The sequence below is a fragment of the Flavobacterium sp. Root420 genome (assembly GCF_001427905.1).
In the GTDB taxonomy this organism is placed as follows: domain Bacteria; phylum Bacteroidota; class Bacteroidia; order Flavobacteriales; family Flavobacteriaceae; genus Flavobacterium.
The window spans coordinates 1-57,671 of sequence record NZ_LMEF01000011.1 but is presented as its reverse complement, the minus strand read 5'-3'; the positions used below and the strand labels follow the sequence as shown (position 1 = coordinate 57,671).

Sequence of the window (57,671 nt, the reverse complement as noted above, 5' to 3'; positions counted from 1 at the left end):
ATGGCTCATAAGCAATGGCGGCGTTTATAGCGTGTTAAACGTTCTGTCTCACGGCAAGTTCGGCACGTAAGATACAGACGCAGCCCGACTTTGACCTTAATACTGCAACTCCTGTTAAACACGAAGGTCTGTATTTAAAAGAATCATTTTGCTACAAAACTAATAATGTTGACAATTGAGGAAATAAGCAGCTTGAGAACCTTAACTTTTTGTGACAGAAAAGTATTCATTCCATTTTGGTATTGTTTTGATTTTCAATTATATAAAGTAGGATAATTAAAAAAAAATTGAAGTATCTTTACTATAAATTAACTGAAATTCCAGATCATGAAAAAAACTATCCTTTGCTTCGCCATGGCGATAGCGCTGTTTTCTTGTAAAGAAAACACTACCAAAACTACAGATACGGAAACTGCAGCAACAGATACCACTACAGCTGCTGATCAGCCTATACTACGTGAAAAAGTGCTGACAGCCACCGAACAAGCAGCGCTGAGCCCAGATGATATAATTGTCGCGTTAAAAGAGGGAAACAAACGTTTTACAAACAACAATCTTACCTTAAGGGACCATTCAGCTATGGTGCGGGATGCATCATCAGGACAATATCCAAAAGCAGTAATTCTTTCATGTATAGATAGCCGTGTACCGGTTGAAGATGTATTTGACAGAGGTATAGGTGATTTGTTCGTAGCTCGTGTCGCAGGTAATTTTTCTAATACTGATATTTTAGGAAGTCTGGAGTTTGGCTGTAAAGTGTCGGGAGCCAAATTAATACTGGTATTGGGACATGAGGCATGCGGGGCTGTAAAAGGAGCTATTGATAATGTGCAGTTAGGAAATATTACCCCGATGCTCTCTAATATAAAACCGGCTATTTCAAGGGTGAAAAATTTTACAGGCGAAAAAACTTCTAAAAATGACGCATTTGTTGAGTCGGTAGCAAAAGAAAATGTTTTAAATACTATTGAAACCATCAAAGCAAAAAGTTCAATACTTAAAGAAATGGAAGCCAAGGGAGAAATAAAAATCATAGGCGCTTATTATGATCTGCATTCTGGTGAGGTTATATTTTTATAATGAATAAATAAGCTCAATGAATTTACGTTTAGTTTTATGCGCAAAAAGCTAAATATTACTATTATTGCTATATTTTTATTGTGTTGATCTTCAATATGATAATGCTTTACCGGATGAAGGAGCAGTATTTGTGCGATTTTATAAATATTGAAAAGCGGTATAAAAGAAAAAACCCTGCAAATCGTTGGATTTGCAGGGTTTACTACTATTTTTACTGGTTTTTGTAAAATAAACAGGAAGTTTTGAAAGGGCTTTACAGATTCGACAGAACCCTATAAATCTCTGTTGCCACTTTGCGGGCAATGAGTTCTACTAATCGTTTTGACAATCTCCATTCTGCAGGTGTAGGAATTTGACTTTCTATTTCTTTTTTTCCAAATAGAAGTACAAGCTCATTTAAGAAATCTATAGTATAAATTGGATCTACACCTTCTCCTATCTCTTTTTTAGATTTTTCACTTACAACATTCATTATGTATTCAATAAGTGAAGTAAGATCTATATTATCAGAGAGATTTTCGTTATGCATCGATAATGCCGCAAATCTGTTGCCTTTTAGTGTTTCTTTTAATTTCTTGCGGTATTCTGTCGTTAGTTTTTTATCAATATCTGCTTTTACATTATTGTTTATATGGCCAACGGTGGCATCATCAAATTCTACAATCTTATCTGCTACATAAACAGACCAGCTTTTTTGAGGTTTATCCGGAGCTATTTGTAAATACTGCTGATAAACCTCTCTGGCAAAGCGTTGACAATTAGCAGAGGTAACAGAATATTTTTTCTCTTTCCATCTATCCCTTATGGTTTCAGTAGACATTCTGAGGAATTTACTATCCAAACCTTCAATATAAGGAATATATTTGTCCAGCATTTCTGGACTGTCAGCCTCTAATCCGGAATCAAACATTCCTATATTGTCTGAAAAATTAGAACTGTTATGAAAAACCTGCGCATGAAAAAGGCCAAGATTTAACGGGTGCTCATCTAGGTCAGAGACTAAGTGATCAGTCGGTAAACCTGTACCTAAAGTATTCAGTGCCTGATTAACACCCAGCTTGTGTGTCAATGGTCGTCGGCCTATCATTCCCATATTATCACTTTGCCACCCCGCCCGAGGAATGTTTCCAAATAGTATTAGGGCAGCAATTGCCAATTCTTTGAACACTCCCTGAACAGGAGATTCATCAAATGTTATACTTTTAGGTGTTGTTAATTCTAACAAATTTTGCTTTTTAGGAGCTAACTGAGTAGCTTTCACTCCCATAACATCAGCCTCATTTTCTAAACCTTTATCGTCGTTTATATTTACTTTGCCTTTCATTTGCAAAGTTGGTTTTACCCGTCCTTGTTTTTGTTGTACAACATGCCAGGCTTCATGCGGTAAATGTTTTTCCTGCCCGCTTGCAATATGAATATCTGAACCCTGTGCATAAGCATGAGCGTTTAATTGAGCGGGTTGCGAAGAATTATAATGCACTTTGACATCATCCATAGAATGACCGGAAAGATTTTCTATTTCGGATTTTAAGTTATTGGGTAAACCGGTATTGTTTTTTCTTTGAATTGAAGCAGGAGATGATTCCTGATCTGCAATTTTTTCAGAGAGTTTTTTTTGCACAACAGAATATTCCCGATTATCTTTTAATTGAACAGCGGTAGTACCGCGATTTATATTGGCGGCAGTTACTTGTGTCTTGTTTTCGGATGTTTTTTCCTGATGTTGTATCATTTTTTTAGATTTTTAATTCTGAATCTATTTTTTAGTCTTTCTTTTTACAGCTAACTGCCAATGCAAACCAGAATGGTTGGCAAACAATATTGTACTGGCGTGTCCATTTCCTAATTGCGGCAGTATAACTGGTCCTGTGGCACTACTAGGACTGGGTTTTTTTGAACTTGTAGCTTTTGACTTTTTCACTGGAAATCTTTTTTGTGTTGATTTGGCAGATGCAATCAAACGCCTCATTCTTGGTCCCAGACCAGGCTCGTTTCCATAAACTGCAGTCAAAATCAGTGTTTGCAGAGCACTGTCTTCAATACGTTCCGCAATGAGCTCCCTTAATTCTTGGGTTCTTCGTGAATCATAGCGTTTAGTGCCTAGAGGTATTTGTCCTTTTATAATAGAGTTAGCAGTATCCAGCGTATGAATCAGACAATCACCACTCCCGGAGTTTTTAATGATCCGGTATTGTTTAAGGTTAAGCTCACCTTGTAATACGGTAAGGGAAATTCCCAGTTCTTTGGCTAGAGTATATCCTTCACCTTCTGTTAAATAGGAACTGCTTGTGGTCATGTCTTCTAAATAAGCAGTTTTAAATAATGGAAATGATTCGGGATTAAAAGCAACGTCATCCATCTCGTCATAGTACCAAAAATCTATATTATTAGATTCTTTTTTTCCCTTTTTCACACCTTTGTCTATCTCTTTCAGATCTGTATCTTCCTCTTTCGAACCTCTTTTTCTCTTATTCAATTCTTTTTTGCCTGCTTTCGGTTCTATAATTTCTTCTTTCGGCTCTCCTTTTCTCTTTTTTTCTTCTCTTTTTCCCTCTTTTGGTTCTTTTTTATCTTCTTTCCATTCTCTTTTTCTTTCTTTACGTTCTCTTTTTCTCTCTTTTTTCTCTCCTTTTTCGTCTCCGGAAGAATAACCATCGCTGTCATCTCCTAAAGAACCCGAAAGAGATGGGTCTTTCTCATCTTTTTTAAAGATTCTTTTCCATGAAAAAGAATCCAGGTCTTTTTTGAAATACCGTCTGATCTCGTTAGAAATACTACTTCTTGGAAATTTCTTCTGTAGTTCATTAAAAAATCCACGAATGACTTCATGACCGCCTTCTTCATCGGTTTTGTGCGCCCAATGAATCAAGCCGTGAGGATTTATGTTTTGTCCACCTTCCTGTTGTTTAATTGCTGATACCCGTGTTACAAGTAAAGTTGCGATTTTATTATTTTTCCATTCGGTATATACTTGTCCTTGTTCTGCGGCGGTACAAGAGGTTAAATCTACTACCCAGACTTTTTTATTACTGGTAGTTAAATTAGTAAGTTCACTATCGAAATCGTGTGGTTCTTTAGAAGATTGAGTAATATTTGGGTTAAGATCAACCATAATAATATTTTCTGCTGAATATTCTGGAATGACAGAGTCTCTCATCATTTTTATAAGATCATGATCCTCATAATATACAGAACGGTCTTTCGGGACCATTTTTTTCAATACTGCTTTAGATTTATCTCTTACAGCAATTTGTTTCTGAAGTTCTTCTATTTTATTTTTAATTAAAGTCAAATCATCTTCAGTTAACTCTTTACCTGTTTTCTTTTTTTCTTTTTTTCTTTTTTCCTGAGCTTTTTTTTCAGCTTTTTCTTGAGCTTTTTCTAGAATTTCTTTTTGAGTTTTTTTTAGAATTCCTTCTTGAGCTTTTTTTGCAGCTTTTAATGACGCACTATCGTCCTTTCTTAGTAATACAGACAGTGCTGCCATGCCGGATGGCAGTACAACCTTGCCTGTTTTAATACTCATTACACTTTTGCCATCATCAACATCTTCGTCGTTCTCACTATCACTAACAGGATCATTATCAAGATGATCTATTTTGGTCTTTTTAGTTTTTAAAGTGCGTAATATGTGCTTGAAAACTGCAAGTCTTTCTCTTTGCAAATCATCTCCCGCTTGATCTTTCTTGCCCATACGATCATCATAAGCAAGATCTAAGTTTGGACTGGATAATGTAGTAGTTGTGCCTGTGTCTGAGATATTGTCGGTAAGTTCTTCTTTTGTGTTTTTATCAAAAATGGCTCCTGCCATTTGTTTAAGGGTGGCATCCTGTTCTGCAAAAAACATAATGTTATCATGATTGCGTTCGAGAATCCTGCCAACAACACTTAAACCCTTTGCTCCGGTTTCTACCTGAGTATTAACGAGATGTTTAAGAAGGGGTTTCTTTTTATTATAACTTTCTCTTAAAATAGCAGCAGAAACCGATTTTGATTCTTTTCCTTTCTCCCAGTATTTATACAAGGGGTCTTCAATAGTTACTTTCTCAGGAAACTCTTTTTTAGATTTATCCTTTATTAACTCTTCTAATTCGGTATCAATTACTTTTAAGGCTTTTACAATAACAGCCGAAGTATTTTTATTGATTCCCGGACTGAGCCTTATACTTAAATTATCTCCCAAGTCTGCCAAAGTTGCGATTTGAAATCCAAAACTGCTTTTTTCTACCAGCCGCGGTAAACTTCCTTTATCTTTATTGTACAAGCTAATCAATCTGGCGGAAAGAAGTTTTGTCATTCCTTTGGCTTGATCAGCTCTTATTTTTCCTTCCTTTTTTCCTTTTGCTTTTAAAGTCTCTCTTTCCTGATTATCGATTATAAAAGTTCTTAATAAAGGAAAATGAATGATGAGCGGCGGATAGTTCCCGTCATGAATTAACTCGATATTTCCTGTAGGACTTTCGAATTCCGCCTTTATTTTTGATGATATTTCTCTTTGTATTTCAATATAATCATCAACGTTATTTATTCTCTTAGGCTCGTCCGCGCCTTCTTGCATTCCATCAGAAGGTTCACTTTCGATTTCCCGAATTACTTCCCTCAGGATTTCAACATTGATTCCTTTAAAAAGATCAGGAAGGAGACCTAATTTATTATCATTAGCTGTAAACTTTTTAACAACGAGCTTAATAAGCATATTATTATCACTTCTTATATAACGGGGATTTAAACCTTCTCCGATTGCATTAAATATACCCTGTTTTATAATTCTTTTTAATCTTGCATGTGCTTCAGTTTTTTGATTAAGGACAGTTTTTCGGCGTTTTTTAGGTTTACCTTTTTTATCATTAGAACTTAAAGATAGACTGGAACTTAAAGATAGACCGGAACCTAAAGATTCGTCAGAACTTGAAGATTCGCCGGAACTTGAAGATAAACTGGAACTTAAAGATAGACCGGAACCTAAAGATAAACCCGAACGTAAAGATTCGTCGGGGCTTAAAGATAGACTGGAACTTGAAGATTCGTCAGAACTAGAGGATTCGCCGGAGTCAGAAGATTTTTCAGTGTCTTCCGAATCGTCAAGTTCTCCCTCATAAATGTAATAACCCTTAGCAGTTGGAGCTATTCTGTGTTGTTTAAATTCTTTTGTATAAGGATTATACAAATCGTAAGATCCTTTTTTATTTTTTTTTGCCCTGTATACTTTAAGAGTTGGATCAATAACAAGTTTGCCATCTCCATCAGGACCAATCATATTCTGAATCACTTTATTTACAACAGGCGTTTCAATCAAAGGAGACTTATTTGCCGTAGTACTATTTTGAATTACATCATTATGATTGGAGAATTGTATCGCCTTTGCCCCCATAACATCAGCTTCATTCTCTAAACCTTTATCATCATTTATATTTACTTTGCCTTTCATCTGCAAAGTAGGTTTTACTCTACCTTGTTTTTGCTGAACTACGTGCCAGGCTTCATGTGGTAAATGTTTTTCCTGTCCGCTTGCAATATGAATGTCTGAGCCTTGCGCATAGGCATGGGCATTTAATTGAGCAGGCTGCGATGAATTATAATGCACTTTAACATCATCCATAGAATGACCTGAAAGATTTTCTATTCCTGATTTTAGATTATTGGGTAAACCTGTATCGTTTTGTTTTCTTTGAATAGGAGTAATGGATGTTTTTTGATTTACAGTTTTTTCAGAGAGTTTTTGCTGTACAACAGAGTGTTCCCGATTATCTTTTAATTGAACGGCAGTATTGCCGCGATTTATATTTGCAGCAGTTACTTGTGTTTTATTTTCGGATGTTTTTTCCTGACGCTGTATCATTTTTTTAAGTTTTGGATTTCTATTTTTTACAACTGTTGGGAACAAATTTTACTATAGAATAGTTCAACTTCTTTTTATTAGTATGTTCTTTCACATTATACAAAACATCTGAAATATTTTCTGTTTTTAGATTATGGATGAAGATGCCCCAATCTTTTTTTAAGAATGTCCATAACCTCTTTATCTGTGAGATTTTTTCTGCGTATAGCTTTTTCCACGGCATCATGAACATTTGCGGTACCACATTTTGCCTTTAATTTGGTGTCATTATTAAAACGAAGACGAAGCCTGTCCGGAGTATACGTTTTTTGTTTTCTGTCTTTGATGTCGTCTTGTATTTTTTTAGTTTCATCAACGTAACGTTGCCAATGGCTGGTTCCCTTTTCTGGTATTTTCTTTTGTATTTTCAGATGTTTTTTCTTATTTGTCTCATAGTATTCTATCATGTTTTTATCCCAGTTGAGATCATCTACACCTTCACTTCCAATATCTCTTGCCATCGCGGCAGATTTCCATTCTGTTTCCTCCATCGCATTAGCCATTTCTATGTGGTTAAATCCAAATCGGATTTGTTTTCTCCCGTCATTTTTTGATTTTACAATTGTTTTCATTTTTTTGTTGTGTTCATTGAACTCGTCAGTATGGTATGCATTGCTCATTTCAAAAACAAGAGATCTTAAATAGGACTCTTTAGTTGGTTCGGATTCTCTGGCAATTACAATGGTCTTTCTATTTGTTAACCATTTTGTTCTTTTTTCGTCAAGCATTATATATATCTTTTTTTGTTCTAAGAGTACTTTTTGAACGCATTGTTGAAATTTAATGCTGTTTAATGCCTCTTCAAAAGATTCTATTAAGATAGCGTCTTCGATAATTACAGTTTGTCCTACTATTGGATAAAAAAACTCTAATGCTTTATTCCAAGCACTTTCAATATTTGCAACAGCAAGACTATCTTCTTGGTATTTTTTATATAATTCCAATTTTAATCCTTTGGGATTGTTTGAATCAATGAATTTTTTTATCGAATGCAGGTTTTTTATGGTATCTTCCCAGGCATTTTCGATATTTGCCAAGGCGAGACTATCTCCTTGATATTTTTCTTCTAGTTCCAACTTTAATGCTATGGGAGTCAGAGAGTTTGTGAATTGTATTTTGAATCGTTGTCTTCTGCCATGAGTTTCTCTTTTTCTCTCATTTTCCTTTTTTCTCTTTTCTTTTTTTCCTAATTGGATAACTTTTTTGGTTTGGGCAGTATTGGGTATTAGCGGTTTTTGTATTAATTTTTTTGGATGTAAATGAGAATCAGCTTTGTCTTTAATTGAATTTCTTTGATAGGTTAATGTGTTTGCCTTCGCACCCATAATATCGGCTTCATTTTCTAAATTTTTATCGTCATTTATATTTACTTTACTTTTCATTTGCAAAGTAGGTTTTACTCTACCTTGTTTTTGCTGTACAACATGCCAGGCTTCATGTGGTAAATGTTTTTCTTGTCTGCTGGCAATATGAATATTTGTTCCTTGTGCGTATGCATGTGCATTTAATTGAGCCGGCTGTGAAGAATTATAATGCACTTTAACATCATCCATAGAATGACCAGAAAGGTTTTCTATTCCTGATTTTAAGTTATCGGGTAAACCGGTAGTATTGTTTTTTCTTTGAATAGGTGCAAAAGAGACTTCTTGATTTGTCGTTTTTTCAGCAAGTTTTTGTTGCACTACAGAAGGCTTCCGATTATCTTTTAATTGAACGGCAGTATTGCCTTCATTTATATTAGTGGCTGCAGCTTGTGTTTTATTTTCGGATTTTTTTTCTTGTTGTATCACTTTCTACAGGAATTAATTAGATTGCATTAATGAGGGGAAAAGTTTTTTTGGATTTTTAATCAAGTGAACCTAAACCTAAAATTCTCATAGCCTCTCTTAAATCACCTTCTTCATCAAGTTCTTTTTTGTTGTTCAGATGAGGTTCTTTTTCTTCTTCTTTTTTATTCTTTCCGTAGGGGATTGGTACAAATGACCTATATTCTTCGGGGATGGTTTTTTTTCTAGAATCTGCTTTTGATAAAGTCAACTCAAATTCTTCTCCTTTTTTATGTTCTTTATCGCCATCTTTCTCTTTGTCATCTTTCTCTTTATGATCTTCATCTGCATTATCTTCTTCATCTTGGTCATCTTTATTAACCACGAAATCTGCTTTTGTATAAGAGTCCTTTGCAGTATATGCTGAGGTAACGTCTATCTTATCTGCAGTGCCATGTGCTTGTAGCAATATTTTTACTGCAGCTAGAAGTGCGGTGCCTCCGCCTTTTATATTTGGGTTTCCTATCATCCATCTCAGGTAAAGAGAACCATCTCGTTCTTCTACAATTAATACACCAACTAATTTATCGGTTCCTTTTATAACTGCCTTAATCCTCCATTGTTTTGCATCCGGTTCAGTAGGTTTATGCTTTTCATATGCCATATCTTTTGCCACATCCCAGCCGTCATCCTCTTGCCCCCAGTATCGACCAGAACCTTTGTATCTTTTAGTACGATCTTCTTTGTTGATTGCTATGACACCGGTACTTCGTCTTCTTTCAAGTCGGCCTTTGTTTCCCCACATTACTGCTATCTTAGCTAATTCTAATGGCATCCCTTCCTTTTCCCAATCTTCTATATTTCTTAATTCAATATGGTTTGTCGTAGGGTCTTTGGGTTTTTCTACTTCTTGTACATGAATTGTTTCCTTTCTCACATACATTTTATTAGCTGGAAATCTAGTCACCAAACCAGTGTTGTGAATTATTGCCAAAACCTGTACCCACTCATATACTTTTTCCCCTTTTTTGTCTTCTTTTCTTTTTGGGGCATTTTCCTGATTAGAGCCGCGTCTTGAAATAAGGACTGGGGCATCATCAATTACGAGTTTATCTCCTTGTTTCAATTGACCTCCTTCAGCAGGACTTAATTCATTAGTAAGACCATTGCCTTCTCCAAATAATGAACCACCCGTTAGTTCAACAAGATGGGTTACGTTCCATGTTACTGCCGCGTTCTTTTCTACTCTTTGAATAGGTATTTCATTGGCAGTATTATTTTTAGAAAGTTTTTGCTGTACAACAGAATGTTCGCGATTATCTTTTAATTGAACGGCAGTAGCACCGCGATTTATATTCGCTGCAGCTGCTTGTGTTTTATTTTCAGATATTTTTTCCTGATGCTGTATCATTTTCTACTTTTTAAAATTAAAATAGTTACAAGGTTTATTTATGCTTGATATAATTTTCAAAAGCATCATTATTTCAATCTTTTAATGGGATAACAGTAACCGGTCCAATTGCTCCTGAATAATCAATAACAGAACAAAAAGGGTGATGCTGGACTATCGATTTTAAACTCTCAAGCTCCGGATTATAATAAGGCAGCACTACTTTTTTGCCTGTAATAAGCCGTATTAAATAATCATTTTTGAAAGGATAAACAGTAAATAACGGCTCATGAATTATGGAGTAATTATCATCCTGATCAATATAAAAATCGATTTCATATTTGTTTTTCTCAGGCGTGAGAAATTTTAGCAGCAGATTGATATGATGTTCTATTTTATGGAGCATTTCATCAAATCTCTTTTTATCTGTTTTGGCTACGAGATATAGATTTTTAGAAGTAATTAAATAGCCATTAATTATAAAATCTGTTTCTTCGGTACAATGGTTTAAAGCCATTGCAATTATGGTGTTTACATAATTAGGATCGAAATGTTTTTTCCAGTCTCCAATTCTAAGTTCGAGCTTGTGGTTATGGTAATACTTTTCGGAAATAATGGATACAGAAATGTTCTCAGTTTTTTTCATAATTAGTATATCAATTCATTTGCATAACACTCAAGGTTCTGTTTTCCTTTTTAAATTCACGTCTTATTCCTTCGAGTAAATCGTAATTATTTACAACCGTTTCATTTTTCTGAATTGCTGTTAGGGCGCAATATCGCAATATATTAATAATTGCGCCGCCAGCTAGTTCAAACTGTTCGGCAATATTTTCGAGGTCGATATCGGGATCTAAACTGCATTTTCCTGAAAAAGCTTTTTCCCATAATAGTAAGCGTTCCTCTGCTGTTGGCATTGTAAAATGAATCATAGATTGAAACCTTCTTGTAAAAGCTTCATCCATATTTTCTTTTAGGTTAGAAGCCAGAATCACAACTCCTGGAAAATCTTCGATTCGCTGTAATAAATAACCCGTCTGCTGGTTCGCATGCTTGTCATTTGATGAAGATGCTGCAGTTCTTTTTCCAAAAAGAGCATCGGCTTCATCAAAGAATAAAATCCAGTCTTTGTGCTGTGCGACATCAAATATTTTAGAGAGATTTTTTTCTGTTTCCCCAATATATTTCGACACAATCATTGAGAGGTCAACACGATATACCTCTCTATTCGTATTTTTTCCTAAAAGCGCGGCTGTAAGTGTTTTTCCTGTTCCGGGCGGGCCATAAAAAAGAGTTCTGTAACCGGGTTTTATTTTACTGTCTAATCCCCAATCCGTCATAAGAGCCGTTCCATAAGTCAGCCAGGCGTTGATTTCCATAACTTGCTGCATAACATGATCTTCCAAAACCAGATCAGACCAATTGAGATTGGTTGTTATTTGCTTTGCGGGAAACGAAACATTGTGTTCCAGCTGCGGTAAAACACCTGTTATAAAATAATGCAGCCAGCGCTCGTTGAGCAAAAGCGTATTGTTTAAAACAGGGATATTAGGTTCTGTCGCTTCAAGAACCAAAACTTGTTCTTTCGAAAGAATATTAGTCGAACTAAAAATATTTAAAACATCAAATCGTAATTCCGGATTAACAGCCGTAATCAGGAAAGACAGCGTTTGACCAGTGGGAATAAAACCGCTGTGACTTTTATTGACTGCACCACCAAATTCAGTAAAGCCGCGATCGTACATCGCATTTTTACTGAAAAATATATCCAGCACCTCAGGTTTTATCTGTGGCGCTATAATCAAAGCGAGACAAAGCCGTTCGTATAGATTTAAATTCCATTCATTCAACTTATTATAATAGGGATTATCATCTGGAGTAATTTCCGGTAACGAAATATCCTGCCAGCGATTTTCATGTCCTTCGTGCTGTAAATAACTGCAAATCACCTGATCGATTACTTTTTGCAGCCAATCCATTTCTTTATACAAAGCGGTGATAGCCAGATTAGTTTCCATAATTTTCAAATAATTTTTCTACATCGTCTAGGTTGGCGTCTGCCCATTTAAAATACAATAATGCAGTATTCGGACTCAGTTCATTGGCTTGCAGCATATCCAGAAAAAAACCTTGCGCATGCTGCATAATCATCTGCGAGCTGTAATCAATTTCATTATCAAAATTAGAATCAAAAAAATCACGAACCCATTCGCTTGAATTATAGTTTTTGCTGATGAAATCACTAATAAAATAAGCTAGTTTTTCGTCCTGTACCACTAATTTCTTTGCCTTAAAATAGGCTGGTTTTCTTTTGGTTTCGCGATGGTAATAATCAATATCTTTAGATTGGATTGTTTTGGTTGTATGATGTCCAAAAATATCAACAAGACCAAAGTTTTCCGAATCACTTGCCAGTTCCAGTTCAGCATCCTTGTCACTTGCAATAGCCAATGTTGTGGATGCTGCCGTGGCACTTTCTGTTACGATATAAAGCTCCCGAAAAGAAAATAAAGAAGCTGTTAGTTTAATGATTAATTGATGCTGTATATCGTTCCAATTATTAATTTTTATGGACTGTGGTTCCTGAGTTTTAAAAAAGAAACTTCCTTTATGGGCAAAAGCGATTATTTGTTTACTAAACTCAAATTGTCCATCGATTGCGCCATGTCCGTGTCCTCTGCCGGAATAAGGTTTTGTAATGCCATCACTAAAATTCCAGTTTGATGGATTTAAAGAAATAACAGCACTCAAATCAACATCTTGCGGCGATACGATAGAATTACGATACAAATTTCCCAATAAGGCTATTTCTCCATTTTTTATTTGGAAATAATCTCCCGGAAACAAATTTTGATTTAAGGGTTTAGGGGGTATAAATCCGCCTGTTTTTAGATAAAACTGCCTGTAAAAATTCTTATAAATACGATCCATAAACTTAAAATTAACGTTGGGTATAATTAATTTTCAACAAAGCTGGCTATGCGAAAGAAATGTGTTTCTTTTTTGCCCTCTTTTTACACATAAAATCTATGTTTTTATGTGTTGCAAAAAGCCCACTGCATAAGCTACAAATACAGTGGACTTTTTATTTTTAAGAAGCTAAAGCTGCAGCATTTGCCGCCGCCAAAGCAGATTGAAATGATGCCAATTTTATTTGGGCTTTGTTTAAATTATTAGTAGCAATACTCAACTGTCTTGTTGTTTCGTCGTTTGCTGCATCTGTTTGGTTGTATGATCTTAAAGCTTCGTTGTAAGCCTCATAGATTAAATCACGAATAGACGCTTCTTTTGAAATGTCTAAAACTGCATTTGCAGACAACAATGGCATGTCGATAGATTCTTTGCCAGATAACGTAAAGTAAAGTTTAAGCGCTTGTTTAGACTCCAGCGTGATCGATGCTTCTGCTTCTAAAGAAGATGCTTCTGCGGCCAAAATCGATTTTAGAGCGATCAAAGTAAGTGCAACAGCATTATTGGCATCTGATCCTGCTGTATTGATTCGGCTGATTAAATCGTCTGAAATAAGCGGATTAAGTGCTTTTTTGCGGATAACAAGATTAGATAGTTTATTGATTATTTCTACAGAATAAATCAGTTTATTTATCAAATCATTTGTGCCCAAAGCGACTTGTTTCGTGTTCTCGTTTGAGGTTGTCATTTTGCTAAAGGCATTCTTCGAATTATAGCTTAAATCATAAGCGTTCTGAATGACCTGATCAACAAGGGTTTTGTTGTTTAATGTAACGGTGCGGTAATTGTCTGCGCCTAATAGAAAATCCTGAAATCTTTTTGATTTTTCGGTAAGCGATGCCACAATTATTTGTTGCTGCAATACTTCTGCCTGCGTGTCAATTACCTGGCTTTGAAGTACGTCTAATTCTGCTTTTTTCTTTTCTGTAACTCCGTATTTAAGTGAACTTCCCGGATTTGATAATGTTATTTGAGCTTCCATGTTTTTATAGTATTAAGTTAATTTAATAGTGTTTTTTTAGTTGTAGAATAAAGAAAGGTGTCTGTGTTTTCCCAATCAGAGAGTATGTTGGTATATTTATTTTTATTAACGGCAAGACCATTATAAAAAGATAAAACAACCGGGATATAACTTGTTCCTTCAATTAGCGGATTCCCAAAATTATCTGTTGTCGAGAAATCAATTTTAGCACTAAAATCTGTAGAATCCCCTGCTTCATGAGGTGGTCCTGCAACAGTATAATTACCGGCAGGAATATTCTGGGCTAATTTTAAATTAAAGAAGAAAGCTCTGGCGTTTTGAACATCTTTAGGATAGTTTGCTTTAGTTTTTGCTATTTCTAATTCTATTTTATCCAATTCAAGTTTCGTAATTTTAAGTTTCTCTTCAGCTTCTTTCAAAGCAATTTTGAAGCTCTCGATCTTTTTAGTGATGTGCTTGGTCTCCGCTTCATTCTTAGGGTCCTGAGGTGTTCCTTCTTTTTTGGGTAATTCAAGTAAATTTTCATTTAAAGATTTGATTTCTCGTTCGATCTCTCTTATTTCTTCATTCAGATGATCTATTTCGTTATTAAAAGCAATCAATTCCTCATTTTCTTCTAATAATTCTATTTTGCTTTCTACCGTATTCAATTCCTCATTGGTCAATAAACCGTCAGGATAAGGCAGGAACAAACATCTATACTCGATGTTTCTTAGATTTGCAGCACTTTCCGGAATAGAAAAATCAATTTTCATCGATGATGCAATACTTTTTGTAACCGTAATATCTTCTGCTGGAGTTAAAGTATTTGTTATCGCAAAAACTTCAGAAGGAGCAGAGAGATAATCGTCAAACGTATTGATTTCTTTTTTATAATCTTCAGTAAATACAGTCAATAGAAACACAACATATTTTTCTCCATACAAAAATGCATCATTATCAGAATCCAATAAATCATTTGTATTTACAAGTGTAAAACCTTCTTGTTTTAAAATAATAGCATCTTTTTCTAATCCGGCAGCTTTTTCTGCAGCAGCTATATATTTTGTATCAGCATTTTCTGTTTCTTTTTTGGCTTTGTTTACTTCCGCTTTTGCAATTTCAAAGTCGTCGCTTGTCGTTTTATAAGTAATCTGAGCTTTTTCCTCTTTCAGTTTCGCTACTGTAGCATTTAGTTCTACCGCTTTTAACACAGTAATTGCTATTTTTAAAGCTTCTTTTAATACAGGATTTTTTGGGTCTTTCTTTAGTTGCTCCTCTATTTTGTGCACTTCGTTTTTTGCAGCTTTCACCTCATCCTGATCGATTTCAAATTCGGCAGTGATTTTTTCTAATGCTGTTTTAGCCTGCTCTTTTGCAGTAGAAGCTGTTGTCACATTTTCAGCCGCTTTCTTTTCATTTGCTTTCGCTGTCGCAAGTAGAACATTGTCATTGTCAGCAATTTTCAAAGCGTCATAATACTGTTTGTATTTTTTGATAATTTCTTCCTCAGTAGCTTTTCTTTTTGTTACCGGAACCCCAATGTATTGAGAAGGATTATTCAATAACTCTTCGGCATTAGAAACAGAAAAGAATGATTTTTTACTTTCTTTAACCAATAAAATATTATAGCTTTTCACCGGTTTGTCCAGTCCTGTATTAGGCGTATTTGCGCTTTTGTCACTTGGTATAAATGGTGGTTTAAAAAAATCAAAAGAAACAGAATATGATTTCGTAAACGGCTTCGGAATTTCTACTCTTAAATTTTGATTTAGTTTTTTATTATTGATTTTGTATGCTTTTTTTGCAGCTTCAGATCTTACTTTACTGCATTTTATAACACCTTCGGCACTTCTGGTCGCGATACTTGCATTGTATTTATCTTCGGTATCAGAATTTATTTTTGCAGCGGCAATAGCTAAATCGGCAGTAGTTATCTGCAATAAATTGTTAACAGAATCGCTGGTTACTTTTGCTTTATCGGCTATTGTCGATGCTGCAACTTCTGCAATAGAGGCAGATGATTCCATAGCTTGCTGCGAAGTTACTTCGGCATTATAAGCTGTTTTGTTGATTAAGTTGTAAGCCTCGACACACTGCTGAAATATTTGTGTTCCATAATCGGCCGCATTAATAATGCTGAATATACTTCCTACATCGCTCGCCAAACGTACCACTGCATTTGTAGCAATTTGTATGTTTGAGGCCGCAACAGCCATATTGGTAACAGATTGCGCCACGTATGTTTTTTGCTCATTTGCAGATAATAATAAATTGTTTGACATGTTTTTGTTCTTAACCGCCAAATCATTTATAGCTTGTTTTTTCTTATACAATTGTTTTATTAAAACAAGTTTTTCGATCGAAACGATTTCGGCTGCTTCGGAGTAATAAAGGGCAAACATTGACGCATCTAACTGTGCGCTCAATTGTTTATTGTTCATTTCCTGTGATCCTAATGTGGCTAAAACACTAGAATGCAAATTTTCACTGTAGCTGTTCATAATTGTTTTTTTAGTTGATTAATTATTATTTTATAGATGATATTATTGTTGTTATTATTTATTTCTATCTCATCGGGTGTAATTATTTTAACACATAGAAACATAGGTTCTGTACGCTTAAAAAAGCGTTTCACTTGTTTTAAGGACATATAGCTATATGAGAGAAATGTGTTTCTTTCCTCTTTCCTCTTTCCTCAGCGCTATTTAATAAGGCCAGATCACATGCAGTGGTTTTTCCATCCACGGGTGTTTTATGATCGAGAATGCAAACGGCGATTTATTAATCAAGATGTCATAAGCCCTTTTGTCTACCGTAAGTTCCCATTTGTCTGCTAATTCTACCAGAATTCCATCGCGAACAAGCCAGTTCCCCCTAAAACCGTCTATTGAGCAATCGCCTATCGCTGTCCAGTATGAAATTGCTGCTTTTATTAAACCTTGAATCAATGATTGAGTTTCTTCAGGAATCTCAATTTCATCAGGAACTGCGTGGGTGAGAGGCAGACCACACAGGACTTTATTCAATGGCAGAAAAGTTTCTTCGGTATTGCTTAATCCCGTAATAACATATTGCAGATACTGTACAGCATCTATCTGATTTTCGGGAGTAATAAATTGGTTGTTTTTTACCAGTCCCAAACGTTCAAAAAGCATTACGATATAACTGTTCAAGATCACGATTCCGGCATTTCGTACCGCAATTCCTTCTTTTAGCGACGTTTTTGGATTTTTATTAATTCGTAATTTCTCAATATTTGCAAGGATTTCTATGTTTTTTGCAGTTTGAACGATTTGCTTTTCTTTATTTACAACTTCTCTGAAACTAAGCTGTAAAGCCAGCGGAAACTGATAGATATACTTTTCGATTACGAGCAAGAAACTTTTCTTGTCAACTCCTTTTTTAGTCGCAGTTTCCCAAATTAATTCATGCCAGATTTTCTCAACGGAAATCATTCTCCAATTGTCATTTGTAGCAGCGTTTAAAAGCTTTCTCAGCAAAATGCTTTGTATTTCTTTCGAAGAAATTCCCTGAATATTGATAATCCCAAGTGTGGTATAGAACTTTTCAAGAATTCGTAAATAAGATTCTTTGTTTTTATCAAGCTGGCTGATCGCATTACAAAGCGAATTAATTCTAATATTTCGGCTCAGCCAATCTATTTGTGCTTCTGGAATAAACTCTTTTTTGATAATTCTAAAGAAAATTTCAGGATCTTTTAAGATGATTTCATTCAACAGTTCTTTGATCTCGTATGTTCCCGAAACGGCTATATCAATTGGTATTTGTTTCTCGCAAATAAGAAGCGTATACCAGTCGTATCTTTTTTTTGCAGTTAGTTTTTGCTCTGGAAATACAGTGCTGTTTTTACTCGTTTTTAGATTTTTATTTAAAGTTGTTTTATCGAAAATTAATTTGTTTTCCGGAATGTAATTTTCATTGGTTTTTTCATCAAAAGAAGTGCTGCTTAAAAAATCAATTCCCATTTTTTCAAAAGGATACATTTCTTTTAATACCTGATTCTCAATATTGATTTTACTGTCTTTTAAGTATGCTGTAAAAGCCTTTTCCAGCAGTTTTTCAAAAAGGATTTCGTTTCCTTTATAAGCGGAATATTTTAAAATCGTTTTCCAGAATACTTCATTTAACTCTAAAGTTGTTTTACTTTTTGATGCTGATGTACTGTTTTTAGTATGTTTTTTAATCCAGTTGTTTTTTATTGAAATTCCATTTTTCAGAAAATAAAGAATGATGTTTTCGCTCTGTTTTTTATCTTGTTTTCGCAACATTGTAAATTTAGAATCATTAAAATTCGTGTGCAGTAAATGCGCTACTTCTGCCTGCGCCTGCGGTGAAGTAGTCTGAATCAATAATGCGAGTTCTGTAACAGCGAGTGCATCATTCTTTTTTAACTGATTGATAAAGGTTTTCTTGATAGCAATGCCAAAAGATTTGATTCTTTTTGATTGTACCAATTTTGTAATAAATAGGAAGTAATCTTTACGTTTTGTAGTGGTTACTTTTTTTGATAATTGAATTATGATGGTTTCCAGAAACAACGACGAATTATGATCTGGATGCAGCAGGATTTCCTGTATTCCGACCAATAATAAATCATCATTGAGAAGTTCTTCGGGAAAATCGTATTTTTCCTTTGTGTTTAGAATTTCATATACAACTTGTATCGTCTGCACTAATTTTGTCTTTTCGTAATTTGCTTTTTTTACCAATAATTGCAGCAGCTCACGGTTAAGAACTAATTGCAGTATTTTTTTTAGAAATTCCTTGTTTCCATAAGAAAGCATTACTTCAAATGCCATTTTAGGGTGAAGCGCAATGTTCTTGATAAGTACTCTTTGCAGCTCTGCAAGAAGTTCATTTTTATATGATTTTTTTTGTAGCTGCATTTCTATTTTAGTAATCAAAGTTTTAAGATGTACAGCCGGATAATTAGAACTATTGCGGTTTATTTCATTGTAGTAGATTTCATTAAGTTTTGTATAGATTTCTATAGAATTACTATTTTTTATTTCAGCAGGAATTTTGGTACTTGTATATAATTCTAATAATTGCTCAGGATTTATATTGTTTCTTTTGCTCAATTCTTTGATACAAAACAGCAGGAATGCGGCATTATTTGCCTTTTTATTATTCATAAGAAAAACAATTCCTATCTGCCATAACGTTTTGCTGTTAGTTTTGAGTTTAAGCATTGTGCTTAATTTGTTTAAATAGAGTATAGTATCAATATTAAGAGAAGCTGCAGTGCTGTCTAATCTTGAAAACAGGATTTTAATCGATTCTTCATTTAAATCCTTAATTAAAAAAATACATAAACTCTCGTTATTTAAAACTCTATTTACAAGCTCATTAAATCTGGTTTTGTTCTCATTGTTTAAAGTTAAAATGAGTTCATTGAGATTATTTTTTCCTATTCTTGATTTTCTATCGGTTTTGTTTTTTAATAAATGTTCTAATATATTCCAGTAATCTGTACTTATTACAGGCTGAAAACTGTCTCTTTTTTGCGTTTCAAACTCTTGTGTTAAGGTTTTTAGAGAAAGTATAAAATTGTTATTCTGAGTTGTTTTATCTGATAGTTTAATAATGGTATTTTCGATCAATAAAATAAGATCTAAATAAGCAATATTGTAATGGTTTGCCATTTGTAACAAACTACTTTTCATAAAGGCAAGTTTATTAAAAAGTGTGCCGCGTTCTAACAACAAAAAATTAAGGATAAAAAACCAAAGGTTCTTTTTGAAACTCGCTGTACTGGTTTGTACAATGGTTTCTTTGGACTGTAAATTCGTCATAATCGAAGTAAATTCTATTATGGTCGTACTATTATTAGGTTCAAGAGCTGCTATTATTTTGGTTACATTTTTCTCATCAAACTGCCAGGCGATTCTTTTTCGCACCTGTTCATGGGTAATTCCTGTTTTCTTGATAATAACAACAATTTCTGCTAAGTTGTTCTGAAGTAATTCTGCCATTATCTGGTTTACAGAACCTTCTTTATTCTGGTAATTCCAAGGCAAATATCCTTCTAATAAAAAAGTGGTAAGATTCTCTAAAATGGATTTTTCCTTATTGTAAACCGTAATTAAGTTTTGTTTTTTATTGTTTTGGTACAGAATAAGTTCTGCTATTTTTTCACGTAATAAATTACGTAGTTTGTTACTCAGGTCAAATTCAAGCTCATTATAATCGCAAGTGCCCAAATCGAGTTCTAATGATTGTATAATCCAGCTTTGTTCCGGCGGGCAAAGTTCATTAAAAACGCTTGAAACTTCTCTGGGCAATGTAATTTTGCTCCAGGTACTTAAACGTTCCTGCAGTCTGTAAGCTTCTTCTTTCTGGTCAAAAGTAGTATCCCACTTTAGACTTGACACAATATGGCTATTTACTTCTTCCATTTTTTGTTTCTAAAATTGAGGTTAAACTATTGAAAAGGTTCAAAGCGCATTGTACGGAATTTATTCTCGCAGCTTTTGCAGCATTATCTTCAGGTTGTTCTGATTCAGGAATAAATAAGTTGTTTTTGTGTCGTAAACTTTCATACCAATAAATGTATATGGGAATTAGCCACTCTAATTCGGTACTGCTCAAAAACAAACATTCGTAACTTACATTGACAGGAAAATTCGTTTTAAGAAACTGTTTTAATCGTTTTTTAAATTCAGGTTTGTGCAGCGGATGAATAAAATCTGGAAAGATCAATAAAACGTCTTTCCGAAAAACTCTGGCATCAACAGCTATTCTTTTATTTCCTGACGGAATAGTGATACGGCAGCTATAATTTGATTCTCCTATTTTTACAAATTCGTTTAGATTGTATATTGTTTTATCGATACGGGTAAAATAATGTTTTGTGCCAGAATGGGAAATATAATCGTGATACAGTTCATGATCTATTTCACTTTCTTTGGCTGTGTTTAATATATAATTTAAGTCTGTTACTGTTTGAAAATTAGTTTCGTCCAGCTTATATGTTAAAGTATGAGTTTGACCAGTTTTTATTATTTCAAAATCAAATCTCAACTGTTTTAAAATAAGAATTGATTCAATAAATAAAAATCCGTGTTTGTTTTCTGTAAGCCATAATGTTTGCTGAATTTTTCTGGAAGTATGTAAACAAATTTCTTCTATATGTTTTTTTTGAGGATCTAATTCATGCGAAACAAAATTTAAGTACAGATTCCTAAACCCAAACATTAGGTTCATTTTTAATTCAAGTGCCGAAAAATTGCTAAAATCAGACTTTTTTAATTTCTCTTTTTTGTTGATTTTCTCAGATTCAAATACAAAATCAGACATATTTTCATTTCTTATGCGCAGGTGTTCTTCCTTTACTATTGGCAGATTTCCATGAATAAGCTGAGGTATTTTTTTTGCACTCAAATAATCATATCCTTTTTGCCTGTTATAGGATAATAATCCAAGGTTTTGCAGGTACAAACTCTTCAAAATTATTTGATCTTTTCTTTTATCTCCTGTATAAAATGTGTCATCGATAAGGGAATCTATTACAATAGGCGATTCTCCGTGTCTGGCAAGCAAATGATCGAGTAATTTATTTCGTCGTTCCAGATTTAAATCTTCCTCTTCCATCAGTTTCATTAAACCAAAGATGTACGGATTATAAGGATCTTGCTGATATTCGAACCAGCTTTTTTCTATTAATGCTGCCGCAGATTCATCACCGTTGCTGTAATTAAAGGTTGTATTGTTTTTTAATAATGGTTTAATGTGAGGCACGGTATATAACGACTGATAAAAATAACTTGGTGAAAACATTTGATAAGGAACCGGATATTGCAAATGTTCTTTCTCGTATTTATCTTTTAACTGATAAAAAGTTTTCTCGTCTGATGGTGCACCGTAAACCGAATTTTTAAACGAAAAGAGCTGTGAAATATTCGCCAATTGCGAAAATTGATTGGCAAGCACCTGATCAAATAAGGTTAAGTATCCTTTCAATTGACGTGATAAAGCTATTTGATGCGGATTTGAATTTTCTTCTATCGTATCAACTCCAATACCATATTGTTCCGGAAATGTATTCTGGATAGAATAATAGGTATTTATATCCCTAAAATTACTTTTGGGCAAAGCAAAACTGCTGTTATTGTTGATTGTATTTGTTGTTTCTTCAAAATTATCGACGCTAAGCTGCAACGGCCCAAATGGATCAAATGGAAGCTCTTTACCTTTATAGCTTAATATCAGTTTTTTGTTTTTGCATGATTCTATAATATTGATAAGCAATATTTCATTTAATGTAGATTGAAGCATAGAAACCATTTCTCCGTCTTGATAAAGCTGTATGCCGGATATTGATACAATGCCCGCTACAGATTCTATTACCGTTGTTAAATCTATTGCATATATAGCTTCTTTTCTGTCTACTAAAGATTCAGTCAAAATCCAGCCATTTTTTAAATAAGGACCATTGTAGATTTCTGCTGTTGTATATCCTTTTTTCTCCAGACTTCCGTAACTGGTTTGTATTACTTTTGGGAATATGTACGCTCTTATTTTATCCTGCAGTTCGAGTAAAACGGCATATTGATCTGTATCTTTTTCGAGTTCTAATTTTCCGCCTAGCCAACAATTTACAGGCTGCAGTGCGATAGGAAAATTAAATATTTCGCCTATGTTCCTGCTTTTATTTAGGTAATAAAATGCCGATTTGCAGATATCGTCTGTATCAGTAATATTTGGGTTGATATAAAGATAAACCTGATACACTCGATTAAAAGGAAATATATTATCGTTGTAGACTTTTATTGTGGCATTATCTATATTTTGTATTCCGTCGATAAGATATTTTTTATAATCATCAATCGTATACGGAGCCGTTGTAAGGATTTCGTTTGGCAGATAAAACTGGTCATCGATTTCGATTTTTCCGTTAGAATTAGTTAAAATATCCTGAATACTAAAATCAGTACAATAGCCTAATTCAGTAAGGGCATAACAAAACTGTTCCAGAATAGTAACTCCGGGATCACTTGGGTTAAAGTTCGTCCACTCAGTACCAATACGGGTATGTATATAATCAAGCGCTTCCTTTTTCAGGGAATAAAAATCCTGACTTAAAGGGAGTTCTTTTTTTACTATATAATTTACTGTATCCATTATATCCTTAATTGATGTTGTGGGCAGGGGCAGAAACTAAAAGGACCGCCGGCCCGTATGGTTTAAGAGTCAGGGTGTCTTTTTTGTAATGAATTTCACTGCCTGTTACGCGATGATGTATACTGCTTGAAAAAGATACTTTGCCGACTGTTGCAACGCCTTCTATATTTTTGATAAAATGGGTTACTTTAGCATTATTAAGTGCCGTACCTATTTCTATTTGAGGCTTACTGCCGGTTATCCACGGCGATAAATATAATTTTAATGCCTGATTGACATTGGCTTTTATGAATCCTAATTCATAACCGCTTTTTGCTGTTATATAAGCTGTAATACAAACATATTCGAGAGTAAAATTGGACACTTTTATCTTTGTAAATGGCGATGTATTCTTTTTTAGAAATTGTCCAATCTCGCTTTCAAGACAATTTGTTACTAATGGTATAAAAGCATCGCTTTCGTTTGCGTTAGCCGCTTTTTTTACCAGATATACTGTACTTGTATTATCTCTTTTTTTGGTTACGACTTTTGAGTAATAAACGGTATCATATTTTTGCGCAATCAGCGTATAATAATCTGTGCTGGTTATAGTTCTGTTTTTTGTTTTAATGCTGTTGCTGACTCTTTGGTCTCTTGTTTTTTTGTCTTCGGCAGCTTTACCACCAAACGAAGCAAATGGCTGTAATAATGACGCTATCTGTGGTATTGCATTTTGGGGATTGACTATTGTATCGCTATTTATTTGAGGCGTTTTTTTGCTCCATAAATAAGAATCTCCGGTTCGTTGTACTAAGAATCCATTGGTTTGTAAAAAGGCAGTTTTAGAATAAGAATCAAGATTGCCGTGAACCGCGACAGCGATCCAATTGTTGGTTCCGGGCATCACTTTTTTTGTATTGCTGCAATCAGCAGCAATCTGTAATTCTATAATACCGGAACAGTTAAACTGATTGGTTCCGTCTGAAAGTATTTCCATTTTTTTCCAGACAGAATCGGCTAAATAAAAATAGGTAACGGTGTCATCAGGAAGAGTATTTCCAATGTTACGCGCCAGCTGAAAATATAGGTTTAATGTACTGTTTGTTATTAAATCGCCAAGTTCTATAAATAGCGCTCCTGAATAATCAAACGAAGGATAAATTGGCAGCCCTTTTTTAAGGTTTTTTATCGAATAACCTACAAGAGCGGTATTTACCTTCGTTTCGTCGGTTTCATGAAACGTCTCATGATCGAATATTTTATCAGTCAAAAAAGGAGAATACAAAAAACATTGCAGCGGATAATCCTGTGGTTTATCAAATACATAGGTTTTATGTGCTGTATAATGTGCCGAAAATGTTTTGATTTTTGGCACAAAAGGAATATTTGCGGCTTTCAGAAAATTATCGTCTTTGATTCTTATTCTATAGCCGTTTTGTAATGCAATATTGGTAATGACATTTGGATAGATTTCTGAGCCAAATCCATATTCCGGCCCTACGAGATCCATTTTTATGAATCCTGAGGAACTTTCATCTGTAAATACTAAAGGTGTTTTTTGAATATTTGGATCCGGTTTTATAGTCGGATGGTTTTTTACATGGGGATCTAATACAGTAGGATTTGGTTTTGTATACCTATACACACTGCTCAAACCTGTAATAAAAGGTTCATGATGGTCGTAATGCGCATGATCAAATAAATGAACAGGAATTACATCATTTTCTACCACCATAAAATCTGGATCGTCTTTCTTTTTCTTTGTTTTTTCTACCTTAAACGGATTCCACGATTTTTCCTGAAGCAGACTAAAATTTACCATAAAGGCTTCGTTAGTAAATTTTGGACGCAGGACAACCTCTAGTTGTTCTTTTGTTTTTCTATTAAAATGCCTTCCCAGTCTTGATTTAATCGTGGCTTGTTCCGGTCTCGGATACAAATTGTTTAAATAATTATTGTATTCATGATAGTACCACTTAAAATTACATGGCAGTTTATCCCAGCTCATATCGATACGCAGACTTTCGAGAGGTTTGCTCAAAATTTCATTACTGCCCATAATAAAGCTTGAATTCAATAACGGAATTGGCCCAAAAGGAGGGAAGGGATTCTTGGCATTTAATTCTCCAAAATCATTATACAATTGAAATGAAGTAACATCAGATACATCGAGTGTTATACCAATAGAAAACAGTTTTGGAGATTCGCCGGGTTTTGAAATATTCTGAAATAAAATTTTAAACATTGGCCAGTCTGTAGCTAATCCATCAGGATTAATAAGGAAAGGTTCTATCGCTGGCTGCGAAGATTTTAGTTTTATTGTTATTTTTAGAATGAAACCGATAGACGTAACAACAGACTCAAATTTCAGTTCCTTTTTATCAATCTCAAACCAATCTTTTTGAGTGCTCAGATAATAAGATGCATCCTGAAATAATTTTAAATCTACTATAGAATGAAAATGCAGTGTTAATGTGATTTCTCTTTGTCCTTCGCGCAGCAATAACATTGGCGATGCAAATGATATACCCATTGGTAATGGAGCTTCTTTTTGGTTTGGTTTTCCAAAAGTGTCCCAGCTCATTATGTTTCCATCTTCATCTTTTTGTATACTGGTTGGGGTATTAACCAATTGCAGGTTATAAGAAGAGGTTTCTAAATGTTTATGATAACTAAGTGTTTGAACGCTTACAATAACAGCAGGATTTAGATTTACATCTTTTTGTGATGCAAACAAAATTGGATTTCCGTCTTCGTCACTCCCTGCATTAAATAAGGTTTTATCAGGTAGATTATAAGTCGTATTGTTTTTTGCGAGCGCAGCACATAAAAAAGTACTATCTGCTGTCGCGCTTAGTTTGGTTTGTTTTAAAATATCTGTATAATAAAAATCAAGGTGCTTTTGCGAAATTCCGTTGAACTGTTCTTGCTGTATTTTTAGAATATTTATAAAAGAGCGTAAAAGTATCGTATCTGGAAACATACTTTTTTTAAGGCTCATTTTCTTAAATTCATTGGATGAATGATGAATTATTGTTTCCAGAAAATGAAACAATCGATCTCCAATTTTGGTTAGAATAGTAAGACAAGAAATAATTTTATCTTCTGATGCTTTAAAGATGCTGTTCTCGGTTTCAAATCCAAAAACTTGCCAATATGGTCTTTTATCGTCATTTCCTTTCCATATTTTGTTATTAAAAGAAGCAAAATCCTTGTGCGCCGCAGTAACAATAAATAAGCTGTATAAATGTTGTCTAAAGTCTTGAACAGCCCAAAAGTCAACGCTGAATTTTGCTTTTACTTCATGCAGGATATAATTTTTAAGATCATACATTGCAGCTGTGTTTTGCATGTAATGCGTCCAGCGCTCTATGATTTTATAGACAGCCGTAAGGTGATCAAAAAGCTGCTCTAAGGCATTTGATTTTATAGAAATACTATAATCATTTGTAACCGATTGCAATACTTTTGTACAATTACTTTTGTAAATACTGTATAATTTTTTATAATCTGTTTTTGATATTGAAGCCATCAAAAACACGGGATCTTTTAATAAAAACGGACTCCAGTTGCCTTCGATAGTATTGCTAACGTTGTAAAAATTAATAAGCTTTCCAAATTCAGCAAGAAAGTACAACCAATCCTGCTCTGTTCTTCCGTCTATTAAATAGGGACTTGGAACGAGTGATTCGTTGAGTGAATTTATAGCGCTATTTTGATCAATTACAATCATTATTTTTTGGTTAAATTGGTTCCTTCATTTAAATGAAAAGGAAAGACATAATTGTGTCTGGTATTTGTTTGTGAATAGTCGTAAATTATTAATACTTCTATCAAGCCATTTAATACATCTGTTGAAGCTACCCGAACTTCCTGAACGACAATTCTGGGTTCGTAATGCAATAATGAGAACTGAATGGTTTCTATAATTTCACCTTTTAGGGTATTGTCAATTTTTCTAAACATAAATTGCTGTAAACCGGAGCCAAAATTGGGTTCAAGTGTACGTTCGCCTTTACGGGTATTTAGAATGATATTGATAGATTCGTTTATATTGGCTTCATTAGAAGTAGTATTCAAACGATGATTACCCGCAGAGAAAGTCACTGGAAATGACCATCCTGTACCTAAAAATGCGTTCTCTATTTTGTTTTCTGAATTATCCACCTATCATAACATTAAATGCCCCAAGAACGATTGCTCCTCCGTGTGCAGTTTGATCTCCCATTCTTGCAGCGGGAACACCACCTATCATAACTGTTGCCGATCCTTTTACGATCGAATCCGGAGGCCCTACGCATACAAGCATATCGCCAACTCTGGCAGCAGGTAATCCTACTATTAATACATTTGGCGCTCCTGCACCAACTATTGGTCCGCCCACGTGAGGAATAGGGGGTAATCCCGGTGTTACCATTGGACATTGATGAAAATCTGTGAGTCTTGCTGCTGGAGGCATAGTTTTTTAATTATGAGTTATGAGTTATGAGTTATGAGTTTTGCGGCAGCTTTGTTCGCTACGAGTTTTAAAACACTTTCATCCCGAACGAGGGATTTCCGCAAGGAACTAACACAAAGATTATCCAGCATATCGAGCTGCTAATGGGGATCCCTCGTTCCTCGGGACGACAAAATATTTTTTAATTAATTAATTTTTAATTGAGTAAAAGTTAGTTTATCATCACCATTGCGCCTTTCAGCGTTAATTGCATACCGCCTTGTACTTGTGCCATTTGTCCGCCTTGTGCGCTGAACTGCATGTTTGCGGTTTCTTTAATATTCATTCCTTTTGTTGCTACGTCGCCGCCACTGGATTCGATTACTACGCCTTGCATTCCTTTAATCGAGACATTTTGCTGTGCCGAGATATTGATATTTTTCTGACTTGCCATATCGATCCCACTACTGGACATTACAACACTATTTTGGTTTTCGTCCTTGATCGTTATTTTTTTGTCTTTGTCACTTATAATGATCGTATTCTTATTAGGAGTTGCAACGGTCCAGACTTTATTTTCGTCATCAAATTCTACCGAAATTCCAGATTTAGAAACAATTGCTTTTATGGAGTTTTTCTCGTTTGGTTCTAATCCTTTAAAGGGTTTTATTTTGTTGCCGCTGTATAAACTTCCCAGAATAACGGGATAACGAGGATCCTCATTCAAAAAACCAAGAATGACTTCATCGCCAACTTCTGGTAAGAAAAAAGCACCGGCGCCGCTTGTCGAATAAAAGTTGGAAAGTCTTGCCCAAATTCCTGCACCATTTGCATCAAATAAGGGAACATTTACAAGGATTCGATATTGAGAATCGGGGTCTTCAGACATTTTTTTTACTGTTCCGTTAAAGAGACCTCTTGCTCCGGGAATTAAGCCGGAAGCGGATGGGGACATAACATCCGGCTCTTCTGTAAACCAAAGAGGGGAAAGACCAAGAGAAACCTCAGAAACCCAATTTCCCTGTGAGAGATCATGAATAACACCAGCAATAAGATAATCACCATTAAAACGGGTGCCAAGTCCTTGAAAAGTCATGTATTTTCCGGGATCGACTACACTTGTTCCCTGAAATTTTGCTTCGCCTATTATCTTCGAATATTCACTTTTTATAATTTGAGCTTTTGACCAATTATTTAAATCTGAGGTTTGTAATGAAGCCGAAGTCTGCAATTCAAAAGCAGCTAATCCGATTACTTCAGATAATTTTTTGGATGATAAATTTCCAGCTCCTTTTTCGTTTGGTGCCGCCTGACTGTTTATAACAACCTGATTTTTATAATCCCATGTATTAGACGTTACATTTCCTAATTGTGTTGCCGCATTCAATTTTGCATTAAATTCTAATAGATTATCTCCGTATGTTACCCTAAGCACAGATGTAGGGCTGCTATTGGGCGCAGTCACAGAAACTTTGCCGTTTATAGTGGTTACAATCAATCCGTTTGTTTCGGCAAGAGAGAGAATATAATCCCAATCTGTTACGTAATATTGTACTTGTTCCGGCCATTTGGTACTTGTAGCCGTTACATTTGAACTTAAACCAGAGTAAGTACCAATAATAGAAGATATGATTTCACTATCTTTTTTATTCGAATAAGTGAGGCTTTTTCTTCCTACAATCATTTTTATGGCTTTATCACGGCATTCAATTTCTAATGCAGATCCTATTAAGCTGTCAACACGAAGGGATTGGCTCATGATTATTCCTTCAAAAATAACTTTATTGACTGCATCATATCCGGCTTCGATACTAATTATCGCACCAGGCAGAAAGGTAGAAGAGGAACTTGCATCAAACTTGCCTGTACTTGCCTGACCGTCTAAAATCACAATTTTGGCACTGGCGATACGGTTTACTTTTTTCTCAACATGAACAGAAAATACGCATACCTCGTCTGGAACCGTTTTTCCGTCGATTTTAATTGAGAAGGTCACAATTCCTCCACTTGGTATTTCGTTTGATGTACTCATTAATTGGACTGAATTACAGGAGGAAATAGTAGTTTGTTTATGCCATCCAGATTTCTAAACTTGTTGAGGTTGTTGAATTTAGCTACTTCGATATAAAGAGAATCATCATCCCAGGTTTGCAGACACAATTGTGGCAGTGACATTCCCTCGACAACGGTAACAATGTGAGTAAGATCTGGCGATTTAGGAGCAATTATTTTAGTCTCTGTCGATGGAGAAATATATTGGCTGAATGCCAATGCTATTTTTGCTCTCAAAGGACTTCCGTCTGGTCTAAACAAAGTATAAGAGATGTCTATAGAATTGAGAACACCATTAAAAGTGATGTTTTCTCCCCATTGTACTTTTACAAAATTCGGACGGTGGATTTTACCGTTATAGGTGTAAATAATTGTTTCTAGAGCCTTTATTTCTTTAGACATATCAGTACGTTTAGAATCTACGATTCCGGTACAGTCTATAACGGTGTCAAAGCTTAGTTTATCACTTGGCGTACTCTTAAATTTTTGCGATGTCGAACTCGTGGCGGGTGCTTGCTGCTCATTATATTCAATAGCTTTTTGTAACTTAATGTTATCAGGATTAATCATTAACACATAAGGATTTCCGGGAAATTTATTCTGAAATTCCTCATCGGTATATCCTGTTATCTTCATTAATTCTAAGCTCGCCATATTTCTGTTTTTTATCGTTTATAGCTGTCTTTCTGATTTTTTTCAGCAATTAATCTCTTGCATTCTTCCAATAATTGTTTCCTCAAAATCGATAGTTCTTTTTCTTTCATTCCGAAGGAGTATTTTGAATTGATGCTTACTACCTCGGTTTTAATGATTAATTCTCTTATTTCTATTGGCATAATTTTACATAAATAGATTAGCAACGGTTGTAATTGGAGAAATATCAAAATAGGTATAAGCCAGTTCAATAGATTCTATAACAATACCGCTTTCCTGAGAGTTTAAGTCAGAGACAGCATATTTTACGGGATACGCATTATGAAAAGTCCATAACATGCAAACAATACCGTTTGAGTCGAGTAAACTCAATATCACAGTATGGGGCTGTATGGTGTTTGACAGCCCCAAATCTATACAACTGGCACACCAGTAGACTAATAATGATCCAAATGGTACTATGGCTCTTTTAAGAACTAAGTTTTGACTTGTAGCAATGGTAGGAAGTCGGTATTTAAATCGATTCTCTCCACCGCAAACCACTTCTTCAATACTTAATTCTTTAGAAATTCCTGATACTTCCTTAAAAGCCGCATCTACACCGGGAAATGAAAGTGTAAAATAAAAGCTTACGGGATACTCACTAGCCATTTGAAATAATTAGCTGTTCGTGTGCAATTTCGATAGTATCTACCGCCACTTCATTTCCATCTGATTTTAAATCAGTGCTGGTGATTTTTGTTGGCCATGCATTGTTCAAAGTCCATTGCATGGTTACTTCGCCTTTTTCGTCTAATAGTTTTATTAGAACGGTTCTTCTTTTTATCGTATTCATTACGACTTGTTGATGCCAATCCCAAAAAGTATTGTCATTTACAAAAATGCCGCGCTTCATAGTAATATTTCCGTATTTGGTAATGCCGGGCATTTTTTCTACAGAAAAAAGAGGGCTGTTACTTTTACGGTATTCTATAATTTGATTTTCGACATCCATTCCTGTAACTTCCTGAAAAGCTACTTTGGTTAATTCTGTACCCAGATCTACTTCAAACCTGAATTTTGGCATGGGCCATGTTGCGCCTTGTATGCTTCCGTCATCTGTTGCCATAATATTTTATTTTTTTAAATTATAAATTGACTTAATTTATTGTTTGTTATTAACTAGATGCAGCCATTTGTTGTTGAAATGTAAGTACAATGAACTCTGCAGGATGTATAAGTGCCACTTTTACAGTTACTCTCATATAACCGTTAAGAAGATCTTCGGCAGTCATTGTTGTACCTAATCCGCATGCTACAGAAAAAGCATCTCCGGGAGTAGCTCCCTGCAAACCGCCCTGATTCCAGATAGAAGTAAGAAAACTGCCGATCATTGATTTTACAGCTTCCCAGGTATTCTTGGTATTAGGTGCAAAAACATAAGCGTGAGCAGCCAATTTGCACGATTGTTCAAGAAAAGTCAAGGTGCGTCTTACCTGGATATATTTAAAATCCAGACTATTTCCGTCCAGCGTTCTTGCGCCCCAGACTAAAATACCAAGTCCGTTAAACAATCGAATAACATTTATGGATTTACCAGAAACAGCATCAATATTTAGAGGTCCCTGCTGGCTGTCTGAAAGAGGAATAGTCAGCGAAGTTGCTCCGGTAATTGAAGTATTTGCAGGTGCCTGCCAAGGACCGGTTTGGTTGTCTGTTGCTGTAATAACGCCTGCCATTGCACCACTAGGCGGCAAAATATTAGCATCTGTCAATACATGATTTATAATCAAAGAATAAATAGGGCTTGCATTTACAAGTGCACTATTATTTTGGGCGATAGATAAACCGCTGTCCGGATTTTGAATATTAGCAAGAATTGCAGTAATATTAGGATCTGGTGAACCTGCCGGATTAATTATAGGTTCTAATTGTTTTAAGTCACCTCCAAACAAATTGGTATAATCAATATCTGTGCTCTGCATTACAGAAGTTCCTATAAAAGGATAATACGCTATTCCGTGACTTAAACCGTTTGTACCAGTATTCATTCTAAAATTGGCAATATCTTGTTTGTATAAAAGAGGATCTGGAGAATCGCCGCCAATGATGTCAAATAAACATACTGTTGTCTGTAGATCATTTGCCTGATTCAACATACTTTGCATTAGTGTACCATTGTTCGCAAGACTTAGTAAAGTTGCTTCAGGACAGATATACATTGTAGGTTCTTGTGTTGTTAATAATGCTGCAAGACCTGTTTGCAAATCGTTTAACTGTACATTTGGATTGATAAGCGGATCGCCCGGTGCCATTGGTTTTTGAGCAGGAATTCCGTAAGGCCCAACAGATACAATGTAGGCATCTCCGCCGCCATTTTCGTAAAAAATCCTCACGCTATTATACAAGTAATAGATTGTGGTAGGATCTGGAAGTATCGAATAGTACGACCCTCCGTTCATAATATAATCACCTTTTGTGGGCTGGCTTTTTTGTTGTACTAAATAGTATTCAGGACTGTATTGTTTTGCCTGATTTGCCGGTGGTGGCGGACTTGGTAGACAAAAATAATTGGTAAAATCAGCAAGTGAACTGATTTTTACCGGCACATTTGTATACGATTTCCCCTTGTAAGAGGCTTGTGGTGTGTACCCTATAAATGCTGGTACAGCAGTAGCGACTCCTACAACTGAATTTGGAAAAGCATTTAATTCTTGAATATAAACACCCGGAGTTTGGATGGTAGCTAAATTCATTGATTTTGATTTTTAAGGTTCATTTTATTAGTTTTTTATAGATAAATATACATTGGTGATGCTGCTTGACTGCCTTGGCTATTTTGAATTACTTTCATGCGGGAAACATCAGGAATGGGCAAACTCTTGATTATTATTTTAGAGTTTGTATTTTTTTGATTCAATTCTTTTGTTCCGTTTATATTGATAAGATCAAATTTGTATTTGGGTTTTTCGCTCAGTGCCATTTGCTTATTGGTTGAGGTAAAAAGCAGCGCTTGTTCTCCTGTTTGAATAGTGACTTCGTCAGGGCCTTCAAATTGTATGTTTCCTTTTTCTGTAATGGCGGGATTGTTGAGCAAAACAGCATTTTTATTTATGATGTAATACTGCCATTGTGTTTCTCTTGCTTTAAAATTTATTTCGTAAACAACAGAATCAGGATTATTGAGGTATTTTTTCAGGTCTTCGAAATAAATTTTTAACTGACCCAAAAACGGATTTGATTCTTTTGTTTCAAGAGTTTCGATAAGGTCGATGTTTCCGTTATTATTTTTACTGTTTTGGCTTGAGTAAATAATTTGTCCGAGCCAATTGATAGGAAGTGCTGTAAAAAGAACAAAATTTTGATTACTGGATTTTATATTAAATTCAAAATAATCTTGTGAAGTAGTTTTATAAATATGATCCAGCATATTGATTATTGGAGCCGCTGCGCTATAGAAAACTTCAAATCCATTGGAAACTGTATTTATTCTAAAACCACTTTTCTGCAGTATATTTTCGGTTTTATTATCCGGAATAAAGTGCAGGCAATTGCATTTGTTGTTATCAAAAAAAGTATGATAGGCCAGAACACTAAATATCTTCATGAATTTACTTTGTATCATATCGCAAGCTAATTAGTTGTACTTGTTACGGCAGGAAGAATTTCGACAGTTTCATGTGCCTGTACTTTTATCAATTTCATTTTGTAAATGATCGAAGGCTGATATTTTGCTCCCATTGCTGTCCATAAGCTGTGCATTTGATGGTATGAAATTTTTTCATATTCAAATTCCAATTTTGTTAAACCTTCAGGTATAGAAGAAGAGGAGGAAGCATCGAGATAATTGTTTATTTGGAAAAAATAGACAATGGCATCCAGAAATTTTAAAGATTCGTCATAATCATCAAAATTACTGCTTAACAATAAGTCGAGATTGTATCTTTCGACTGGATTAAAGCTGGAGTAATTTCCGGTTTCTAATTTCTGATTTCTAATATAAAAAGGCTGGTTGGTTTCTTTCTCGATATTGATTAATGATAATACAACTTTGTTCTGATTCATTTTTGGTATTGAACCATCTGGGTCAACAAGATAGTTGAGGACTATTTTGTCTTCATCTAATCTGAAACGGTTTTTTAAAAACTGTCCCAGTATGTTACTCGTAAACTGAAGCGATTTGTATATCATGGTATTTTGGGCTAAAAACATTCGAAACCAGTTATTAATTATACTGATTAAGTATCTGTGTAAAAGTACCTTGTAATTTAGTTGGAGCACTTTTTTGAGAATGTACTTTTCGTATACAAGAAATATTTTTTTCTGTTTTGTGTAGACAAAATGTAGACAACGTGTTTTTGCGCATAGTGAGAAGAGGAAGAGACGAGAGATAAGAGAAATGTGAAGGCAAGAGACAAGAGACGAGAGACAAGAGAAATGTAAAGGCAAGAGACGAGAGAAAAGGGAGACGAGAGAGAAAAGAAAAAGGAATACGAATACGCAATCTGATTACGATACTGTTCTTAGGTATGAAATAATGTCTTGTTCTTTTTCAAGAGTTAGCTTTTTCTTTAGGCGGTACTTGTGAGTTCGTACGCTGTCTTGATTGATGCCAAGTAGATTTGTAATATCATTATTGCTCATATTCATTTTGATGTAGCAGCAATATTTTAAATCTTTAGAACTTAAAGAAGGATGTTTTTGAGCAAGTGCCAATAAAAAATTAGGATTAGATTGTTCAAAGTAAATTTTAAAGTCATCCCAGAGTTTGGTGTCATTTGCGACTATTTTTATAGAATTTACGATAGACATTAATTCTATTCTTGTAGAGTCGTCTACATTGGGATATAGGTAAGAAATGCGTTCTTTTACTTTGAGCAGCACTTCTACTTTCTGATCGAGTTCCATTACATAATGACTTAATTTTCTGGTAGTATTGCCGTCATTTTTTTGTAATGCTGCTTCTGCAAATGAGGTAAAGGTTTTGTTTTGCGGTTCTGTTTTTTTTAGAAGAAAGATAGATTGTATCCTATATATTAAAAATTCGGTATTATTAATATGGTTATAAGGATAAGTAAAAACGATGCTGTCTTTTGACCAGCACAACGATTCGCATTCATTACTTTGGGTTAAATATAGTATTGGAATATTTCTTTTGAAGGAATTGAAATTTGTATCATTCAATATGGACTGATTTTTTTTAAATCCTAACACAACCAGATCCGGATTTATAGAATTTATGGTATTATTCAAATCCATTTCTCTTGAAACGGTTACTGTAGAAAAAACAAAATCAGATATTGCCGATATGGTACTAAGTACCCTGGTTAAAACCATGACGTCGTCACATCCAATTATTATAGTTTTTTTTTCGAGCATATTTGGGGAATATTTGCTGCTTTGGTATTTGTTTTGTAATCGAATTTTAAAATTAAATATTTGTTTAGATTGATAAGAAAAATATGTTATAGTTCGGGTTTTTCTTATCATGAAATCCTTCTTTTATATCCAATTATTTTTAATTGATTTTTTCAGAATAATCGGACTTATTTCTTTTTGACAAAAAATGGCTTGTAGAGAAAATCGTATTCTAAGGCAGGGTTGTAAGTTTTTAGAAACTGTTGGCTTGGTTTTTTATTAGGAATGTAAATTTATAAAAAATGTAAGAGATTACCACCAGTAATACTACCTGTTTTTTAGTGAATTGCAAGATTTTTTTTAAATAAAGAAGGAGAAATAATAAGGTTCTATTAGGTTCTGTCGCATCTGGGAATAACTTTTATCTTTAGAATTTTAAACCGATCAAAAGATGAATACTAAAGGAACATGCTGAAGCCAGGTAGGATATAAGACTGCCAGTTCTTCGCTAAAAGTGGCTTTTGGAAAACCTTTGACAATAAATTTTTGATAAGTATCTTTTTCCTTTATTACTTTTATGGTTGGAATTATTTCTATAATGCTGTGGATTGCAGATTTGTCAATAATAAGTACTGCAACATCTTTGTTTATATTCCTAAATAATAAGTCAGGATTTATTTTATGGGTAAGCCTATCGTACTTTTTTGTTTCTGAATTATAAATATCAATATTGATGTTTTCCCTGAGATCCTTAAAATTATCTCCATCTTTAAAAAGGCAATGTGACGCTGTTAAAATATATAACTTGTCGCTTAGACTTTCATGAGAATAAATTATACCGGTTCCAGTATATTTTAAAGTATCTGAATCTTGTAGTCTAACTGTAAGCGGGGTTAATTTAAGGTCGTTTTCTTCCTTCATATTATTGGGAATATATATTTACGAAACTAACCTGCAAAAGTTGAAGGCTAATAATGATTTATGTTTAGAATTTATATGATGCATTAATAATAAAAAGCTTGACAAATGAGTTGGTCGGTTTTTAATTGTTTTTTTTTACGTGGAAGAAGGTAATTCCGCTACCGCTTTTCCTTTTATACCTTCACTGACCAGATATCCAAGAAAAGACGCAAATGGAATAATATTTTGGTCTACACTAGCTTTTTCAAGTGCCTGCATGTATTCGTCCCTTTTTTCAACCGGTATTACTGTCCATGGATATCCTCCTGATGCTAGCATAGCATTTAAGAGAAAACGCCCCATTCGTCCATTTCCATCCATATAGGGATGAATAAATACAAATATGAAATGCCCTAAAACAGCACGTACCGAGGCCTCACTTTCCTGTTCAAGCAATTCAAAAAGAATTGGCATTGTGTCACGCATGGCCTCTATGTTAAGCGGTGTATGTTTAGAGTTGCCAATATAGACCTGATGATTGCGATATCCAGCCAGATCGGAGGCTTTTAATATACCTGCAGCTACACTTGGATCAAAAAGTTCTCTGTACCATTTAGAATGATCTTTGTCTACTTCTATGCCAGGGTTTGCTCCCTGTAAAATTTTTTTAATTGTATCTTTAACTTGTGTAAATGCCTGGTAATAACCTCTTGCGGCCATAGCATCTCTTTGTTTTCGATCCTCCTCATTTTCTTTTGCATCCCAGCTACCACTGCTCACTTTGGCTATTAATTCCGGTGTTACGCGATAGCGTTCAATTGATAAGGAATGGTAAGCATCAGTAATAAAAATATCATCAATTTCTTTAAGATATGAATTAGTGTCTTTGGGTAATCCGGGCTGGGCAGGAAAGTTATTTATAATATTTTCACGCATCTGCATCCACATTAAACGAATGCGGTTTGCATAGGGCGATCGCTCGCGCGGTGATAATTGTATATCAAGTTGGTTGTTAAATGGGTCTTCTTCACGAATATCGTAATCTGCTGCCTTGAATGTTTCAATAATCTGATCTGCTATTCTGTCTCGATGTATATTGCGAAATGCGCCGACCAAGCGTCCAGCAAGTGTGGTATGTCCATTCTCTAACAATATTGGCAATAATTCAGAGGCATCCCTGATCATTGAAAGTGTCGTACGGGCATCAATTGCATTGTGAGTATACAACGAAGGACTACTATAGATAAGAGCACTCTGTAGATTGTACATCTTTATGCCTCTTTGTATGTCAATTTGATCAGGTAATGCTATATTAGTCTTTAGATTGAAAAGTGATGTGTTGTAAGGCAATGGGGTTGGTTTGTTGTTGCCTTCGGGGGAGCGTACAATTAATTGTTGTGGCACTGACCAGTTTCCCGAATGTATAAGCAGTGATTGATCAGCAGATATGCACCAGTTCTCGCCATATTTTTTATTAAGAAACTGAGAAATAAAATCCCAGTATGAACTAAACCAGGCAGTAGTTTCCCCTTCTTTTTCACTTGGGTCTGTTGCAATGTACCAGCCTTTGGAGACCTCTCTGATAAAGCCGTTTTTAACCAATAGCTGTCGATATTTTGCATTAGGGATATCATCAGTATATATCCCAACAATGTTCTTTTTTTGTAGGTCTTTAAGAAAAGTAAGTGCTTCTATAAATCTTTCTTTTGGTGTCGCCATTTTTTAATTATAATATTGTTAACCACACTATAATTTTCTTTGAAATTAGGATGTGTGGATACGTGATAAAATTAGTATATGCAAATGTACTAAAATTAGTAAACATAAACGTGATAAAATTAGTAAACATCAACGTGGCTATGTTAGTAAATTCGACAGTGCTAAAATTAGTAAATCCAAACCATGAAGAATATTTATCTAAGCACAGTAATTTTAGGTTTGATTAGATCAAAAAAATAATTTAGTTATAGGTTGGAATTTGTGCTATTTGTCAGCTTATGAAGTAACTTCTGGAAAGCTAAATTCAAAAAAAACATTAATTGACCAGGTAAGTTGAAAATTAAAGTTCTCATTCAATGTACTGTAAATATCAATACCGCTTCTACTTGCAGTATCCTGAATTTGGTTGATATGTGCGGTATATTTACCGACAAATTGCTGGTGAGCGGTCTTGCTTGTGATATTAATTCATATACCTTCTAGGTATTATAACCAAAGAGGAATATCACACGTGGAATTCAATTTAAAGTTTCAAAGAGGCTCCACCACCTGTATCGAAAGCACCAGTAAACACTGAGTGTTATGTTTTTTCAAAAAAGAAGGGCACCAATAGGAAACTCTTAAAAATTTTCGGTTATTTAACCTTAGTAAATTTAACAAATAAAATCGGCAAATTGATGGGAAACCTTGAAAAACATCTTTGGTTTTATTGGCTTTAACTGTCTGGAATTTTGATAAATTAGTGTCTTTCTGTTTTTTATTATTTTTTATAGCTTAATCTATGTTCTTCTAATATATTGCGGTATACAGTAACTGCCTGGTTAAAATTTTCGAATTCCTTAGTAGGCTGTTCAATATTGTTTTCAGTCATGTGCAAAGCAAATAATGCTGTAACCCAGCCCCATAGTTCATCATCATCTTTGTCGATTTTCTTTTCTAAACTATTCAATATTCGGTCGTATGCAAATGGATGATCTAATCCATCATAAAAACCTGTGTGCATACCTATTACGTTCATTAATGTTAACCCTAGTGCTATTCCGCGCTTTCTCCATTTCAATTCATCAGTTTTGCAATTTGATAACAATAAATCTATCGAAAAATCATCACAAAAAACTTCTTCTGAAATTGAATTATCAAATGGTAAATCTTTTGCTAATAAATGGCCAACTTCATGAAAATAATAGAAAGCAAGAACAGTATCAAACAAGTATTCAGCTGATTCAGGTTTTAGAACAACATGCTTTTCCAATTCGGGTATTTCTACAAGGGTAAAAGTTTCGTTATTTAAAGTTAACTGATTTGTGGCGGACTTCAGCGCTTTTAATGCTTCTTTTAATTCGTCTCTTTCTGCTAAATTAATTGTCTGGCCAATAGGTTTTAGCCCAAAAAAAACTTTTTGATAATAATTAAAATAGGCATATGAGTATAGCCAAAGGATTCTTAGAGATTTTTCGCTGATTGTTATATGGCTCCAAGCAGCAATTGATTCAAATTTCCAAGCATCCAGATCAGTAAAGTCAACTTGATGGTCTGGAGTTTTAGTCTCTTTTGTATTTTCACGTTTATAACGTGCTAAAGAATTGACCGCATCTTGGAAGCCTTTAGGGATAGGGTAACCATTCTTTAATAAAACATGTGCTTTTTGAAAAGTGTGTAAAAACGAAAAAGCCTTTAAACACTAGTGTTTAAAGGCTTTTGATTTTTAAAGTTTCTTTTGAAACTTCTACTGGCGGAGAAAGAGGGATTCGAACCTAACCTCCGCATCCCGCTTTTATACTGCATTTCTAATACTTTTTTACCCGCTGCGCCACGATTCTGCCACAAACTTTCAGCGTACTAATTTAGTGTGTAATACCTTGTTTTTTAATAGGTTATAATTTTGTTTTTTTAATATGGCAAAAATACATTTTTTTATAATATAATTAATTTCTGATGTACTTATTTGTATTTGTGTTTAATGACAATAGATTATTACGGCTACTTCCGATATATTACTGTTCACCTGATTATATGCTTTTGAATATAATTGAAAATTTACTTTAATACTAGCATTAAGATACTATGAATGCGGCAGTCATTAATTCTTGTTCTGCCCTAGAGATTCCAATTTTTTGCGCAATAACTTTCCAGTTGCTTACGGCTTCAATAACTTCATTTATGATTTTATCCATTTGGCTGTTATCTAGCCTAAAATATTCTCCAACACTTATTGCAAGATTAAAATCAAGCTCGTTGTTGTTAGTATCAATATTCAAGGCAAGGCCATCCTTATCTATTGAGGGATTAATATCATAAGCCGGAGATAGTATCCATCCTTCGTTAGTTAATATGAATCCATGATTTCTAAGGTGGTCATCAGTGTTAGAAACGGCAATATTAAAAATTATCCTGCGCCATAGCTGCTGTAAGTTTTCATTAATATTCACTCCATAGTTTTGAATAAAATCAGCAATGTCAAGATAGCTTGGCATATTATCGCGAATTGTATCTTCACTATTAGAAGTCATCGTCATTGCCGACGCAAAATGTATTCTTTGCTCTTTTTCCCGATCGAAACGCTTTGTGAAAAAAGTGTTGTACTTGCCGGCAATTTTCTCAATTTTGCTCGGCGCCATATTTATGCCCGCTTTAAGTGCTAGTTCATAGGCAAGCATTTCCCATGCTCCCTTATCAATCGTATCATTTTTTGAAGGGAATTTTGCTATCCAAAGCTCCTTATTCTCATCAAGAATATTAGCTTTTGGCCTAGCTCCTCCAAGAGAAGATCCTGGAGCCATGAGAACAGAGAGCCATTTTTGGATCTCTTTGTTATCATCGTCATTCTCCAGCATTTTTGCGGCGTTCTGAAGTTCACGGATGGAAGACCACGGTGGAGTAGGGCTTGTATTATTATTGTCTAAAAATGGTCCGTCGAGCTCAGTCTTAAAACGCAACGCTCCCATGCGGCTTTCATCGTAAACACCAAGAAGATAATCTATATCGTAAAGTGTTCGTGGTTTTTCTCCATTCTCTTTTGCCTGCTGGCTGACTCTTCTTTTCATTAGTGTTCGCCCCCATGTATCTGGCATGCTATCAAGGAAAATTCCAAAGTTTTCTTTATCACTCGGGAATTGTGGACCTGAATAAAACTGAATATCCGGATCAAAAAGGATCTGATCTTTTGATTTAATCCATGTTCTATCGTATTCAAAGCTGAATGATTTCTTGCCTTTGGCAAAATGTGCCGACAGTACGCCTGTTAACTCAGGTTCCTGCATACCTATCCAATGTGCGTAAACATATATGTCAAATTTGTTCTGTGCCATCTCTTCTAATTATAATAACTCTAAGTCTTGTAATTTTCGTCCAAAGGTATCATCCGCTGCAAGTTTAAGAAAATCCTCATGAAGACCTAAGACCCGAAGTACATTAAAATAAGCACCCATAGCTACACCTTCATTTCCCTGTTCTATTAGATACAATGTAGATCTTGCGATATCTGCACGTTCAGCTAATTGATTAGTGGTAAGTTTACGTCTTTTTCTCGCTAGTTTAATATTCTCTCCCATTTGTTCCATCACCTCCTTATATTTAGGATAAATGATTTGTTTCTTCCTGTTCATCTTTGCAATATATTACTAAAGCTACTAGTATTACTAATGTTACTAATGTTACTAATGTTACTAATGTTACTAATGTTACTAATGTTACTAATGTTACTAATGATTGTTATTTCATACAAATTTAATCTATTTGTTTGAAATAACAATCAATTTGTTTGTATTCTTTCTATTCTTCTTCTTCTTCTTCTTCTTCTTCTTCTTCTTCTTCTTCTTCTTCTTCTTCTTGTTGTTGTTGTTGTTGTTGTTGTTGTTGTTGTTGTTGTTGTTGTTGTTGTTGTTGTTGTTGTTGTTGTTGTTGGAAATACCAAATCTCATCTGGAAAGTAGACATACGAGCAAATTCAAGAAGTTGCTAATAGCTTTATTAATGATTTATTTATAAATTTACTTTTCTTGTTTTCTTATAACTATAACTTTCAACGATGACTTTAACCTTCCCTCGAAAAAACTTGGCGATTAATGATCTCATAGACTTCCGTGAAGCCGGAACCATTTATGAATTTACTGATTACTTAAGACGCCCTGAAGATGAAAAAGGTGGTTGGGAAAAAGATAACTTACAGTTTAAGTTAGACCACATTCAAAGGCTTTTTGAGAATATGAATGAAGAGATAAATCAAACTATTCATACTTCAAACGATAAAACTGTAAATATTTTTTTCGAACAACTTAAATCCGAAATTGCTCATTTTAATCTATTATCAGTGGATAAGGATTATTTTGTACAAATTTCTAAGCAGTGGAATGAAAATAAATATAATGAATTTCTCGAAAAAGTGGATATTAAGGAAAAAGAGTATTTTAACCAGCCTGAAAGGAATCAATATGCGCACCTTGAAAAATATACTAGTAGCTATTATGGTTTTCTCACAGGTAAAATGGAAAATCGAGAAATTGAAAATAAAAACTTCTATTGTATCGAAGAAAAACTAAATCTAATTGATTTAAATTTTCTTGACAAGTATCTTGAGATACTAGAGCGTGTTACTGAAAAATTTAGTGATAATGTTTCAAAAGAAATTGAGCTTTATGATAAAAACAAACTCGCAGGAAAAATAGTTGAAGATTCACAATCTTTTTATGATAAGGTTGTGGAAAAAATTAAAAATAATAAAGTAATTGCAATTCTATTATTAATATTTGCCTTATATGCTGGAGTTTCTGAATTTATAAAGCTTACACGTGAGAATAAAGAAAATATCGATAGCATTGAAAATAATGGCTCTCGATATGAAAAACCAAGTTCTGATCTAATTACTCTAAAAATAGATGAAGTTTCAGCTGTAGATTATGCACCAGAACCTGAAGCAAAAAATGTAACAGTAACACTCAAAGTAATTCCCAAATCTAATAGTAAATATGTTCCAATTAAAAGTAGGGGAGAACTAATTTTAATTAATTCCAAAGGGGTTTCTACATCCTATGATTTTGATCTTAATGGCGTAGATGACGGAATAATGCCTCAAGCAGTATCATACATATACCTAGATGGAATTATTCCCAAAAAGTTATATGAAAAAATCTTAAAAGATGGTAATTACAAAATAAAATGCGTAGTGTACTATGACAATGACGTCTTGCCTGGTGAACAAAAATTTAGTTCCGGGATTTTCAATCTAGAAAAAGAATCTATTAAGAATTAATAAACTTCAGTTTTTTTAATAATTTGGTTCTTGAGTAAGTTCTCAATTTCTAAATATAAATTTTATCACTACTTAACTTGTAAAATGGGATTACTTTTTTGATATCTTATGTTTATTCCAGATGAAAATAATCATTTTCAAAAGATGAAAACTCATCGCGATAGTTAGTTTTAGTAGTAACGAGCGTTGACAAATCTCTCGAAAAAAGGTGCACCTATATATGCACTTAGGAAATGATCAGCTGCACATTCGAACCTTATATTTTAAGTTGTTGAAATATTGTGATTTAAGTTTTTCGGCTTGCCGTGTGACACGATTTTGCCATAAAAAAATTGTGCAGTTTTGTAATATTGAAACTTTAACGCCGATTTATCAGTCTAGTTCAAGTTGTAATTCTATCATTAGTCACGGACAATGTTACTATTTTTCTAATAGCAAGTATTGAAAAACGTTTTAAAATTAAAGTTTAGATAGCTTGTGTATGAATAATAGTTGTAGTTTTGTTAGTAAACCTTTGTAAATCAGTTTTTTTTGCGAGCTGTATAGTTGTCATTTTTGACCGTTGTAGTAAAAAATGGGTGTTTATATAAAAATTTAATAGATTAAGAGATGAAATCTAATGAGAAAAATGACAAGTCAAAATTGCAAAAATCAGTTTACCCTAAAGTTGAAATTAGTGAGAACAATTGTAAATTAACCTTAGATGAATTAAGAAAATGCGAAGGATTTGCAGATGTTTCAGATTTAGAAGGGGAAGAAATAATTGAAAGTTTATATAAGCTTTCATTAATCGCTTATAATTATAGACCAATCGAATAACTTTAATATTAAGTTTGGACGCTCTGCAATTCGAGCCTTATTATGACAGAGTTTAATTTTATTGCTACTGCGTTAGCTTTTGTGTGATAAATAGTATCTTTCTGATTTTCAAATGGATGAATAGTATACTGTCATCCTTTCTTGGATCATTTTGTTTTACTAAATTTATATTATTAGAAATGAAAAAAATATGAATTTTAAAAAACTAACACCAGAGGAAAAACAAGTTTATTTGGTTAATGTAGAAAGTACTTTAGCTTCTAAAAAGCTCTTTCTAAAATGTAATTTTTCTCTGCCGGATCTTGCAGTAGAAACAGGACTTCAACTGCACACTCTTTCATACCTAATTAATTCAGAAACTAATCATAATTTTAAGAATTATATAAATTTTATGAGAATTGAGTATTTCAAAGAAAAATTAAACGATTTTGAATGGAAAGATTTTACAGTCGAAAAAATGACAGTGGCTTGCGGATTTAAATGCAGGGCTACCTGCCACAGGGCCTTTATAAAACATGTTGGTGTACCGCCTTCCGAATATTTAAAATTGTATAGAGTCGAATATGATCATAGAATAGTTCCTAAAATGAGATATAATTTTGGATAATTTTAAATAATACAGACATACAATTTTCCATTTTAAAGATATTAGAAAATAGTCGCACTTGTAATACAGTTTCGAACCTAAACTTCTTGGAGCCTTATTTTACTGATTTTTTGTTTTAAAAAAAACCTTGTGCCACGATTCTGCCACAAAATTTAGACTGGTAAAATATCTTTAAAACTGCCTTAAATTTTTTTAGCAAAAAAGGTATCCACTCCAGTGCAAGTAAGACATCGAATACCAATCTATACAAAAATATCACTAAACCGAAAGACAAATAAACCTTTTATACTGCATTTCAATTGTAGGATCGTTTTTTGTTGATCTGTAAATGTTTTTTTAATAAAAATATTTAACTAAGTGGTTTTGGAAAGACTTAAAAATAATTACGATTTATGCTCTTATATTTTTAGGTTAGAACTCTCCAAAAAATAAAAGCTTCAGATTTCTCTGAAGCTTTCTTAATGCCCCCTCAGGCAATTATCAAACCATTTTTATGGCTGATTCGAATTTAATAGTAAGAATATTAATGTACTATAGCAGTGTTCCTGTTTTGAAAGCGTATTATTTAATTTTAAATGTCACTCTTCTGACTAATTTTCTGGCGCCTTCTGAATCCTTGTCTACTGAGGTGTCTTCTCCGGCAGCAATAATATTTAATCTTGAAGGGGCAATGTTTGCTTTTATCAGGATATTTTTGACATTGTTAGCTCTTGAGTTAGATAATTTATCATTGTAAGCAGATTTTCCTATTTCATCGGCGTGACCAATAATATCAACTGAAGCTGCAGGATTGTTTCTCAAATAAGTTAAAATGAAATCGATACCTTCAGTAGAAACGTTTGTTGGATTAGATTTACCGAAATCAAAATATGTACATACGTAATTATTATTGACTAGATTTTTAACCAAATCGTTATCGTTTACAATAGGAGACTTATCGGAATTTTTTCCATACGTTTTAGATAAATAACTTTCTAATTCATCAGGTATGTTGTTGTTATTTACATCAATTGATTTTCCTTTGGTATTAACTATAACGCCTGAAATAGTATTTGGCTCTTCATCTAAATAATCGGCAACACCATCTTTGTCTGTATCTAACATTGACGTTTCGATATCCTCAATTCTTTTTTTCAAATCATCGATTTCGTTTCCATTATCAATAACCCAGTCAGCATGTTTTTCGTTTTTGCCTAAATAAACTGTCAAACCAACTGTTCCGTTAAAAAGAATTCCAGAGAAGCCTGCACCATTATTAACACTTGCAGCATCAAAATTATCATCTTGTTTTGCATTCAGGATTGTTGTAAAATCACCTGTCAAAACAATTCGGTTTGTTAATTTAATCTGCCCGGTTATACCCGCCATAAAGTTACCCATTCTGTCTTTTACAGAAGAATTTTCGTCTTCTAACTGCGCCAATCCAAAACCAGTATGACCTAAAATACCAATAGTATTTGTCCAGGTTTCAAAATTCATGATGCGCCCTAAGTTAGCAACAGCCTGAATATTTGCTCTGTAATATTTTGTGTCAAAATCTTTTGAACTATTTTTTCCGGTAAAACTGTTGTAGCCAAAATCTGCTTTCAAACCAAATTTGTTGTTAAACATATATCTGCCTCCAAAATCTACAACGTACGGACTTGGTAATGACGTAAAGTAACCAGAGGTCATAGGGCGTTGAGGTTTGTTGACACCACCAGCTAATTCAATAGACCATTTGTTATACTCAGTTTTTGTGTTCTTTTCCTTTTTTACTTGGGCATTTACGCTTGTTAATGCTGAAGCAAAAAGGAGGGCAATCATGATTTTTTTCATTATTATCAGGTTTTAAATTTTATGCAAAATTAGAAGCCAATGTTTGATGAAAAAAATGAGCAGTAAAAAGTAAGCTGAATTTTGAATATTAATTATCTTATAGAGTGAATAAAATAGAAATGCAATTAACTATTAATCTGCTTGTTAAAGGTTTTATTTGAAAGAAATATTAATTTTTACAATATTGCAATTTCGGCTAATTGTTGAAAAATTTTGAATAATTAGGTATTCCCAATCCTTTAGTAGTTTTTTATAAGATTTTAAATAGGAGTAATTTAATTTTTTTTAGAAAATTCTTATAGAAAATAAATTTGCATTTGTAGAACTAGTTCTACGTTTTAATTTATAATAATCTACATGATTCATAGTATAAATGGACTATTTTTGCAGCTTGTTTAAAATTGAAATCTTTCAAAAATGAATTATAATATGTGAATTGTTTAAGACAATTATTCATTTAAAAGATCCCCAAATCTCGTTGAATATTTGTTGTCATTACGTTAGTATTTGATGTTTTAATTTAAAAATTGATTTTATTTTAAAACGTTAAATTCTGCTATAATGATAATACTTAATTAAATAATTATTTGAGTTTTTATTGCTTAATTCATTATTTTTTTGTATCATTTTAAAATATAAATTTTGATTAGAAAATTTTTAACGAATAATACATTTCGTTTATTAAAGCTAAAATTCAGGCATAGAAAAACAATTCATTACACTTTATTGGCAAGTGTTATTTTTTTACAAATAATTGTGGTTATCATCTGGTATAATGAAACAACAAATGAATCCAAAATATCAAAGACTTTAGATTCTTTAAATTCCTTAAATAAAATAGCATATTTTACGGGTAAAATAAAAAGTACTTCTATTGATTCTCAAAGGAGTTTTAATACTTATACAAGTAACAAAAATCAAACTTCTCTGGAAAAGCATATTGTTTCTTTGAAGAAAATAAGGTATTTTATTGATAGTTTGAATTTAGTTAGTATTAAGGATAAAGAATTTATGAAGATTTTGATAAAAAAACATCAATTAGAATCTAATATTTTAACCTTAAAATCTGATATTGATTCTATTATTAACACACAACTTAATCTTAATAAAAATAGTGCTCCAAAAGTTTTTAAACTCAACAAATTTGAGTATGAAAATATTTTGAATAGTATTACAATAGAGTCCTGCATAAAAATTGACAGTGTATCGCGAAAAGGACTGTTTTCAAGAATAGGAGATGCGTTAGCAGGAACAATCAATGTACAGAAGGAGCAGTTAAACATAACTGTTACAATGAAGTATGCTAATAAGATAATTTCAGGAAGTATCGAAGATCAGATAGTCAATTTGTTAGCAGTTACTAATAAGCATTATGAAAATGAATTTAAAAATTTAAAAAACTCTTTTACAAGTTTAAATGAGCAAGATTCAAAATTGATCGATCTTAATAATAGATTGCAAACTTTACTGCCTGAAATTATACTTAATTATAATAAGTCCCTAGATGTTCTTCAAAAAGATACTCAAAGACAATTAGAAAACCAATATGAGGCTCACAAGAAAGTAAAGAATTATACCATTGTAATGTTAATAGTATTGATGCTTATTATATCTATTATACTTTTAAGTTTTACGAGAATGACTTTTGAATATGAAAAAAAATTGACTACAGCTCAGAGTCAGATACTACAAAGCTTAAATTTTAAAAACAGGATTATGGGTATGATAAGCCATGAAATCAGATCGCCTTTAAGTATAATTTCTATTTACAGTAAAATAATCAGCTCCTCAATAAAAGACAGCGAAATAAAGGACACTTTTGATTCGATTCAATTTACAACAAATTCGTTACTTCTTTTGGCAAATCAAATTTTAGAATATTCTAAAGATGAAAATCAGTCACTTAAATTAAAGAACAAAAACTTTTATTTAAAAAACGAAATAAATCAGATTATTTCCTCCATGATTTCATTAGTGAAGAGTAAAGGGAATGAAATAGAAGTGACTACTAATTTGGTTTCAGATTATGAAGTTTATTCTGATGCTACAAAAATTCATCAACTCTTTTATAATATAATTGGAAACGCCAATAAATTTACAAACCACGGACTCATTTCAATTGCTATTGATTTTGAAATTGCTAAGGACAAGAAACTAAACTTAAAAGTAACAATTCAGGATAATGGAATTGGAATTTCAGAAAATGATTTAAAAAACATATTTGAGTTGTATTATCAAGGTATTGTTTCAGGAAAAGTCAATGATCTGGGTGTTGGTTTAGGGTTGAATTTATGCAAAGAAATTGTTGAATTGTTTGGCGGCGAAATTAACATTCAAAGTGAGCAGGGGAATGGGACAAAGGTTGTATTTAACCTGATCCTGACGTTAGTTTAGAATATAAAAATGCGGAAAGTAGTACATGTATTGTGCAATTCTAAGAGATAAAAAGTTAACCACAAACAGATTTACAAATAATTTAATTTACTTAAATATAAATGACATTATCAAATAGTTATAGTTTTTTAATTGCAGACGACCATTCTGTTGTTAGGCAGGGAGTCTCTTTAATTATCAAAGAGCTTTTTTTAAATGCTGCGATTCATAAGGCTGGAAATTTTAAGGAAATTTTTAATATACTGAAAGAGGTCAAAGTTGATTTATTAATTTTAGATGTAAATTTTCCGGAAGGAAACAGCATTAGTATATTATCAGAAATCAATACAATTCAGCCAGATATTAAAATATTAATGTTTTCAGTTTATGATGAGAATATTTACGCCATGAGGTATTTGAATGCCGGGGCATCGGGATACCTGAATAAAGAGATCTCTGAAGATGAAATAAAATATGCGATCAATACTATAATTTCATCAGGAAGATATATTACCCAAAATATTAAAGATAGAATTTTAGATTTTTATATTTCAAAAAAGCCGGTTAACCCATTAGATCTGTTATCCAATAGGGAAATAGAAGTAGCTCAACTGTTAATTAAAGGATATGGCAACCTTGAGATATTAGAATTGTTAAACATTAAAAAAACTACAGTAAGCACTTATAAAAACAGAATTTTTGAAAAGTTAGAAATTGACAATATTGCCAGTTTAATTAAAATTTTCCAGCTGTATTATGAGAAATAGCTCTCTTTTAAATTGCTATATAACCAAATAATGGGTTAGATACTTTTATCGGATTTTGCAAAAAAAAAGGGATTTATATATCCCTTTTTTTGTAATAATATTTGATTGCTGCTTATTCTGTTATCGGAATAATTCTACAACAGATCACCTGTCATTCTACAAGCTATTGATTTTATTGGGGGTATTTTTGTATTGTCCTGGATTGATTAAGTATTAAAAATTGTAAACGGCTTATTTTAATGTGCTTTATACATTATTAAATTCTGATTTTCTGTTTTTAAGAATGGTCTTTTTTATTGCAAATAGATAAGCTTTTATCGTGCTTTTAGATTTGTGCAATATAAGCGCGATTTTGATTAAAAAAATATATTCGAAGATCATGAAAAGAGGACATTTGTTATTTGGAATGCATAAAAACATTTCATACACATAAAAAGGCTATGGTAATGGGTCTGTATATTACACAAATCCAGATTGAGTCTATCAACGGAACAGTTACTGTTGAGCGTGAGGTTGGAAAGGGAACAACATTTAAAATCAGTTTTAATGATTAGATCTTCTATTATTTAGAATCTAAGTTTAATATCAATTACTTAAAAAATAAATTTAAAAATGGAAAAATTTGTAATTAATAAGAAGGTAAATGGAGAATTTCAGTTTGATTTTATAGACAAAAAGGGCAAAATTATTCTAAGCAGTGGAGGATATACAAGAAAATTAATGTGTATAAAAGGAATCGAATCTGTAAAACTTAATTCACAGGATAGCATAAAGTTTTTTAGAAAAACCTCCTTAAATAATGAAACTTACTTTAATTTAAAAGCTTTCAACGGAAAAATTATTGGCGTGAGTAAAATGTTTAAAGACAGATTTTCCCGTGACAAAGGAATTGAATACTTTATAAAGAAAGCCCCTGCTGCTTCAATTGAAGACAGATCAAAGCAGTCGATTAAAATGATATGTATTTCATCATTTGAAATGACTGTTTAAAAAGTATTCAGCAGACGGGCAAATGCTTCACTAGGAGGAAATCCGACTTATCAGGGAAAATGTTCTGAAGGTATAATTTGAGATTAAGAGACAAATCAGATTTGTTATTATTCAAAATAAATAAATATCAAGTTAAAAAATAAAAATAAAATGAACAGAAGAACTATTTCAATTGTTAGTTATCTCACTATTGTAGGGTGGTTGATATCATTTCTTGTATATTATAACGGAGGAAGGTCTACATTTGCGCAATACCATTTAAAGCAATCATTTGGTTTGGGTGTTTTAGGAGTAATAGTAAGTACCTTTTTTATTCCAATAATTTCAATTAACCCTTTAATTTCAGCTCTGGTTGCAATACTGGGTTTCGCAATATCGATTGCTTTGATCTTTGGGATCGTGAATGCTGTTAACCAAAAAAGAAAGCCTCTACCAATAATTGGGCTTATGTTTACTGATAGGTTTCATTTCATAAAATATTAATTTTTTGATAGTCCGATTTTATCCTTTTTTGAGGAACCACAATTCTCATAGTGACTATTTTGCAAAATTAATCAGTTAGCAAAATTAAATCAGTTATATGAAAAATGAAAAGCTTTTCAGTAGGCACTCTTTTAGTCTTAATTTGTTTTGCTATAAAAATTCATCTATTAATAAGTCTTTTTTATATAAGTACTATGTAATAAAAAAATGATGGCTGACTGTAAGCCCCATCATTTTTTAACTTATGCGATTTGTGAAACACAGTCTTTTTGCCTATAAGGAGGTTTTGTTTTTTTGTATATTTTGTTTGTTTACTCTTCTCCGTTTCTTTCTTCCCGTAGTTTTTCACGGTGCAAAATACCAAAATCTCTTAAGGTTAATATCACGGGTTTCACAGACCAACTATACTCAGTAAGTTCATATTCAGTTCTTAAAGGTACTTCATTATAAACCTTTTTTTCAATAAATCCATTTAGCTCCATTACTTTTAATTCATGTGCAAGTACTTTAGAGGTAATTTTAGGAATCTCTTTTATGATTTCACCGAACCTTTTATTGCCTTCCATAAGGGCTATTGTTATCGGAATTTTCCACTTTCCATTTATGATATAAATAGCATCTACAATTGGAATTAATTCTGTTTTGCATTGTAAAATTTGTTCTACTCTAGTGTTTTTGTTTTTATCTTCTTTAATTATCATTATATAAATATAGGGGGGTGTAACTAAAAATAGGTAGTTACCTTTAGGTAATGGCTTATTTTTTTAGGGTAAAAGTATATATTTTTGTTTTGTATACAAGCGGGATGATCATTCGTAAAATCTATATTTATTATTACAAAATCTTATAGCACCAATTATAAAAACAAAATTCAATTATGATTTTATAATGATTAATAAAACAGAAATTATTGAATGTTTTAAATAAAAGAGTGGGCTAACTAATTGTAAATAATTAGATAAGACAATATTTAAAAACTATAAATAATACTAAAATGGCATTTGCATCAGTGGTGCGCCTCTTATTGATTTCTGACAGAAAACACCCATTGTTTTAAGTATAAATTAATTATAAAATAAATAAAAAAATATCAGTTAAAATTATAATTGTGCGTAAATACTGTGAATATGCTGTTGTTTAACAGTAAAAAAGACGTTTCGTAAATAATTTTAAAAATTTATTGTAAAAAAGAAAAATATGATATCATCAAACAGACATAATTTTTTAATTGCTGATCATCATAGCATAGTAAGAAAAGGGGTCTCACTATTAGTTAACGAATTATTTTTTAACCCTAACATTACTCATTCAGAAACTTTTAAAGATATTTTTAAAGTAGTAAGAGAAACTAAAATTGATTTACTGGTTTTAGATATAAATTTTCGAGATGGTAATTGTTTAAATATTATTAGGGAGGTCAAGAGTATTCAGCCATGCATTAAAATTTTAGTGTTTTCAGCATATGATGAAAATATTTATGCCATGAGATATTTAGATGCCGGAGCTTCGGGATACTTAAGCAAAGGTTGTTCCGAAGATGAAATGAAACAGGCATTTACAAGTATGATTTTGTCGGGAAAATATATAACTCAAAATATTAAAGATAGGATTTCAGATTTTTATATCTCCAAAAAACCAATAAACCCATTAGAGGAATTATCTAATAGGGAATTTGAAGTTGCGAGATTATTAATAAAAGGTTTTGGTAACTTAGAAATATCGGAACTATTACAAATAAAAAAAACTACTGTAAGCACGTTTAAAAATCGAGTCTTTGAAAAATTGAAAATTTATAATCTGGCTGACTTAATTGAAATTTTTCAATTGTATTTGGAGGATACAGAAGAATCATAACTAAATTCTTGTATTTCCGGTTTATAAAATAAAATAGTCCTATTTGCCTTTCCCGAATCTTATTTTTGTAATTCTTGTTTGACTTTTGTGTTTCCTGTATGCTGCTATTTATTTTTTAAGACTTACGCAATTTTATTGAAGAGTACTTCAATGAAATTGCGCAATATACATTCTCTGCAAACATTCTGATAAACTTCAGTATTTTCTTGTAAATTTTTTAATGCAACAATTTTTGCCACTTTTCAGATGGAATTAAATTTTCCCATAAAAAAAATGACAATTATTTATAAAACTCTACTTCCACATTTGTCCAAATTCCTGGAGTAAATTTTATAAAAAAATTAAAAATTCATGGATGCAGACCTTTTTTAAATAATTTATAGTAAAAAAAAGTTCTGATTTCATCATTATTTTGTCATTTTAAAGTACTTTTTTGTCAATTTATTGGCACTTTCCTAGCGAATTATTATTTATTATTCAAGATGAACTTTGTTACTATAATTCTATATGTTGCTGATTGTAAGGTGATTATCTCTAAGTGATACTGCCTTTTTGAACAAAAAAAGTGTCTTAATTACACTTGTTTTTTTTGTAGAAATAATTCTACAAAGTTTTGAAAAACATTCTACAAATTGTTTTTTATGCTGATACTACCTTGGTATCAGATATAACCTATTAATTTTTTTAAAAAGTTTTTTTTAAAAAGTTTAAAAAAAGTATAAACCCCTTAATGAACTTTCCTGATTTTGGAAAAAAAGAGAGTAATTCTTGTAATGACTCATTTATTCTTATTAAAAACATCTTTTCTTAAAATACTATCATTATGAAAAATTATTACTTATTGCTTCTTTTTATAGGAGTTTCCTTTTGTAGTTACGGCCAAGTCGGTATCGGAACCATATTACCAAATGGGTCATCTCAACTAGATGTTGTTTCTGTAAATAAGGGAATTTTGATTCCCAGAGTTTCGTTAACAAGTACAGTAGATGCAACAACTATTACTAATGGTAATGTAAATAGTTTGTTGGTATTTAATACACAGACCATTGCAGATATTACACCAGGTTACTATTATTGGTATGTCGATAAATGGTACCGCATGGGTACTGCAGGTACGGAAACAATTACTACATTGGTAGATAATGGTAATGGTACAATTACTTATACAAATGAGAATGGTACTCCGGTAACTATAAGTCTGCCAATAGGTGCCCAAGGATCAATTGGATTGACTGGACCACAGGGTATCGCGGGAACAAACGGAACTAATGGAACTAACGGAGCAGATGGAAAAGGCATCGCCAGTACAACGGATAATGGAAACGGTACTTTTACAATTACTTATACAGACGGAACTACTTTCGTAACCTCTAACTTTACGGGACCACAGGGTATTGCTGGAACAAATGGAACCAACGGAAAAGGAATTACCAGTACAACGGATAACGGAAACGGTACTTTTACGATTACTTATACTGACGGAACTACTTTCGTAACCTCAAACTTGACAGGACCACAGGGTATTGCCGGAACTAATGGAACAAATGGAACCAACGGAAAAGGAATTACCAGTACAACGGATAATGGAAACGGTACTTTTACGATTACTTATACTGACGGAACTACTTTTGTAACTTCAAACTTAACCGGACCACAGGGTATTGCTGGAACCAATGGAGCCACTGGAAATGGAATTACCAGTACAACAGATAACGGAAACGGAACTTTCACTATTGCTTATACGGATGGCAGTTCTTTCACTACTTCAAACTTAACAGGACCAATTGGTGCACAGGGTGTTGCAGGAACCAATGGAACCAACGGAGTTGATGGAGCAACAGGTCCACAAGGAATCCAAGGTGTAGCAGGAAACGGAATCACCAGTACAACAGATAACGGAAACGGTACTTTTACAATTACTTATACAGACGGAACTACCTTCGTAACTTCTAACTTGACAGGACCACAGGGTATTGCTGGAATAAATGGAACCAACGGAACCAACGGAACTAATGGAACTAACGGAGCAGATGGAAAAGGTATCGCCAGTACAGCGGATAACGGAAACGGTACTTTTACAATCACTTATACTGACGGAACTACTTTCGTAACTTCAAACTTAACCGGACCACAGGGTGTTGCGGGAACTAATGGAACAAACGGAACAGACGGAAAAGGTATAGCCAGTACAACGGATAACGGAAACGGTACTTTTACAATTACTTATACAGACGGAACTACTTTCGTAACCTCTAACTTGACAGGACCACAGGGTATTGCCGGAACAAATGGAACAAATGGTGTTGCGGGAACTAATGGAACTAACGGGGCAGACGGAAAAGGTATCGCCAGTACAACGGATAACGGAAACGGTACTTTTACAATTACTTATACAGACGGAACTGCTTTCGTAACTTCAAACTTAACCGGACCACAGGGTATTGCGGGAACTAATGGAACAAACGGAACTAATGGAACTAACGGAGCAGACGGAAAAGGCATTGACAGTACAACGGATAATGGAAATGGTACTTTTACGATCACTTATACTGACGGAACTACTTTCGTAACCTCAAACTTTACGGGACCACAAGGTATTGCTGGAACAAATGGAACCAACGGAAAAGGAATTACCAGTACAACGGATAACGGAAACGGTACTTTTACGATTACTTATACTGACGGAACAACTTTCGTAACTTCTAACTTGACAGGACCACAAGGTATTGCCGGAACTAATGGAGCTAGTGGAGCCAACGGAGCAGACGGAAAAGGTATCGCCAGTACAACGGATGACGGGAACGGTACTTTTACGATTACTTATACAGACGGAACTACTTTCGTAACTTCTAACTTGACAGGACCGCAAGGTGTTGCGGGAACTAATGGAACAAACGGAATTGATGGAACTAATGGAACTAACGGAACAGATGGAAAAGGCATCGCTAGTACAACGGATAACGGAAACGGTACTTTTACGATCACTTATACTGACGGAACTACTTTCACTACTTCACTGGTGCACAAGGTGCTGCGGGAACTAATGGAACCAACGGAGCAGACGGAAAAGGCATCGCCAGTACAGCGGATAACGGAAACGGTACTTTTACGATTACTTATACAGATGGAACTACTTTCGTAACCTCAAACTTTACGGGACCACAGGGTATTGCTGGCACAAACCACTGGTATGTAGAGAGCACAACTACGCCAGCAACACTGAACAACCAAAATATTTATCAAAACGGAAATGTAGGAATAGGTAATTTTTCTGCAGAAAATCCTATTGCATTATTAGATGTTCGTGGTGCAGTACGTGGAGGTTTACCAAATACGGGGATCATTGGCTCAAACTCTGTAGCATTCGGTGCTTACAATGATGCAACCGGAACTACCTCTTCTGCATTTGGAACAGAAGTAACAGCTTCTGGCGACCAAGCAACAGCTATGGGGTATCAAACTTTAGCTAGTGGTAATTATGGATCTATTGCCGGAGGTAATCAATCTGTAGCAAGCGGACAATCTGCAATTGCATTAGGTAATAATACCACGGCTAGTGGTAGTGGCGCAGTTTCAATGGGACAGATTACACTAGCTTCCGGCTCTGGTTCAGTTGCTTTAGGACAGGGAACAACAGCAAGTTCTACAGGTGAAATATCGCTTGGTATGGCCAATGCAATTACGATAGGTGATGGCTTTAATCCTATACAAACCGATGCCTTGTTTCAGTTAGGTAATGGAAGTTCTGCGGGTACAACAATCTTTTCCCGTAACAATGCAGTTACCATTCTTAAAAATGCTCATACTGCTATAGGAGTTAATGGTTTAGAGGTTGCGGCAAAACCAACTGAGCTTTTAGATCTGGGAGGAGATGCAAGTGCCGGTAATGGAGGGCTCAAAATTAGAAATATTAACTCCCCGGCTTATACGGGTGCCGTTACAGATAATCTGGTTGTCGCTGATGCTACAGGGGTTCTTAAAACCATATCATCTTCAAATTTCACAGGAGCAACCGGGGCACAAGGAGTAGCGGGAACTAATGGAACTAACGGAGCAGACGGAAAAGGCATCGCCAGTACAGCGGATAACGGAAACGGTACTTTTACAATTACTTATACAGATGGAACTACTTTCGTAACCTCAAACTTTACGGGACCACAGGGTATTGCCGGAACAAATGGAACAAATGGTGTTGCTGGAACTAATGGAACTAACGGAGCAGATGGAAAAGGCATCGCCAGTACAACGGATAACGGAAACGGTACTTTTACGATCACTTATACAGACGGAACTACTTTCGTAACTTCTAACTTGACAGGACCACAGGGTGTTGCGGGAACAAACGGAACAAACGGAGTTGATGGTGCAACAGGTTCACAAGGAATCCAAGGGGTATCTGGAAACGGAATCACCAGTACAACGGATAATGGAAATGGTACTTT

At 33.7% G+C, this 57,671-nt stretch carries 42 protein-coding genes; 11 read left to right on the top strand and 31 right to left on the bottom strand.

Annotation, left to right across the window (positions count from 1 at the left end; all coding sequences use genetic code 11):
* Positions 1-327 precede the first annotated feature (327 nt).
* Positions 328-1,080 (top strand): carbonic anhydrase family protein, encoded by a 753-nt coding sequence (locus ASC72_RS07680; RefSeq protein WP_056189274.1) that lies wholly within the window; start codon positions 328-330, stop codon positions 1,078-1,080.
* A 253-nt stretch (positions 1,081-1,333) separates the two neighbouring features.
* Here ASC72_RS07680 and ASC72_RS23625 read toward each other — a convergent pair whose 3' ends face one another.
* The 29 genes from ASC72_RS23625 to ASC72_RS23600 all read right to left on the bottom strand — a co-directional run bounded on the left by ASC72_RS23625 (position 1,334) and on the right by ASC72_RS23600 (position 42,184).
* Complete coding sequence (locus ASC72_RS23625) at positions 1,334-2,812, bottom strand: DUF4157 domain-containing protein (RefSeq protein WP_082564271.1); 1,479 nt, start codon at positions 2,810-2,812, stop codon at positions 1,334-1,336.
* Between the two features lie 24 nt (positions 2,813-2,836).
* A complete protein-coding gene (locus ASC72_RS24220; RefSeq protein WP_198528487.1) occupies positions 2,837-6,919 on the bottom strand; it encodes a DUF4157 domain-containing protein in 4,083 nt (1,360 codons plus the stop codon).
* 131 nt (positions 6,920-7,050) lie between these two features.
* Positions 7,051-8,748: a DUF4157 domain-containing protein gene (locus ASC72_RS23615; RefSeq protein WP_082564270.1), complete on the bottom strand. Its 1,698-nt coding sequence runs from the start codon at positions 8,746-8,748 to the stop codon at positions 7,051-7,053.
* 55 nt (positions 8,749-8,803) lie between these two features.
* A complete protein-coding gene (locus ASC72_RS07660; protein WP_056189271.1) occupies positions 8,804-10,135 on the bottom strand; it encodes a hypothetical protein in 1,332 nt (443 codons plus the stop codon).
* 73 nt (positions 10,136-10,208) lie between these two features.
* Complete coding sequence (locus ASC72_RS07655; protein WP_056189268.1) at positions 10,209-10,760, bottom strand: hypothetical protein; 552 nt, start codon at positions 10,758-10,760, stop codon at positions 10,209-10,211.
* A gap of 10 nt (positions 10,761-10,770) precedes the next feature.
* Complete coding sequence (locus ASC72_RS07650) at positions 10,771-12,132, bottom strand: ATP-binding protein (RefSeq protein WP_056189263.1); 1,362 nt, start codon at positions 12,130-12,132, stop codon at positions 10,771-10,773.
* Complete coding sequence (locus ASC72_RS07645; protein ID WP_056189259.1) at positions 12,122-13,045, bottom strand: hypothetical protein; 924 nt, start codon at positions 13,043-13,045, stop codon at positions 12,122-12,124. Before ASC72_RS07645 ends, ASC72_RS07650 begins: the two co-directional genes overlap by 11 nt.
* A gap of 160 nt (positions 13,046-13,205) precedes the next feature.
* Positions 13,206-14,066, bottom strand: a complete 861-nt coding sequence (locus ASC72_RS07640; protein ID WP_056189256.1) for a hypothetical protein — start codon at positions 14,064-14,066, stop codon at positions 13,206-13,208.
* Between the two features lie 17 nt (positions 14,067-14,083).
* Positions 14,084-16,549, bottom strand: a complete 2,466-nt coding sequence (locus tag ASC72_RS07635; protein WP_056189252.1) for a hypothetical protein — start codon at positions 16,547-16,549, stop codon at positions 14,084-14,086.
* A 204-nt stretch (positions 16,550-16,753) separates the two neighbouring features.
* Positions 16,754-20,467 carry a contractile injection system tape measure protein gene (locus ASC72_RS07630; RefSeq protein WP_056189249.1) on the bottom strand — a complete coding sequence of 1,238 codons (3,714 nt, stop codon included), beginning with the start codon at positions 20,465-20,467 and terminating at the stop codon, positions 16,754-16,756.
* Entirely contained in the window at positions 20,451-23,192 is a 2,742-nt protein-coding gene (locus ASC72_RS07625; protein WP_056189246.1) for a hypothetical protein, read from the bottom strand. Before ASC72_RS07625 ends, ASC72_RS07630 begins: the two co-directional genes overlap by 17 nt.
* Positions 23,193-23,199: 7 nt before the next feature.
* Positions 23,200-26,904: a hypothetical protein gene (locus ASC72_RS07620; protein WP_056189243.1), complete on the bottom strand. Its 3,705-nt coding sequence runs from the start codon at positions 26,902-26,904 to the stop codon at positions 23,200-23,202.
* Entirely contained in the window at positions 26,904-27,338 is a 435-nt protein-coding gene (locus ASC72_RS07615; protein ID WP_056189240.1) for a GPW/gp25 family protein, read from the bottom strand. The genes ASC72_RS07620 and ASC72_RS07615 overlap by 1 nt, the downstream gene beginning before the upstream one ends.
* The gene (locus ASC72_RS07610; protein ID WP_056189237.1) at positions 27,331-27,630 is read right to left on the bottom strand and encodes a PAAR domain-containing protein; all 300 of its coding nucleotides are present in this window, start codon (positions 27,628-27,630) and stop codon (positions 27,331-27,333) included. Before ASC72_RS07610 ends, ASC72_RS07615 begins: the two co-directional genes overlap by 8 nt.
* 211 nt (positions 27,631-27,841) lie before the next feature.
* A complete protein-coding gene (gene vgrG, locus ASC72_RS07605) occupies positions 27,842-29,641 on the bottom strand; it encodes a type VI secretion system tip protein VgrG (RefSeq protein ID WP_056189234.1) in 1,800 nt (599 codons plus the stop codon).
* Entirely contained in the window at positions 29,641-30,315 is a 675-nt protein-coding gene (locus ASC72_RS07600; RefSeq protein WP_056189231.1) for a hypothetical protein, read from the bottom strand. Before ASC72_RS07600 ends, vgrG begins: the two co-directional genes overlap by 1 nt.
* 11 nt (positions 30,316-30,326) lie before the next feature.
* Positions 30,327-30,497: a DUF5908 family protein gene (locus ASC72_RS24075; RefSeq protein ID WP_157849273.1), complete on the bottom strand. Its 171-nt coding sequence runs from the start codon at positions 30,495-30,497 to the stop codon at positions 30,327-30,329.
* A gap of 4 nt (positions 30,498-30,501) precedes the next feature.
* Positions 30,502-30,966: a phage tail protein gene (locus ASC72_RS07595; protein WP_056189228.1), complete on the bottom strand. Its 465-nt coding sequence runs from the start codon at positions 30,964-30,966 to the stop codon at positions 30,502-30,504.
* Positions 30,959-31,423: a phage tail protein gene (locus tag ASC72_RS07590; RefSeq protein ID WP_056189224.1), complete on the bottom strand. Its 465-nt coding sequence runs from the start codon at positions 31,421-31,423 to the stop codon at positions 30,959-30,961. The genes ASC72_RS07595 and ASC72_RS07590 overlap by 8 nt, the downstream gene beginning before the upstream one ends.
* Positions 31,424-31,472: 49 nt before the next feature.
* Positions 31,473-33,050 carry a phage tail sheath C-terminal domain-containing protein gene (locus ASC72_RS07585; protein WP_056189222.1) on the bottom strand — a complete coding sequence of 526 codons (1,578 nt, stop codon included), beginning with the start codon at positions 33,048-33,050 and terminating at the stop codon, positions 31,473-31,475.
* A 35-nt stretch (positions 33,051-33,085) separates the two neighbouring features.
* Complete coding sequence (locus ASC72_RS07580; protein ID WP_206743208.1) at positions 33,086-33,919, bottom strand: hypothetical protein; 834 nt, start codon at positions 33,917-33,919, stop codon at positions 33,086-33,088.
* 8 nt (positions 33,920-33,927) lie between these two features.
* Entirely contained in the window at positions 33,928-34,485 is a 558-nt protein-coding gene (locus ASC72_RS07575) for a DUF4255 domain-containing protein (protein ID WP_056189213.1), read from the bottom strand.
* Between the two features lie 318 nt (positions 34,486-34,803).
* Positions 34,804-35,673 (bottom strand): hypothetical protein, encoded by an 870-nt coding sequence (locus ASC72_RS07570; RefSeq protein ID WP_131725795.1) that lies wholly within the window; start codon positions 35,671-35,673, stop codon positions 34,804-34,806.
* 423 nt (positions 35,674-36,096) lie between these two features.
* Complete coding sequence (locus tag ASC72_RS07560; RefSeq protein ID WP_056189206.1) at positions 36,097-36,573, bottom strand: hypothetical protein; 477 nt, start codon at positions 36,571-36,573, stop codon at positions 36,097-36,099.
* Positions 36,574-36,708: 135 nt separating this feature from the next.
* Complete coding sequence (locus ASC72_RS07555) at positions 36,709-38,271, bottom strand: Fic family protein (protein WP_056189202.1); 1,563 nt, start codon at positions 38,269-38,271, stop codon at positions 36,709-36,711.
* Positions 38,272-39,031: 760 nt separating this feature from the next.
* On the bottom strand, positions 39,032-39,733 hold the full coding sequence (locus ASC72_RS23610; protein ID WP_256380472.1) for a phage exclusion protein Lit family protein: 702 nt from the start codon (positions 39,731-39,733) through the stop codon (positions 39,032-39,034).
* A 592-nt stretch (positions 39,734-40,325) separates the two neighbouring features.
* Positions 40,326-41,579: a type II toxin-antitoxin system HipA family toxin gene (locus ASC72_RS07545; RefSeq protein WP_056189196.1), complete on the bottom strand. Its 1,254-nt coding sequence runs from the start codon at positions 41,577-41,579 to the stop codon at positions 40,326-40,328.
* 9 nt (positions 41,580-41,588) lie between these two features.
* On the bottom strand, positions 41,589-41,876 hold the full coding sequence (locus ASC72_RS07540; RefSeq protein ID WP_056189192.1) for a helix-turn-helix domain-containing protein: 288 nt from the start codon (positions 41,874-41,876) through the stop codon (positions 41,589-41,591).
* A gap of 146 nt (positions 41,877-42,022) precedes the next feature.
* Entirely contained in the window at positions 42,023-42,184 is a 162-nt protein-coding gene (locus ASC72_RS23600; RefSeq protein WP_157849272.1) for a hypothetical protein, read from the bottom strand.
* 113 nt (positions 42,185-42,297) lie between these two features.
* Here ASC72_RS23600 and ASC72_RS07535 point away from each other — a divergent pair, with 113 nt between their 5' ends.
* From ASC72_RS07535 to ASC72_RS07525, 3 genes are all read left to right on the top strand, one after another.
* Positions 42,298-43,518, top strand: coding sequence for a hypothetical protein (locus tag ASC72_RS07535; RefSeq protein ID WP_056189189.1), 1,221 nt, complete (start codon positions 42,298-42,300; stop codon positions 43,516-43,518).
* Positions 43,519-44,127: 609 nt separating this feature from the next.
* The gene (locus ASC72_RS07530) at positions 44,128-44,337 is read left to right on the top strand and encodes a hypothetical protein (RefSeq protein ID WP_056189185.1); all 210 of its coding nucleotides are present in this window, start codon (positions 44,128-44,130) and stop codon (positions 44,335-44,337) included.
* A 190-nt stretch (positions 44,338-44,527) separates the two neighbouring features.
* Positions 44,528-44,944, top strand: a complete 417-nt coding sequence (locus ASC72_RS07525) for an AraC family transcriptional regulator (RefSeq protein WP_056189181.1) — start codon at positions 44,528-44,530, stop codon at positions 44,942-44,944.
* A gap of 561 nt (positions 44,945-45,505) precedes the next feature.
* Here the strand turns inward: ASC72_RS07525 and ASC72_RS07520 are convergent.
* Complete coding sequence (locus ASC72_RS07520) at positions 45,506-46,762, bottom strand: OmpA family protein (RefSeq protein ID WP_056189178.1); 1,257 nt, start codon at positions 46,760-46,762, stop codon at positions 45,506-45,508.
* Between the two features lie 642 nt (positions 46,763-47,404).
* On the opposite strand from ASC72_RS07520, the gene ASC72_RS07515 reads away from it, so the two are divergent.
* From ASC72_RS07515 to ASC72_RS07500, 4 genes are all read left to right on the top strand, one after another.
* Complete coding sequence (locus ASC72_RS07515) at positions 47,405-49,156, top strand: sensor histidine kinase KdpD (protein WP_056189175.1); 1,752 nt, start codon at positions 47,405-47,407, stop codon at positions 49,154-49,156.
* 101 nt (positions 49,157-49,257) lie between these two features.
* Positions 49,258-49,902, top strand: coding sequence for a response regulator transcription factor (locus tag ASC72_RS07510; RefSeq protein WP_056189172.1), 645 nt, complete (start codon positions 49,258-49,260; stop codon positions 49,900-49,902).
* Between the two features lie 612 nt (positions 49,903-50,514).
* Complete coding sequence (locus ASC72_RS07505; protein ID WP_056189169.1) at positions 50,515-50,892, top strand: YegP family protein; 378 nt, start codon at positions 50,515-50,517, stop codon at positions 50,890-50,892.
* A gap of 150 nt (positions 50,893-51,042) precedes the next feature.
* The gene (locus tag ASC72_RS07500; protein WP_056189163.1) at positions 51,043-51,375 is read left to right on the top strand and encodes a hypothetical protein; all 333 of its coding nucleotides are present in this window, start codon (positions 51,043-51,045) and stop codon (positions 51,373-51,375) included.
* Between the two features lie 311 nt (positions 51,376-51,686).
* On the opposite strand, the gene ASC72_RS07495 is transcribed toward ASC72_RS07500, so the two are convergent.
* Positions 51,687-52,076, bottom strand: coding sequence for a helix-turn-helix domain-containing protein (locus tag ASC72_RS07495; RefSeq protein WP_082564266.1), 390 nt, complete (start codon positions 52,074-52,076; stop codon positions 51,687-51,689).
* 496 nt (positions 52,077-52,572) lie between these two features.
* Here ASC72_RS07495 and ASC72_RS07490 point away from each other — a divergent pair, with 496 nt between their 5' ends.
* The 3 genes from ASC72_RS07490 to ASC72_RS07480 form a co-directional block, all read left to right on the top strand.
* Positions 52,573-53,229 (top strand): response regulator transcription factor, encoded by a 657-nt coding sequence (locus ASC72_RS07490; RefSeq protein ID WP_056189161.1) that lies wholly within the window; start codon positions 52,573-52,575, stop codon positions 53,227-53,229.
* 823 nt (positions 53,230-54,052) lie between these two features.
* On the top strand, positions 54,053-56,371 hold the full coding sequence (locus ASC72_RS07485; protein ID WP_056189159.1) for a hypothetical protein: 2,319 nt from the start codon (positions 54,053-54,055) through the stop codon (positions 56,369-56,371).
* 305 nt (positions 56,372-56,676) lie between these two features.
* Positions 56,677-57,671 (top strand): beta strand repeat-containing protein (locus ASC72_RS07480; RefSeq protein WP_371258445.1); only part of this gene is annotated, 995 nt, incomplete at its 3' end.

What these genes read in the sequence shown, in the direction of transcription:
- ASC72_RS07680 (WP_056189274.1), top strand. Translation starts at nt 328, where the DNA reads ATGAAAAAAACTATCCTTTGCTTCGCCATGGCGATAGCGCTGTTTTCT.
- ASC72_RS23625 (WP_082564271.1), bottom strand. Translation starts at nt 2,812, where the DNA reads ATGATACAACATCAGGAAAAAACATCCGAAAACAAGACACAAGTAACT.
- ASC72_RS24220 (WP_198528487.1), bottom strand. Translation starts at nt 6,919, where the DNA reads ATGATACAGCGTCAGGAAAAAACATCCGAAAATAAAACACAAGTAACT.
- ASC72_RS07660 (WP_056189271.1), bottom strand. Translation starts at nt 10,135, where the DNA reads ATGATACAGCATCAGGAAAAAATATCTGAAAATAAAACACAAGCAGCT.
- ASC72_RS07655 (WP_056189268.1), bottom strand. Translation starts at nt 10,760, where the DNA reads ATGAAAAAAACTGAGAACATTTCTGTATCCATTATTTCCGAAAAGTAT.
- ASC72_RS07650 (WP_056189263.1), bottom strand. Translation starts at nt 12,132, where the DNA reads ATGGAAACTAATCTGGCTATCACCGCTTTGTATAAAGAAATGGATTGG.
- ASC72_RS07645 (WP_056189259.1), bottom strand. Translation starts at nt 13,045, where the DNA reads ATGGATCGTATTTATAAGAATTTTTACAGGCAGTTTTATCTAAAAACA.
- ASC72_RS07640 (WP_056189256.1), bottom strand. Translation starts at nt 14,066, where the DNA reads ATGGAAGCTCAAATAACATTATCAAATCCGGGAAGTTCACTTAAATAC.
- ASC72_RS07635 (WP_056189252.1), bottom strand. Translation starts at nt 16,549, where the DNA reads ATGAACAGCTACAGTGAAAATTTGCATTCTAGTGTTTTAGCCACATTA.
- ASC72_RS07630 (WP_056189249.1), bottom strand. Translation starts at nt 20,467, where the DNA reads ATGGAAGAAGTAAATAGCCATATTGTGTCAAGTCTAAAGTGGGATACT.
- ASC72_RS07625 (WP_056189246.1), bottom strand. Translation starts at nt 23,192, where the DNA reads ATGGATACAGTAAATTATATAGTAAAAAAAGAACTCCCTTTAAGTCAG.
- ASC72_RS07620 (WP_056189243.1), bottom strand. Translation starts at nt 26,904, where the DNA reads ATGATTGTAATTGATCAAAATAGCGCTATAAATTCACTCAACGAATCA.
- ASC72_RS07610 (WP_056189237.1), bottom strand. Translation starts at nt 27,630, where the DNA reads ATGCCTCCAGCAGCAAGACTCACAGATTTTCATCAATGTCCAATGGTA.
- vgrG (WP_056189234.1), bottom strand. Translation starts at nt 29,641, where the DNA reads ATGAGTACATCAAACGAAATACCAAGTGGAGGAATTGTGACCTTCTCA.
- ASC72_RS07600 (WP_056189231.1), bottom strand. Translation starts at nt 30,315, where the DNA reads ATGGCGAGCTTAGAATTAATGAAGATAACAGGATATACCGATGAGGAA.
- ASC72_RS24075 (WP_157849273.1), bottom strand. Translation starts at nt 30,497, where the DNA reads ATGCCAATAGAAATAAGAGAATTAATCATTAAAACCGAGGTAGTAAGC.
- ASC72_RS07595 (WP_056189228.1), bottom strand. Translation starts at nt 30,966, where the DNA reads ATGGCTAGTGAGTATCCCGTAAGCTTTTATTTTACACTTTCATTTCCC.
- ASC72_RS07590 (WP_056189224.1), bottom strand. Translation starts at nt 31,423, where the DNA reads ATGGCAACAGATGACGGAAGCATACAAGGCGCAACATGGCCCATGCCA.
- ASC72_RS07585 (WP_056189222.1), bottom strand. Translation starts at nt 33,050, where the DNA reads ATGAATTTAGCTACCATCCAAACTCCGGGTGTTTATATTCAAGAATTA.
- ASC72_RS07580 (WP_206743208.1), bottom strand. Translation starts at nt 33,919, where the DNA reads ATGATACAAAGTAAATTCATGAAGATATTTAGTGTTCTGGCCTATCAT.
- ASC72_RS07575 (WP_056189213.1), bottom strand. Translation starts at nt 34,485, where the DNA reads ATGATATACAAATCGCTTCAGTTTACGAGTAACATACTGGGACAGTTT.
- ASC72_RS07570 (WP_131725795.1), bottom strand. Translation starts at nt 35,673, where the DNA reads ATGCTCGAAAAAAAAACTATAATAATTGGATGTGACGACGTCATGGTT.
- ASC72_RS07560 (WP_056189206.1), bottom strand. Translation starts at nt 36,573, where the DNA reads ATGAAGGAAGAAAACGACCTTAAATTAACCCCGCTTACAGTTAGACTA.
- ASC72_RS07555 (WP_056189202.1), bottom strand. Translation starts at nt 38,271, where the DNA reads ATGGCGACACCAAAAGAAAGATTTATAGAAGCACTTACTTTTCTTAAA.
- ASC72_RS07545 (WP_056189196.1), bottom strand. Translation starts at nt 41,579, where the DNA reads ATGGCACAGAACAAATTTGACATATATGTTTACGCACATTGGATAGGT.
- ASC72_RS07540 (WP_056189192.1), bottom strand. Translation starts at nt 41,876, where the DNA reads ATGAACAGGAAGAAACAAATCATTTATCCTAAATATAAGGAGGTGATG.
- ASC72_RS07535 (WP_056189189.1), top strand. Translation starts at nt 42,298, where the DNA reads ATGACTTTAACCTTCCCTCGAAAAAACTTGGCGATTAATGATCTCATA.
- ASC72_RS07530 (WP_056189185.1), top strand. Translation starts at nt 44,128, where the DNA reads ATGAAATCTAATGAGAAAAATGACAAGTCAAAATTGCAAAAATCAGTT.
- ASC72_RS07525 (WP_056189181.1), top strand. Translation starts at nt 44,528, where the DNA reads ATGAATTTTAAAAAACTAACACCAGAGGAAAAACAAGTTTATTTGGTT.
- ASC72_RS07520 (WP_056189178.1), bottom strand. Translation starts at nt 46,762, where the DNA reads ATGAAAAAAATCATGATTGCCCTCCTTTTTGCTTCAGCATTAACAAGC.
- ASC72_RS07510 (WP_056189172.1), top strand. Translation starts at nt 49,258, where the DNA reads ATGACATTATCAAATAGTTATAGTTTTTTAATTGCAGACGACCATTCT.
- ASC72_RS07505 (WP_056189169.1), top strand. Translation starts at nt 50,515, where the DNA reads ATGGAAAAATTTGTAATTAATAAGAAGGTAAATGGAGAATTTCAGTTT.
- ASC72_RS07500 (WP_056189163.1), top strand. Translation starts at nt 51,043, where the DNA reads ATGAACAGAAGAACTATTTCAATTGTTAGTTATCTCACTATTGTAGGG.
- ASC72_RS07495 (WP_082564266.1), bottom strand. Translation starts at nt 52,076, where the DNA reads ATGATAATTAAAGAAGATAAAAACAAAAACACTAGAGTAGAACAAATT.
- ASC72_RS07490 (WP_056189161.1), top strand. Translation starts at nt 52,573, where the DNA reads ATGATATCATCAAACAGACATAATTTTTTAATTGCTGATCATCATAGC.
- ASC72_RS07485 (WP_056189159.1), top strand. Translation starts at nt 54,053, where the DNA reads ATGAAAAATTATTACTTATTGCTTCTTTTTATAGGAGTTTCCTTTTGT.